This is a genomic window from Bacillus fungorum (assembly GCF_002746455.1).
GTDB lineage: Bacteria > Bacillota > Bacilli > Bacillales > Bacillaceae_G > Bacillus_A > Bacillus_A fungorum.
Genome location: NZ_NWUW01000029.1, coordinates 1 through 47,250, shown reverse-complemented (window position 1 = coordinate 47,250; position 47,250 = coordinate 1). Strand labels below are relative to the sequence as shown.

The 47,250-nt window shown below is 35.5% G+C and carries 48 protein-coding genes and 1 rRNA gene; 17 read left to right on the top strand and 32 right to left on the bottom strand.

What is annotated here, in order from left to right; all coding sequences use genetic code 11:
• A 16S ribosomal RNA gene (locus CO726_RS25780) occupies nucleotides 1-103 on the bottom strand; the annotation flags it as partial.
• 402 nt (nucleotides 104-505) lie between these two features.
• On the opposite strand from CO726_RS25780, the gene CO726_RS25770 reads away from it, so the two are divergent.
• The gene (locus CO726_RS25770; RefSeq protein ID WP_000025063.1) at nucleotides 506-862 is read left to right on the top strand and encodes a YgzB family protein; all 357 of its coding nucleotides are present in this window, start codon (nucleotides 506-508) and stop codon (nucleotides 860-862) included.
• Nucleotides 863-1,071: 209 nt separating this feature from the next.
• Here CO726_RS25770 and perR read toward each other — a convergent pair whose 3' ends face one another.
• The 6 genes from perR to CO726_RS25740 all read right to left on the bottom strand — a co-directional run bounded on the left by perR (nucleotide 1,072) and on the right by CO726_RS25740 (nucleotide 5,364).
• Nucleotides 1,072-1,500 (bottom strand): peroxide-responsive transcriptional repressor PerR, encoded by a 429-nt coding sequence (gene perR, locus CO726_RS25765; protein WP_000237831.1) that lies wholly within the window; start codon nucleotides 1,498-1,500, stop codon nucleotides 1,072-1,074.
• Between the two features lie 299 nt (nucleotides 1,501-1,799).
• Nucleotides 1,800-2,255 carry a thioredoxin-dependent thiol peroxidase gene (gene bcp / locus CO726_RS25760; RefSeq protein ID WP_099686142.1) on the bottom strand — a complete coding sequence of 152 codons (456 nt, stop codon included), beginning with the start codon at nucleotides 2,253-2,255 and terminating at the stop codon, nucleotides 1,800-1,802.
• A 44-nt stretch (nucleotides 2,256-2,299) separates the two neighbouring features.
• A complete protein-coding gene (locus tag CO726_RS25755) occupies nucleotides 2,300-2,704 on the bottom strand; it encodes a potassium channel family protein (protein WP_099686141.1) in 405 nt (134 codons plus the stop codon).
• Between the two features lie 72 nt (nucleotides 2,705-2,776).
• Nucleotides 2,777-3,562 carry an ABC transporter permease gene (locus tag CO726_RS25750; protein ID WP_099686140.1) on the bottom strand — a complete coding sequence of 262 codons (786 nt, stop codon included), beginning with the start codon at nucleotides 3,560-3,562 and terminating at the stop codon, nucleotides 2,777-2,779.
• A 4-nt stretch (nucleotides 3,563-3,566) separates the two neighbouring features.
• Complete coding sequence (locus CO726_RS25745; protein WP_000521517.1) at nucleotides 3,567-4,358, bottom strand: ABC transporter permease; 792 nt, start codon at nucleotides 4,356-4,358, stop codon at nucleotides 3,567-3,569.
• Nucleotides 4,351-5,364: an ABC transporter ATP-binding protein gene (locus CO726_RS25740; RefSeq protein WP_000843645.1), complete on the bottom strand. Its 1,014-nt coding sequence runs from the start codon at nucleotides 5,362-5,364 to the stop codon at nucleotides 4,351-4,353. Before CO726_RS25740 ends, CO726_RS25745 begins: the two co-directional genes overlap by 8 nt.
• A 121-nt stretch (nucleotides 5,365-5,485) precedes the next feature.
• Between CO726_RS25740 and hemL the strand changes: the two genes are divergently transcribed.
• The 3 genes from hemL (at nucleotide 5,486) to CO726_RS25725 (ending at nucleotide 12,774) form a co-directional block, all read left to right on the top strand.
• The gene (gene hemL / locus CO726_RS25735; protein ID WP_001974515.1) at nucleotides 5,486-6,790 is read left to right on the top strand and encodes a glutamate-1-semialdehyde-2,1-aminomutase; all 1,305 of its coding nucleotides are present in this window, start codon (nucleotides 5,486-5,488) and stop codon (nucleotides 6,788-6,790) included.
• Between the two features lie 198 nt (nucleotides 6,791-6,988).
• Nucleotides 6,989-11,425, top strand: a complete 4,437-nt coding sequence (locus tag CO726_RS25730) for a glutamate synthase-related protein (RefSeq protein ID WP_099686139.1) — start codon at nucleotides 6,989-6,991, stop codon at nucleotides 11,423-11,425.
• Between the two features lie 260 nt (nucleotides 11,426-11,685).
• Nucleotides 11,686-12,774: an aromatic acid exporter family protein gene (locus tag CO726_RS25725; protein WP_098759338.1), complete on the top strand. Its 1,089-nt coding sequence runs from the start codon at nucleotides 11,686-11,688 to the stop codon at nucleotides 12,772-12,774.
• A gap of 14 nt (nucleotides 12,775-12,788) precedes the next feature.
• Here the strand turns inward: CO726_RS25725 and CO726_RS25720 are convergent, their stop codons facing one another.
• From CO726_RS25720 to CO726_RS25705, 4 genes are all read right to left on the bottom strand, one after another.
• Nucleotides 12,789-14,549, bottom strand: coding sequence for an ABC transporter ATP-binding protein (locus CO726_RS25720; RefSeq protein WP_099686138.1), 1,761 nt, complete (start codon nucleotides 14,547-14,549; stop codon nucleotides 12,789-12,791).
• Between the two features lie 54 nt (nucleotides 14,550-14,603).
• Nucleotides 14,604-15,134, bottom strand: a complete 531-nt coding sequence (gene ntdP / locus CO726_RS25715) for a nucleoside tri-diphosphate phosphatase (protein WP_000506628.1) — start codon at nucleotides 15,132-15,134, stop codon at nucleotides 14,604-14,606.
• Nucleotides 15,135-15,367: 233 nt separating this feature from the next.
• Nucleotides 15,368-15,628, bottom strand: coding sequence for a YgaB family protein (locus tag CO726_RS25710; protein WP_099686137.1), 261 nt, complete (start codon nucleotides 15,626-15,628; stop codon nucleotides 15,368-15,370).
• A 188-nt stretch (nucleotides 15,629-15,816) separates the two neighbouring features.
• A complete protein-coding gene (locus tag CO726_RS25705; protein WP_000039045.1) occupies nucleotides 15,817-16,098 on the bottom strand; it encodes a gamma-type small acid-soluble spore protein in 282 nt (93 codons plus the stop codon).
• A 124-nt stretch (nucleotides 16,099-16,222) separates the two neighbouring features.
• Here CO726_RS25705 and CO726_RS25700 point away from each other — a divergent pair, with 124 nt between their 5' ends.
• Nucleotides 16,223-16,447, top strand: a complete 225-nt coding sequence (locus CO726_RS25700) for a hypothetical protein (protein ID WP_136699852.1) — start codon at nucleotides 16,223-16,225, stop codon at nucleotides 16,445-16,447.
• Nucleotides 16,448-16,631: 184 nt separating this feature from the next.
• Here CO726_RS25700 and mutY read toward each other — a convergent pair whose 3' ends face one another.
• A complete protein-coding gene (mutY, locus tag CO726_RS25690; RefSeq protein WP_099686135.1) occupies nucleotides 16,632-17,729 on the bottom strand; it encodes an A/G-specific adenine glycosylase in 1,098 nt (365 codons plus the stop codon).
• A gap of 149 nt (nucleotides 17,730-17,878) precedes the next feature.
• Between mutY and CO726_RS25685 the strand changes: the two genes are divergently transcribed.
• Nucleotides 17,879-18,859, top strand: coding sequence for a metal-dependent hydrolase (locus tag CO726_RS25685; RefSeq protein ID WP_099686134.1), 981 nt, complete (start codon nucleotides 17,879-17,881; stop codon nucleotides 18,857-18,859).
• A 24-nt stretch (nucleotides 18,860-18,883) separates the two neighbouring features.
• Here CO726_RS25685 and CO726_RS25680 read toward each other — a convergent pair whose 3' ends face one another.
• The gene (locus CO726_RS25680; protein WP_000998157.1) at nucleotides 18,884-19,150 is read right to left on the bottom strand and encodes a YfhJ family protein; all 267 of its coding nucleotides are present in this window, start codon (nucleotides 19,148-19,150) and stop codon (nucleotides 18,884-18,886) included.
• 121 nt (nucleotides 19,151-19,271) lie between these two features.
• On the opposite strand from CO726_RS25680, the gene CO726_RS25675 reads away from it, so the two are divergent.
• Together CO726_RS25675 and CO726_RS25670 are read left to right on the top strand one after the other, a co-directional pair.
• A complete protein-coding gene (locus tag CO726_RS25675; RefSeq protein ID WP_000517891.1) occupies nucleotides 19,272-19,430 on the top strand; it encodes a small, acid-soluble spore protein K in 159 nt (52 codons plus the stop codon).
• A gap of 37 nt (nucleotides 19,431-19,467) precedes the next feature.
• Nucleotides 19,468-19,620 carry a YpzG family protein gene (locus tag CO726_RS25670; RefSeq protein ID WP_000122093.1) on the top strand — a complete coding sequence of 51 codons (153 nt, stop codon included), beginning with the start codon at nucleotides 19,468-19,470 and terminating at the stop codon, nucleotides 19,618-19,620.
• A gap of 64 nt (nucleotides 19,621-19,684) precedes the next feature.
• On the opposite strand, the gene CO726_RS25665 is transcribed toward CO726_RS25670, so the two are convergent.
• Nucleotides 19,685-20,002, bottom strand: coding sequence for a YfhH family protein (locus CO726_RS25665; protein ID WP_099686133.1), 318 nt, complete (start codon nucleotides 20,000-20,002; stop codon nucleotides 19,685-19,687).
• Nucleotides 20,003-20,012: 10 nt separating this feature from the next.
• Nucleotides 20,013-20,825 (bottom strand): recombination regulator RecX, encoded by an 813-nt coding sequence (recX, locus tag CO726_RS25660; protein WP_099686132.1) that lies wholly within the window; start codon nucleotides 20,823-20,825, stop codon nucleotides 20,013-20,015.
• A gap of 81 nt (nucleotides 20,826-20,906) precedes the next feature.
• Here recX and CO726_RS25655 point away from each other — a divergent pair, with 81 nt between their 5' ends.
• The 4 genes from CO726_RS25655 (at nucleotide 20,907) to CO726_RS25640 (ending at nucleotide 24,111) form a co-directional block, all read left to right on the top strand.
• Entirely contained in the window at nucleotides 20,907-21,812 is a 906-nt protein-coding gene (locus tag CO726_RS25655; RefSeq protein WP_099686131.1) for a TIGR01777 family oxidoreductase, read from the top strand.
• Nucleotides 21,813-21,951: 139 nt separating this feature from the next.
• On the top strand, nucleotides 21,952-23,082 hold the full coding sequence (locus CO726_RS25650; RefSeq protein WP_099686130.1) for an amidohydrolase: 1,131 nt from the start codon (nucleotides 21,952-21,954) through the stop codon (nucleotides 23,080-23,082).
• Nucleotides 23,083-23,323: 241 nt separating this feature from the next.
• Nucleotides 23,324-23,881, top strand: a complete 558-nt coding sequence (locus tag CO726_RS25645) for a GNAT family N-acetyltransferase (RefSeq protein WP_000914736.1) — start codon at nucleotides 23,324-23,326, stop codon at nucleotides 23,879-23,881.
• A 110-nt stretch (nucleotides 23,882-23,991) separates the two neighbouring features.
• A complete protein-coding gene (locus tag CO726_RS25640) occupies nucleotides 23,992-24,111 on the top strand; it encodes a YfhE family protein (RefSeq protein WP_000358480.1) in 120 nt (39 codons plus the stop codon).
• Between the two features lie 369 nt (nucleotides 24,112-24,480).
• Here the strand turns inward: CO726_RS25640 and CO726_RS25635 are convergent, their stop codons facing one another.
• From CO726_RS25635 to CO726_RS33055, 13 genes are all read right to left on the bottom strand, one after another.
• Nucleotides 24,481-25,647 carry a diglucosyl diacylglycerol synthase gene (locus CO726_RS25635; RefSeq protein ID WP_098759346.1) on the bottom strand — a complete coding sequence of 389 codons (1,167 nt, stop codon included), beginning with the start codon at nucleotides 25,645-25,647 and terminating at the stop codon, nucleotides 24,481-24,483.
• Nucleotides 25,648-26,059: 412 nt separating this feature from the next.
• The gene (gene pflA / locus CO726_RS25630; protein WP_099686129.1) at nucleotides 26,060-26,791 is read right to left on the bottom strand and encodes a pyruvate formate-lyase-activating protein; all 732 of its coding nucleotides are present in this window, start codon (nucleotides 26,789-26,791) and stop codon (nucleotides 26,060-26,062) included.
• A gap of 71 nt (nucleotides 26,792-26,862) precedes the next feature.
• On the bottom strand, nucleotides 26,863-29,112 hold the full coding sequence (gene pflB / locus CO726_RS25625; RefSeq protein ID WP_099686128.1) for a formate C-acetyltransferase: 2,250 nt from the start codon (nucleotides 29,110-29,112) through the stop codon (nucleotides 26,863-26,865).
• Nucleotides 29,113-29,451: 339 nt separating this feature from the next.
• Nucleotides 29,452-30,999, bottom strand: coding sequence for a glycosyltransferase family 2 protein (locus CO726_RS25620; protein ID WP_136699851.1), 1,548 nt, complete (start codon nucleotides 30,997-30,999; stop codon nucleotides 29,452-29,454).
• On the bottom strand, nucleotides 30,992-31,957 hold the full coding sequence (locus CO726_RS25615) for an NAD-dependent epimerase/dehydratase family protein (protein WP_099686126.1): 966 nt from the start codon (nucleotides 31,955-31,957) through the stop codon (nucleotides 30,992-30,994). The genes CO726_RS25620 and CO726_RS25615 overlap by 8 nt, the downstream gene beginning before the upstream one ends.
• The gene (locus CO726_RS25610) at nucleotides 31,954-33,198 is read right to left on the bottom strand and encodes a nucleotide sugar dehydrogenase (RefSeq protein ID WP_099686125.1); all 1,245 of its coding nucleotides are present in this window, start codon (nucleotides 33,196-33,198) and stop codon (nucleotides 31,954-31,956) included. Before CO726_RS25610 ends, CO726_RS25615 begins: the two co-directional genes overlap by 4 nt.
• The gene (locus CO726_RS25605) at nucleotides 33,188-34,768 is read right to left on the bottom strand and encodes a glycosyltransferase family 2 protein (RefSeq protein ID WP_136699850.1); all 1,581 of its coding nucleotides are present in this window, start codon (nucleotides 34,766-34,768) and stop codon (nucleotides 33,188-33,190) included. Before CO726_RS25605 ends, CO726_RS25610 begins: the two co-directional genes overlap by 11 nt.
• Nucleotides 34,749-34,943: a hypothetical protein gene (locus CO726_RS25600; RefSeq protein ID WP_099686123.1), complete on the bottom strand. Its 195-nt coding sequence runs from the start codon at nucleotides 34,941-34,943 to the stop codon at nucleotides 34,749-34,751. Before CO726_RS25600 ends, CO726_RS25605 begins: the two co-directional genes overlap by 20 nt.
• 16 nt (nucleotides 34,944-34,959) lie before the next feature.
• Nucleotides 34,960-35,361 (bottom strand): DUF2642 domain-containing protein, encoded by a 402-nt coding sequence (locus tag CO726_RS25595; RefSeq protein WP_098759354.1) that lies wholly within the window; start codon nucleotides 35,359-35,361, stop codon nucleotides 34,960-34,962.
• 168 nt (nucleotides 35,362-35,529) lie between these two features.
• Complete coding sequence (locus tag CO726_RS25590; protein WP_099686122.1) at nucleotides 35,530-36,345, bottom strand: sugar ABC transporter ATP-binding protein; 816 nt, start codon at nucleotides 36,343-36,345, stop codon at nucleotides 35,530-35,532.
• 236 nt (nucleotides 36,346-36,581) lie between these two features.
• Nucleotides 36,582-37,823, bottom strand: a complete 1,242-nt coding sequence (locus CO726_RS25580; protein WP_099686143.1) for a serine hydrolase domain-containing protein — start codon at nucleotides 37,821-37,823, stop codon at nucleotides 36,582-36,584.
• 254 nt (nucleotides 37,824-38,077) lie between these two features.
• The gene (gene nagE / locus CO726_RS25575; RefSeq protein WP_098759356.1) at nucleotides 38,078-39,580 is read right to left on the bottom strand and encodes an N-acetylglucosamine-specific PTS transporter subunit IIBC; all 1,503 of its coding nucleotides are present in this window, start codon (nucleotides 39,578-39,580) and stop codon (nucleotides 38,078-38,080) included.
• A 141-nt stretch (nucleotides 39,581-39,721) separates the two neighbouring features.
• Nucleotides 39,722-39,835, bottom strand: coding sequence for a transcriptional regulator (locus CO726_RS33055; RefSeq protein ID WP_080118111.1), 114 nt, complete (start codon nucleotides 39,833-39,835; stop codon nucleotides 39,722-39,724).
• A gap of 69 nt (nucleotides 39,836-39,904) precedes the next feature.
• On the opposite strand from CO726_RS33055, the gene glsA reads away from it, so the two are divergent.
• Entirely contained in the window at nucleotides 39,905-40,834 is a 930-nt protein-coding gene (gene glsA, locus CO726_RS25565; RefSeq protein WP_099686121.1) for a glutaminase A, read from the top strand.
• 175 nt (nucleotides 40,835-41,009) lie between these two features.
• A complete protein-coding gene (locus CO726_RS25555; RefSeq protein ID WP_000766603.1) occupies nucleotides 41,010-41,351 on the top strand; it encodes a DUF3969 family protein in 342 nt (113 codons plus the stop codon).
• 22 nt (nucleotides 41,352-41,373) lie between these two features.
• Here the strand turns inward: CO726_RS25555 and CO726_RS31955 are convergent, their stop codons facing one another.
• The gene (locus CO726_RS31955; protein ID WP_000532411.1) at nucleotides 41,374-41,532 is read right to left on the bottom strand and encodes a hypothetical protein; all 159 of its coding nucleotides are present in this window, start codon (nucleotides 41,530-41,532) and stop codon (nucleotides 41,374-41,376) included.
• 115 nt (nucleotides 41,533-41,647) lie between these two features.
• On the bottom strand, nucleotides 41,648-42,259 hold the full coding sequence (locus CO726_RS25545) for a manganese efflux pump (protein WP_099686119.1): 612 nt from the start codon (nucleotides 42,257-42,259) through the stop codon (nucleotides 41,648-41,650).
• 129 nt (nucleotides 42,260-42,388) lie between these two features.
• On the opposite strand from CO726_RS25545, the gene CO726_RS25540 reads away from it, so the two are divergent.
• Nucleotides 42,389-43,042 carry a helix-turn-helix domain-containing protein gene (locus CO726_RS25540; RefSeq protein ID WP_099686118.1) on the top strand — a complete coding sequence of 218 codons (654 nt, stop codon included), beginning with the start codon at nucleotides 42,389-42,391 and terminating at the stop codon, nucleotides 43,040-43,042.
• A gap of 290 nt (nucleotides 43,043-43,332) precedes the next feature.
• Here CO726_RS25540 and CO726_RS25535 read toward each other — a convergent pair whose 3' ends face one another.
• Nucleotides 43,333-44,754 carry an amino acid permease gene (locus CO726_RS25535; protein WP_099686117.1) on the bottom strand — a complete coding sequence of 474 codons (1,422 nt, stop codon included), beginning with the start codon at nucleotides 44,752-44,754 and terminating at the stop codon, nucleotides 43,333-43,335.
• A 105-nt stretch (nucleotides 44,755-44,859) separates the two neighbouring features.
• On the bottom strand, nucleotides 44,860-45,114 hold the full coding sequence (locus tag CO726_RS25530) for a biotin/lipoyl attachment domain-containing protein (RefSeq protein WP_000859484.1): 255 nt from the start codon (nucleotides 45,112-45,114) through the stop codon (nucleotides 44,860-44,862).
• A gap of 274 nt (nucleotides 45,115-45,388) precedes the next feature.
• Between CO726_RS25530 and CO726_RS25525 the strand changes: the two genes are divergently transcribed.
• Together CO726_RS25525 and CO726_RS25520 are read left to right on the top strand one after the other, a co-directional pair.
• Nucleotides 45,389-46,792, top strand: coding sequence for a sigma-54 interaction domain-containing protein (locus CO726_RS25525; RefSeq protein ID WP_099686116.1), 1,404 nt, complete (start codon nucleotides 45,389-45,391; stop codon nucleotides 46,790-46,792).
• A gap of 82 nt (nucleotides 46,793-46,874) precedes the next feature.
• Nucleotides 46,875-47,078, top strand: coding sequence for a hypothetical protein (locus tag CO726_RS25520; RefSeq protein ID WP_099686115.1), 204 nt, complete (start codon nucleotides 46,875-46,877; stop codon nucleotides 47,076-47,078).
• The last annotated feature ends 172 nt before the right edge of the window (nucleotides 47,079-47,250 follow it).

The following is a 47,250-nucleotide window of genomic DNA, read 5'->3' as shown; positions in this document are numbered from 1 at the left end:
CCGCTAACTTCATAAGAGCAAGCTCTTAATCCATTCGCTCGACTTGCATGTATTAGGCACGCCGCCAGCGTTCATCCTGAGCCAGGATCAAACTCTCCAATAAAGTTAGTTTGTCTAGCATCTAAAAATAAAAATTGACGTTTCACGTTGTTTGTTTCGTTCAGTTTTCAAAGAACTACTTGATCGCTCATTCGCGACTTCCTTATGTTAACATCTTCGTTTTTCGATGTCAACTAAGTTTTTTTAATTTCTTTTTTGTCGTTTTCTGCGTTTCTGCATCAGCGACGGTTATTAATATATCATGCAGTACATACATGGTCAATACTTTTCACAAAAAAATTTCACATCCCGTTAAAACTTTAAAAACATGTTTCAAAAATCCGTATAGTCTCCCTTCATTCTTTACCCTAATTCACATTTCATATCTTATCACTTTATCACGCTTCTTAACGAATGAAAATTCTAAATTTTATGTTATTATTATTGTTATAGGAGAGTGGTGAGAATGAGCATTAAGTATTCAAACAAAATTAATAAAATCCGGACCTTTGCATTAAGTTTAGTATTTATCGGCCTCTTCATTGCATACTTAGGAGTCTTTTTCCGTGAAAACATTATTATTATGACAACATTTATGATGGTTGGCTTCTTAGCTGTGATCGCTAGTACTGTCGTTTACTTTTGGATTGGTATGTTATCTACTAAAACTGTACAAATTATTTGTCCAAGCTGCGATAAACCTACAAAAATGCTCGGTCGTGTCGACGCATGTATGCATTGCAACCAACCTTTAACAATGGATCGAAATCTAGAAGGAAAAGAATTTGATGAAAAATATAATAAGAAGAGCTATAAATCATAGGCACATATGAGTACAGTAAGGAAAATGTAATCTTACAAAACTAAACATTAAAAAGTGATTTCTTAACCAAGAAATCACCTTTTGTATTTACTCTTAATTAAATTAGGTTCTTTACTGAACATTTTAAATCCTCCTGAACCTAACGCAATTCCTAGATATAATAAAGAAAGAGGCTGACGTAAAGCCGTCAGCCTCTTTCTTTATATATATTACGCCTTATGACACTCTGGACAAACGCCATAAATTTCTAAGCGATGACTATTAATAACGAAGCCTGTCGTTTTCGCAGCTTCCTCTTCAAGCTGTTCCAAACCTCCATAAGGAAAATCAACAATCTTACCACATTTTTCGCAAATCACATGATAATGTTGACTTGTAACATAATCAAATCTACTTGAAGCGTCTCCATAAGTTAATTCCTTTACAAGTCCAACCTCTTTAAATACACGTAAGTTATTATAAACAGTTGCAACACTCATATTTGGAAACTTACCTTCTAATGCTTTATAAATGTCATCCGCTGTTGGGTGCGTCATAGATTCCACAAGGTACTCTAAAATAGCATGACGCTGTGGAGTAATGCGTACACCCGTATTTTTCAGCATTTCTAGCGCTTCTTTTAATTCTTCTTTGACCACCGTCATGCACCCCGATTCTATACGGATTATTATTTTATAATTCTTATAAAGAGTGTACTCCTTTTCTTATAAATCGTCAATATTTCTACTATAAGTATGTGGTTTATTTTTGTATATAGCCTTATTCTTATGTATCTTTCCCCATTTTTTTATACATTTACATAGAAAAAAAGTGCGACATAATCGCACTTGGAATACTATCATCTGAGGAGGTATGCCCTACACTTCACTTTATGTAAGACGATAAAATATGTATAGACACTCGCCTTACTTCTATATATTTTATCTCCATTATGGATTTACTTTATATAAGAAAGAACATCTTCAATATGCCCCTTCACTTTCACTTTACGCCATTCTTTTACAAGCTCACCGTCTTTATTAATAAGGAATGTAGAACGCTCGATTCCCATGTACTCTTTTCCAAAGTTCTTTTTCAATTTCCAAACATCGTACAATTCCGCTACCTTATGATCTTCATCTACTAAAAGTACAAATGGAAGTTCATGCTTTTCAATGAATTTCAAATGTCTATTTGCCGGATCCGGACTCACTCCAAGAATAACCGTATCCTTCTCTTGAAATAATCCATAAGCATCACGGAAATCACACGCTTCAGTTGTACACCCTGGAGTCATATCTTTCGGGTAAAAATATAGAACTACATTTTTACCACGAAAATCAGCTAAGCGAACTTGTTCCCCGTTACTTCCCTCTAATGTAAATTCTGGAGCCATTTCTCCTACTGTGATCATTGTTATCACTCCTACTCTTTTCTTTTACTATAACAAATGCTTCCTTATTTTTCATTGTCTATTACAGACCTCATTACAAAAGCAAACGGTAATGTATATCCAATTAGCGCTTCTCCAATTGCAATCCACCGCCCAATTCCAATCGGAGATATATCACCATATCCAACAGACAATAAAGTAACTGCGCTAAAATATAAACAAATTTCAACCAGTTGAAAAGAGTGAGCATTCACACTTTCTCCATCCTCTTTCAGAACTGCAAAACCCATTTCTTCTAATACAACATAACTTAACCCAAACGCAATTAGTACAGTTGTATAAATCAAAAATAATGTGGCTAGATTATACAACGAAAAAAAACGCCTTGAATCTGAATATGAACTCCATAACAATTGGACACTTCTCAAAATAGAAATTGCTGCAACTAATAGAATAAATCCCCATAACATGTCCTCCACCTCATTTTATATGTATGAGACAGCCATTGGATTTATCCCTTAGAAACAAACAAGCTTCTATAATTAATTACCAGCACCACGGTACCTTTTTACCCCTTGATTCCAAAGAGTAATTGCAATTGTAAAACAGATAACGCCAACGAGCGGTGTTGCAAATGCATAGCCATTCCACTCTGTTTTTCTTAAGAAGTATGCTGCCGGATACACTCCGACAAACGCAAATGGTAGGACAAACGTTAAAATGAAACGAATCACCCGGTTATAAATGTTAACAGGATAACGACCATAGTTACCTATGTTATACATTAGCGGCATAATTGAACTTTTCGCATCCGACCAAAAACCAAGGCTTGCAAGTGTAACAAATATCCCTCCATATACAAGTGCGCCCCCTCCTACCATTAGTAAGAATAAGAAGAAATCGTACCAGTAAAAAGATAATTGCAACTCCACTGCTGCGTAGCCCATTACAATCATCCCTGTAATCGCTCCAATTAAAGATTCAAGCTCCATTCTTTCTAATATAATTTGAAATAAACTATGAATCGGTCTCGTTAATATACGATCCATTTCTCCTTTAATAATGTAACGATCATTAAAATCCCATATGTTAAAGAAAGCTGAGAAAATGGCAAACGGCACTAAAAAGAAACCATAAATAAAGATGACTTCTTCTCTACTCCAGCCTTTTAATGCTTGTGTATGTCCAAACACAACGAGAATAAAGATTAAATTAACAGCTTGTAGTGATAAATCAGAAAGTAATCCAACGATAAAATCGCCCCGATACTCCAATTTTGTTTTTATATATTGGCTTGCATATTGCAAAAATAGTTTTATATATATCATCTCATCATCCCCCTTGTACAATTAGACGTTTTCTCGCCGTTCTCCACATGAGTACAATTGGAATAATAAGTACAATTGCCCAAATTACTTGGAATAATAATGCCTCATACAATTTACTTCCTTGTATACCTTCTGAAAAAATCATACTCGGAATATAACTAATGGCCTGAAACGGTAAAAACATCATTGCCTTTTGGGCCCATAACGGATAAAAACTAATCGGTAATAATAGACCTGAAAATAAATCAATAACAACACGTTTTGCATACATAATTCCACTATTATTAAATAGGAAGAACGTAAGCATTCCCGTCATTAAATTAATTTGTGTATTAATAATAAAACTAAATATTAAAGATAAGAAGAAATATAACCACGTTTGAAAATTCGTTGTAATTTGCAATGAAAATAATAAAGTAACGATAACCATACCCGGAATTGAAAAGAAGGCAAAGCGAAATATTCCTTCACCAAGACCTTGCATCACTTTCATCCCTAAATAGTTATATGGACGTATCAGTTCTACGGCTACACGTCCTTCTTGAATCTCCATCGCAATTTCCCTGTCTATATTATTAAAATAAAAGGCACGTGCCATCCACGCAATTGCGATATACGTAGTCATTTGCGAAATAGATAAACTTTCAATATTCTCTTTTCCGCTATAAATTGCTTGCCACAAAAAATAATATGCGCCGATATTAATTGTATAAATTAAAATCCCGCTATAGTAGTTTGTACGATACGCAAGCATCATTAAAAAGCGAATTCGAATCATTTCAATGTACTTACCCATGTTTAATACCTTCTTCATAAATGTTACGAATAATTTCCTCTGTAGACACTTCGTTAATTTTTAAATCTTTAATTTGAAATGCTTGTACTACTTTAGAAATAAGCATTGAAATAATAACTTCTTCATTCGGTATCTTTGCAATCCACGCGTTTTCCTCTTTCGCTTTCGACCAAACGACATGACTATCTGGCATAACCATTGATAAAGCTTGATAGGAAACTGGTGCGACAAACTGAAAATGTATTTCTTTCTCTGCTCCCCACTGCGTACGAAGATTATTTAAAGAACCGTCATACATAATATTGCCTTCATCCAGCATAATAACGCGCTCGCATAATGCTTCAATATCAGTAATATCATGAGTTGTTAATAAAATTGTTGTTTTATAGCGTTCATTCATTTCTTTTAAAAATTCACGTATTTTCAATTTCACAAGTACATCTAGCCCAATTGTTGGTTCATCTAAAAATAATAACGGCGGATTATGAATTAATGCTGCCGCTAATTCACAACGCATTCTTTGACCTAAAGATAGCTTTCGAACTGGCTTATCTAATAAAGGACCAATATCTAACGTTTCAATCACGTGCTCCATATGTTCTTTATACTGAGCGTCTGATACACCGTACACTTTTTTTAATAAACGAAACGATTCTTGTACAGCAATATCCCACCAAAGCTGTGAGCGTTGACCAAAAACAACACCAATTGTTCTTACAAATTCTTCTCTCTGCTTATGCGGGTTCATCCCATTTACTAAAATGTCTCCTGATGTCGGAGTCAAAATCCCCGTAAGCATTTTAATTGTCGTTGATTTACCGGCACCGTTCTCACCGATATACCCAACCATTTCACCTTGTTTCACAGTAAAAGATACATCATTTACTGCTGGTACTATTTTATAATTACGATTTAATAAATCGCGAAATGCACCCTTTAAACCTGGACGACTTGAATAGGCTGTAAATTCTTTACGTAACCCTTGTACCTCAATTACCGATTTCATAACCGGACCCCCTTCCTAAATGTCACAACGAATAGTTTACCCAACTGCCTTCTCTATCACAAACAATACGTCTTTTCAAAAAACATGTTAGAATAATACATAGATTTTTGTAAGGAGATGAATGGTAGTGAAATTCACAAAATCAGAAGCATTACATAAAGAAGCTTTAGAACATATCGTTGGCGGTGTTAATAGTCCTTCTCGTTCTTTTAAAGCAGTTGGCGGCGGCGCTCCTGTTGCTATGGAACGCGGAAAAGGTGCTTATTTCTGGGATGTAGACGGAAATAAATATATCGATTATTTAGCAGCATACGGTCCTATTATTACTGGACATGCTCACCCGCACATCACAAAAGCAATTACAACAGCTGCTGAAAATGGTGTACTTTACGGAACTCCAACAGCACTAGAAGTAAAATTTGCAAAAATGTTAAAAGAAGCAATGCCTGCATTAGATAAAGTCCGTTTCGTAAACTCTGGTACTGAAGCTGTAATGACAACAATTCGTGTCGCTCGTGCTTACACAGGCCGCACAAAAATTATGAAATTCGCTGGTTGTTACCACGGTCATTCTGATTTAGTACTTGTAGCAGCTGGATCTGGCCCTTCTACACTAGGAACTCCTGACTCAGCCGGTGTACCACAAAGTATCGCTCAAGAAGTTATTACCGTTCCATTTAATAATGTAGAAACTCTAAAAGAAGCATTAGATAAATGGGGACATGAGGTAGCAGCTATTCTTGTAGAACCGATTGTTGGAAACTTCGGTATTGTAGAGCCAAAACCTGGCTTCCTTGAGAAAGTAAATGAACTTGTTCACGAAGCTGGTGCACTAGTAATTTATGATGAAGTTATTACTGCTTTCCGCTTCATGTACGGTGGTGCTCAAGACTTACTTGGCGTAACACCAGACTTAACAGCGCTTGGTAAAGTTATTGGCGGCGGACTTCCAATCGGTGCTTACGGTGGTAAGAAAGAAATTATGGAACAAGTGGCTCCGCTCGGACCTGCATATCAAGCTGGTACAATGGCAGGAAATCCTGCTTCTATGGCATCTGGTATTGCTTGTCTAGAAGTTCTTCAACAAGAAGGGCTTTATGAAAAATTAGATGAACTTGGTGCAATGCTTGAAAAAGGAATTTTAGAGCAGGCTGAAAAACATAATATCGATATTACATTAAACCGCCTAAAAGGTGCTTTAACTGTATACTTCACAACGAATACAATTGAAGATTACGATGCAGCACAAGATACAGACGGAGAAATGTTCGGTAAATTCTTCAAGCTTATGCTTCAAGAAGGAGTTAACTTAGCACCTTCTAAATATGAGGCATGGTTCTTAACGACAGAACATACAAAAGAAGATATTGAATATACAATTGAAGCTGTAGGTAGAGCATTTGCTGCTTTAGCAAACAATAAATAATCCCGTCATTAAAAGGAAAAAAGAAAGCACACCTTTCTTTTTTCCTTTTTTCTATTTCATAAATTCCTTATCAATAGTATAATTATTCATAATTATCTGTTTAATTTTCTTTTATATCCTTACTATCTTTGTATACAAGGCTGCTCACGCCTTAAATAGTAAGATTATTCAAACTTTCATAAGAGGGGGGATTGACGGATGCTCAATAAAACAAATACATGGACACCGTCTTTATTTCGAGATTACAAAAATGCAGAACATGATGCGTGTGGAATCGTTTCCGTTATGGAGAAACGAAAAATTCCTACAAAAGAAAATATTGACCTTTGCATACAATCACTTGTCAAAATGAATCATAGAGCTGGTTTCATTAATGGCGAAGGTGATGGAATCGGCATTCACATTGATATACCAAAAGCACTTTGGAATGAAAAATTAAAAAGTAGCGGATATAATCCAACGATCGTGGATCATCCCCACTTTATCGTTGGACATTTTTTTCTAAATAAAAACGAAAATATAGTTAATTTAAAAAATCATATTCGTACACAATTAAACAACGAAAACTTTGCAATTCTTTTCGAAAGTGATGATGTAATAAACTCCGATGCACTCGGTCCACTTGGTAAACAAGAAGAACCTTTATTTTGGCAAGTTGCTCTTATCGCAGAAAATGAAGTTGCAAATATTGAGCAAACATTATTTACAGTAACGATAAAAATAGAAGAAAATGAAGCGATTCATGTTGCTTCCTTAAGTCGTGATCACGTTGTATATAAAGTTCTAGGTGCTGGGGATACACTTGTTGCCTATTACAATGATTTACAACACCCACTTATTGCTTCAACTATGACACTAGGACACAATCGCTATTCTACTAATACATTATCTAACTTCTTTCGTGTACAACCATTTAGTATCCTCGGACATAATGGTGAAATTAACACAATTGCAAAATTACGCGATCAAGCTGAAATGATTCACGTTCCACTTACTGCTGGGGGCAGTGACTCCCAAGATTTAAACCGCACCTTAGAAACTCTACTTGTTCAATACAACTACAGTTTATTTGAAGCAATGGATATACTATTCCCGCCAATTATTAATGAAATTAAACTTTATGAACCACATTTACAAGATTTATATACGTATATACGTGAAGCATGGGGCCATTTTGCACAAGGTCCAGCTGGCATTATTTCACGTTATAAAGATGAAGCTGTTTTCAGCGTGGATTCCCTTGGGCTACGACCAGTATGGAAAGTAGAGACAGAAAGCTCTTATATTTTCTCTTCTGAACCTGGAGTTGTATCACCAACTGAATATGTAGCAGAACCAAAACCACTCGCTCCAGGGGAAAAAGTCGGACTAAAGTGGAATGAACAAGATGAGCTTGTTCTTTATGAATATGACAAATACCAAGCTCAAGTATATGACCGTTTTAAAAAACGAGTGGATACTAAAGATTATCATTTAAACTTATCTACCCCTGAAACGAAAGAAATCCAAGGATTATGTGATTCTATGCAAGTTGAAACGAAACAATACGTTGCTTTCGGATGGGATCGTGAACATATTCAGCTTCTTGAACAGATGGCAACAAAAGGCGTTGAGCCAATTCGCTCACTCGGGCATGACTCACCACTCGCTGCACTCGATACTGATAGACGAAATATCGCTGATTTCATTAAGGAAAGTGTAGCTGTTGTTACAAATCCAGCAATTGATCGCGATCGAGAGGTCGAACACTTCTCTACACGAACGATACTTGGAGAGCGACCAAGTTTATTAAGCGGTGCTAAACAACCATTTGTAGTTGAGATGCTTTCCCCGATTATTTTAGAAGGAAGTGTAGCACAATCTATTGCAGAAGAATTACACACAGTTACGTACGAGCAACTTATACAACTATTCAATACTCATAGCTCTATCGCTACAATCTCTGCTACATTCAGTCAGGCAGAAACTTTACAATGCGCCTTAAGTCGAATTAGTTCTGAAGCAATAACAGCTGTGAACAATGGGGCTTCCCTACTATTAATAGACGATGCCAACGCTCATCTAAATGAACGGTTATGGATTGATCCCCATTTAGTTACTGCGAAAGTACATCAAGTATTAAGCGAAAATAAATTACGCCGAAACTGTTCGCTCGTTATACGTTCGGGTGCCCTTCGCTCCTTACATGATATCGTCACACTGTATGGATTAGGAGCAGATAGTATTAATCCATATTTATTATTTGCAACCGTAAATGATGGGACAAAAACACCAATTACGAATTTATACAATGCTCTTAATAAAGGACTGGAAAAAGTCATTTCAACAATTGGAATTCATGAATTGCGTGGTTACGGTCGCCTCTATTCTTCTATCGGGTTACATGAAGAAATCACAAATATATTGCAAATCACGAATTTCTTAGGTTCAAATGATTTAGCTTTTTCTCTTGAATCACTTGCTGAAGATGCACAAATGCGAGCGAACGATTATAACAATCCTAAAGTTAGAATGCGAAAATCTTTTCATATATTCCCGCGAATTTGGAAAGCAATTGGCGATGTTGCAAAAGGAAACTCTTATGATGATTACCGTGAAAAATTAAGTGAATTAGAAGAAAATAACCCAATCGCAATTAGACATCTTGTTCAAACGAAAGAAACAAAACATGTCATTCCGGCTGAAGAAGTGTCCATCAGTATTCAAAATCATGATTTACCATTTATTATTAGTTCCATGTCATTCGGTTCTCAAAATGAAATTGCCTTTCGTGCATATGCAGAAGCAGCCGATCAGCTAAATATGATTAGTTTGAACGGTGAAGGCGGCGAAATTAAAGATATGATTGGAAAATATCCACATACACGTGGACAACAAATTGCGTCCGGACGATTTGGCGTAAACGCCGAACTACTCAATTCATCAAACTTAATTGAAATAAAAATTGGGCAAGGCGCAAAGCCTGGTGAAGGTGGACATTTGCCAGGTTCAAAAGTAACAGCCAAAATCGCTGAAGCACGTAATGCGACAATTGGATCAGATTTAATTTCACCTTCTAACAACCATGATATTTATTCCATTGAAGATTTAGCTCAAATGATTACAGAAATTAAAACGGCTAATCAACTTGCGAAAGTAGCTGTAAAAGTCCCTGTCGTCCCTAACATTGGAACAATTGCTGTTGGTATCGCAAAAGCTGGTGCTGATTTTATTAACATTAGCGGATTTGATGGTGGTACAGGGGCTGCACGTATTCACGCATTGCAACATGTAGGGCTTCCTGTAGAAATTGGTGTGAAAGCCGCTCACAATGCTTTATTAGAAGCAAATATGAGACATAAAGTAGAAATTTGGGCTGATGGTGGTATTCGAAGTGTGAATGACGCCTTGAAAATTATGCTCCTTGGAGCAAACCGCATTGGATTTGGTACATTATCCATGATTGCAATTGGCTGTACAACTTGCCGCGGATGTCATCTAGATACTTGCCACGTTGGAATCGCAACACAGATTGAATCTGAAGCTCAAGCGAAAGAACACGGATTACGCCGCTTCGTCCCGCGTGAATTAGAAAGCGCCGTGGCTGGATTATTACATTTATTCACTACTTTTGGCGAAGAACTAAAACGATTAACAGGAAATCTCGGCTATACAAATTTACAAGAAATTGTCGGGCGTTCCGATTTATTAGAACAAGTTCGAGGCAAAAATTTATTAAACTTATGTAATTTACTACAAACGATAGAACATCCATCTAGTACAAAAACAGAACACGTACTAGAAAAACAATTTGAAACAATTCATTCTCCTCATTCAAAAGAATTAGTAGGCGTTGGCGTAGAGCAACGCGTTATGGGTGGTCTAGAATCTTGTTATCGCGTTCGTAGTAAATTATATGAAGACACGAAGCTTGAACCACTTACATTAAAGTATACGAATGGCTCGATTCCTGGAAATGGATTAGGTGCTTACAATAGTGAGAACTTATTTATACACGTAAACGGCGGCGCACAAGATGGTATTGGTAAAACCTCCTTTGGTGGTGGTATTTATATAACGAAAGCAAAAGGAAAAGACGGTCTATATTATAACGGTTCTGTCGGAAAAGGTTTTGGATACGGTGCACAAAAAGGGGCGCTATACGTTCAAGGTAACGCTGATGCTCGCGCTGGCATTCGCCTCTCTGGAGCAGACATGATAATTGGCGGACGCATGACAAAGCCACTCCGTGAAAAAGAGCAAGGGAATATAGGAGCATACTCTAATATTAAAGGTTTCGCTTTTGAATATATGACAAATGGGCGCGCTCTTGTTTTAGGGGATCCTGGTCCGTGGATTTGCGCTGGTATGACTGGCGGGGTTGTTTATTTACGCCATGATTCAAGCTTAGGTTTAACAGAACAGGCCTTAAAAAGAAGAATCGCAAAAGGAGCAAATGTTACATTACAACCAATTAGTAAAAATGGTGTGCAAGATGTGACCGAGTTATTACTAGATTATATCCGTGTATTAAATGAACATGAGCAATACGAGGAAGTTGCTTTGTTAACACCGTTACTCGATGATATGCAGCAACAGTTTTTTGAAATCATCCCGAAAAAAGAGCAGGCTGATCCATCTATCTCAACAGAGTGATATGCCTAATTTTCATCTTCAAGAAAAAAATTGACGAAGTACACTTCTCATAGTAATCTATAGTAACAATTTGAAACCTGCTGAAATTCAGCAGGTTTTTTTACTAAAAATTGATGTTTAAAAAGAATTAGGAAAAAGTATAAAATGAATCTTAATTTCTTATTAACGTCACTAAAATATCACTTGCTAACATATTGTAATGAATGTATAGTATCATGTTGTACATTCATTATGACAAGAGAAAGGATCTTATTAAGGGTATGAAACTTGGTGCTCGCATTTTAAAAACGGGTATTGCCATCACATTAGCTTTATTTGCTTGTATTTTACTTCACTTACCGAGTCCGGTATTTGCGGGAATCTCAGCTATCTTCGCTGTTCAACCGTCTGTATACCGCTCGTATTTAACTGCACTTGAACAAATTCAAGCAAACGTCATTGGTGCGGTATTCGCTATCGCATTCGCTACTGCTTTTGGACATAATCCTTTTATTATTGGATTAACATGTATATTAGTAATTGCTCTTACATTGCAATTACGATTAGAAAACACAATATCAATTGCTTTAGTAACAGTTATCGCTATTATGGAGTATCAAGGTGAAGATTTCTTTAGTTTTGCCTTACTTCGATTTGCGACGATTATGGTTGGAATTATTGCGGCTTCACTTGTAAATTTAGTGTTTATGCCGCCAAAATACGAAACAAAACTTTATCATCGTATCGTTGATAACACAGAAGAAATTGTAAAATGGATTCGAATGAATAGCAGGCAAGCTTCTGATTTTACAACGTTAAAAACTGATATTGATCGTATGAAAGAAAAAATGATCAAACTAAACCACTACTATTTGCTGTATAAAGAAGAAAGAAGCTACACGAAAAAAGTAAAGTTCGCAAAAATTCGTAAGCTCGTTTTATTCAGACAAATGTTAGCGACGACAAGCCGTGCTTTAAGTACGTTAAAATCATTACATCGTACTGAAAATGAACTGCGCTATATGCCAGAAGAATTTCAGGAATCTATCCAAAACGAACTTGATTCATTAACGCATTATCATGAACAAGTTTTATTAAAATTTATTGGTAAAGCAAAAAAACAACAGTCCGTTGAAATGCTTGATGAAGTTGAAACAGGTAAACAAGAATTAATTGATATCTTTATGGAATATCAAAACAAAGACGATGAGGAAGCGTATAAAACATGGCTACACCTCTTCCCTCTTATTTCTGCCATTATTAACTATAGTGAAGAAGTAGAGCATTTAGATTTACTTGTGGATAGCTTCTACACATACCATAAACCAGAAGCAGAACTCAAAATCGATGATAAAAAAGAAGACGAATAAAAAAACAGCTCCTTTTACGCTAAAGGAGCTGTTTCTGTTATATGTTGAAGTTGATATAAATTATAATAAAATCCTCTCTTTTTCATTAACTCTTCATGAGAACCTGTCTCTTTAATTTCACCATCTTCAATGTAAATAATCGTATCCACATGCGTAATCGTCGCCAATCGATGTGCTATTATGATCGTCGTCCGATCAGCAGCTAACGTCTGAAGCGCCTCTTGAATATATCGTTCATTTTCTAAATCTAAAGCGGAAGTCGCCTCATCTAATATAAGTAACGATGGATTCTTTAGAAACACTCGTGCAATCGCTACACGTTGCCTTTGGCCACCAGATAACTTCACACCACGTTCTCCAACGACAGTATCATAACCATCAGGTAACTCTATAATAAAATCATGAATTTGCGCAGCTTTGGCAGCTGCAATCACTTCTTCCTCTGTAGCTTTCGGATTTCCGTATAAAATATTTGCCCCGATTGTATCGCTAAATAACAAATTATCTTGCAGTACAATTCCAATATGACTACGTAAATTTCTCATATCATACTTTCTGACATCTATCCCATCTACATAAACTGCCCCTGAGGAAACATCATAGAAACGAGGAATCAAACTAGCAAGAGATGACTTTCCTCCCCCACTCGCTCCTACAAGTGCTACCTTCTCTCCTGGCAACATAGTTACCGAAAGATTATGTAATACCTCTTTTTCATCCGAATTGTAACGAAAAGATACATTATCAAATATCACTTCGCCATTTAATTGTTTCGTTTGTACCGCACCTGGCACATTGACAATATCGTATTTTTCATCTAACAGTTCAAACACTCGATCCATCGATGCGAAAGACTGCGTTAATGTCGTAGAGGAATTAACAAGGCGGCGAAGTGGACTATACAAACTATCCATATATCCAACAAAGGCAACCATAGTCCCTAATGTTAACTGCCCCTGAATCACTTCATATGCTGCAAAACCGATTACAAGTAACGGCCCTAAATCCGTTAACGTATTTACTGCCGAAAAGGTTCTCGCCGTCCAACTCGTATGCGTTAACGCTTTCGTCAAAAATTCATTATTTCTTTTTTCAAACTGCTTCCCCTCATACTCTTCTAACGCAAAGCTACGTGTCACTTGCATCCCTTGAATACGTTCATGTAAATACCCTTGCATCGTTGCTAACGCTTGTGAACGCTCTTTCGTCAATCGTCGAAGACGCCCGAAAAAATACTTCACTGCCACTACATAAATCGGTAAAATTAATAGCGCAACAAATGTCAATTTTATATTCATAGAAAACATAACAATAATAGCGATAGCAATTGTTGCCGTATCTAACCAAACATTCATCAAACCAGTAATAACAAAGTCCTTCGTTTGTTCTACATCATGAATGACACGTGAAATAATCTCCCCTGTTTTTGTATTCGAATAGTAGCGTAAGCTCAACTTTTGCAAATGACCAAAAATATGCTTTCGCAAATCATATAATATTGTATTCGCGATACGCTGCGCGAAATATTGGCGATAATATTCAATTGGCGGTCTTAATACTGCAAAAATAAAAAACGCAATCCCAATCGCTGTTACTAGTTGGGACGTTTTATCTTGAAGTGACCCTCCGCCCTGAATTACATCATCAATAATATATTTTAATAACCACGGCATAATAAGCGGGATGCCGAATTTAACTAGACCAATCATAATCGTAATAGCAATAAGCCATCGATATGGTTTAACAAATTGCAAATATCTTTTTATACCTTGCACATAATCCCCCCTCTAATAGGACAAACCTGCCGGGAAATCCCCTGCAGGTTTGTTTTAATTTCTGTACATTAAATATCTCTCATACCACATATCTACAAAATCTGGCGCGAATGGTCCTTTTCTTTGATGAATCCATTGTGTTAATTGTGCTACATTTCGTTTTAAAATGGTATCAATAACAGGTGGATACTGCATAATTTGACTATGCTTTTCATACTCATCTTCATCTAAAAGCGTATATGTCATATCTGGATACACTTTAATATCTAAATCATAATCAATGTACTTCAATGCTTCGGAATCATATGCAAAAGGTGAGCTTAAATTACAATAATAATATACGCCCTCTTCCCTTAACATTCCAATCACATTAAACCAATAGTTTGCATGAAAATAACAAATTGCTGGTTCACGAGTAATCCATGTTCGGCCATCTGATTCCGTCACTACTGTACGATCATTCGCTCCGATCACAAGACTCTGTGTCCCTTTTAAAATTGTTGTCTCTTCCCACATTCTATGAATGGAGCCATTATGTTTATAACTATGTATTTGTACCTTTTCTCCTTCTTTGGGAAATCCCATATATGCTCCCTTCCTTCAACTGCAAATGCCCTTTGAACTGCATTCACTTTTTTTCTATTATAACTTTTTTGTCGAAATTTTAAAACTAAAGCGATAAGACTCTATGTTTCACACTGAATACCATATCCTTAATCTTCTTCGGAAACGGAGCCAAACGAGGAAATGAGAATAAAAAAAGCCCTTCCTTATTTCCATGTAAAGAAGGACCTTTCACCTGAAGGCAACGGTATATTTTATCCTAAATTTGAAATCATTTTTTCAGTTTCAAAAGATTGAATCACACTATTTGTTTGCTCTTCAAATTTCTCATGTAATAGCTTGAGTGCTAATTCTGTTCTATATATTTCTTGGCGAATAAAATGTAATTCCTTTTTATCGCACGTATCCTTTTCGCTCATTTCAATTTGCTGATATTTCTCTAGATGAGCTTGTAACTTTAACAATTCATCCATCGTTTCCAATTGCTCTCCAACCAACTTATCAAAATCGCTCATTACTTACCCCCTTTTGGACTTATTTATCAGTTATTATTCTTCATTACATATTTCTAATCTTTAGCTTCCTTCTCCTTTGACTACATTTGTTGACTTATTAGAAGTTATGTCGTTCGCTTTATTTTCATTACCATGACCAAAGCACAAAGAAAACACTTCTCACGAGTTAGAGAAGTGTTTTTCTTTCATTACTGATTTGAACTAGAAGATTGTGATTGTTTTGCAGCTGATTGTGCATTTTGTTTTTTCACAGCATGCACGTCTGTTTCAGTTGCAAATTCTGTACCATAGCTAGCATTTGCACTTTGTGCACCAGAAGCTTGTGCTTTCTTTGCTTCTGATTGTGCGTTTGCTTGTTTTACTGCTTGCACATCTGTTTCAGTTGAAAACTCTGTACCATAACTAGCATTTGTACTTTGAATGCTAGCACCAGAAGTTGCTTTGTTATAACCTTGTTGTTTTTTACTCATCTTTCTCACCTCCACAATCAATAATGTAACCAATTCAACTAGAAGCTATCCGTCATTTTCTTTTAAAAAATTACGCATATATCTCTTATCACTCATTCAAACTATAGAAAATGGAGGTGGGAATATGTATATAGGGCGCGATATGACGGAACTAACGATGATTTCAAAAAGTGAATGGAAAGAAGACGAATTAGCTTATTTTCATCATTCATTACAACAAATTCTGCCTTATTTAAACGCAGAAGGTCAAAGTATTTACAAAGAAATTGTAATAGAAATTGAATCAAGAGGTGGCTTACAAGAAGGTGATGCTAGTTGGATTCATGGGACAAGAATTTCTTACGATTAAAAAAGTGTTCCCAATTGGGAACACTTTTTTATTTATCCCGCTTTAATGGGCAGTAAGACCCCCACCTCAAAATGCAGCGAAAGCAAAGAATTTAGGTGGGGGATCAACTGCCCATAAAAGTCCGATTAGTTCAACTAATAATCAGTGGGGGATGAAGAAAACCCCCACTGATTAAAGTTTCACTTTATTGCATTGTAATTTTCTCAACGCAACTCTCATAAATCGTACGATGCGATTTTGAAAAAGGTAACTGCTCAAATGCTTCTTTCGATACAAATTTCAATGTATCTGTTTCAACAATATCACCAGTTACTTTTCCGTAAAATACGAATATATCCCAAGTGCGATGTGTAAACGTATGTTGCACATTCATCGCGTATTCTTCAATAGAAATCGAAAGGTCAAATTTTTCTTTCATATAATCTATAAGCTGTTCCTTCTGATTACGAATTCCTTCGCCAAGTTCAATATTCGGAAACTCCCACATATTAGCTAATAATCCGGTACTTGGACGTTTATTAATAACGTAACGACCATCTTCCGTTTGAAGTACCCCTGCAACAATCGGTACCATTGTAGGAGCTTTCGCTTTACTTTTTACTGGTAACTCCTTTTGAACACCTTCAGCATATCCCCGGCAATGCTCACGTACAGGACAAAGTAAGCATGCTGGATTTTTTGGAATACAAATTAGTGCACCTAACTCCATCAATCCTTGATTAAAATAAGATGGGTTTTCTGCCGAAATAATTTCACGTACAATCTCTTCAAACACTTTTCTAGTTTTCGGTTTTGCAATGTCATCCCATACTGATAAAATACGGGATAATACACGCATAACATTTCCGTCAACTGCTGGCTCTGGTATACCATATGCAATACTTAAAATAGCACCTTTTGTATATGGTCCGACTCCCTTTAACTTTTCAATTTTCTTTACATCACTCGGTACTATCCCGCCGTATACTTCTTTTACTTCTTTTACGGCCGCATGTAAATTTCGTGCTCTAGAATAATACCCTAAACCTTCCCATGCTTTTAACACTTCTTCATCATCAGCATTTGCCAAAGCTTCTAGAGTAGGAAACTTCCCCATAAAATTCGCGTAATATGGTTTTACAGCTTCTACCCTTGTTTGCTGCAACATAATTTCCGAAACCCAAACGCGGTATGGATCTTTATTTTTACGCCACGGTAAGTCGCGTTGCTCTTTTTCAAACCAACCAATTAAATCATTTTGAAACTGCTCTATGTTAAAATTATTTAATATTTCAAGTGTCAAACTTGATCCCCCTCATTTTTTTGCATATAAGTACTATTATAAAGATTTTAGGAAAAAATTTAAGTAAGATGACATAGGAAATAGAAGGCAAAGGACTTGAGGTATCGAATAAAAAGAGTTACATTAATAAAAAACGGAGGTGTATTTCTATGGACACAGCCACTCACCTTGTTATGGGCGTTACTCTAGGCAGTTTGGCAACGTTAGATCCAGCCATAGCACAAAGTGATATTGGGCCACAAGCAGTTATGCTTGCTACAATTGCCGGTTCCAATATTCCTGACATCGATACAGTTTTAAAATTGCGTAATAACGCTAAATATATAAGAAATCATCGTGGGATTACTCATTCCATTCCTGCAGTGATTCTTTGGTCATTCCTTATAAGTGGCATCTCTTTCGCCTTCTTTTCAGACGCCCCATATTTGCACCTACTACTTTGGTCATTTATTGCCGTCTTTCTTCATGTCTTTGTAGATATTTTTAATGCCTACGGTACACAGGCATTACGGCCCTTCACAAAAAAATGGGTAGCGCTCGGCATCATTAATACATTCGATACAGTCATTTTCTTTATCCACATACTCGCAATTGCTTGTATGCTCGTAGGTTCCCATAAAGGGTATACTGCCTTAGCAGCGTATATATTAATGATTATTTACTACATCGGACGGATTATGATGCATAGAAATATAAGAAGCGTTGTACAAAAACGGTTCAAAAATGTTGAGAAGATAATCATTTCTCCTTCTTATCGATTTTATCATTATCATTTAGCAGTCGTTACAACTGATTATTACTACGTTGCTAGATGGCATCGTGGAAATATCATGGTATATGATAAGTTCGACCGGGTACCGTTCCCAGATAACGCTATTATGCGCGCCGCGAAACAAGATGAAAATATCTCAGCATTTCTATCTTTCTCCCCTGTTTATCGCTGGGACATTTTCGATTATGATCATTATTACGAAGTTCGATTCATTGATTTGCGATATCGCAGTAAAGATTATTATCCATTCGTTGCAATTGTTCAACTCGATCATAATTTAAATATTATTAGTTCCTATACAGGATGGATTTTTAGTGAAGAAAAACTTCGAAAAAAACTGGAATTACTTCCACATTAAAAAAAGCGACTTAAGTCGCTTTTTTTAATGTTTCAAATGATCTTCTTGATTGATTAGATGGCTATATTTCGGATTATTTGTACGCATTTCATGAAGGCGTCCTCCATGATTATTAATCCATGATCGCACCACTTGTTCAGTCATTTCTTCTCCTTGATAACGACCTGATTTCGCATAAGTTGTTTGAAAATCTTCCCACAGTAATTCAACCCACGCCCGAGCTTGCGCGTAAGAAAGTTTGTCATTTTTGTCCAATAGTTCTTTCGTTAATGCTTCATAAATATCATTCATGTTCTAATCTCCTTTACCTAATTATCCCTTCATTTCTAAAGGATAGTTTCTTCTATTTTGCACATTCTATAATTGATACTTCTTCAAGAGGTATCAACTGATGATGAGGAGGGCGTTCGCAATGGGTAAACAAGCCGAATTTTGGTCTGAGTCAAAAAACAACAGCAAAATCGACGGTCAACCGAAAGCGAAATCACGCTTCGCTTCGAAACGACCTAACGGCACAATTAACACGCACCCACAAGAACGTATGCGTGCTGCAAATCAGCAGGAAGAGTAGTACAAATTAATTTAACTTCCTACACGAGGTGATAAAGATGAGCTACCGTGATCGCTTAGATAGTCGTTCTGAATTATTTAACCATACGTGGACTCGTCCGAAACATGCAAAAGCGCAAGTTAACGGACAGACGCAACAAACCCAGTCTCTCATTATATTGGCGAATGAATGTAAAAAACGCCAATTTTAGAATCTCCTATCTCCTGTAACGCCTACCAAAGATGAAAACCAGAGAGATATTCGCTCTCTGGTTTTTATTTTTCTTGCAATAAAGAAATCGGTATTCCAATCTCTTCACTATCATTTTGCTTATGTCCCCAAGCAAATACCCCATTGAAATACGTAATTTCAAATAATATACCAGGTTCTTCTACCAATTCATATGTCTCACCAATATGGAATTTGTTTATGTCAGTCATATAAGCACGAGCCATTGCCATCTTTCTCATTAATACATCGAACTCATTTACAATTCCAAGTTGCTCAGCCTTTATCGCTTGCTCTTTCAAAAGCCCAATTTCTTCCCTTAGCTCATGTGGTGTCATTTCACTGTAGCGCTTTGGCATATTCATCTTATTCCCCTCATCCCTCTTCGCGTTTCATCTGCAAAAATATCTCTATCTCATCAATAGAGAACCCTTTGCGATATAACGCTTGTTTCATCTTATTTTGGAATGTCCATCCATCATACTTCTTATATTTCTCATAATATTTATTTCCATGATAGTGTAACGCTTCTTGTTGCTTTTCGTCATCTTTTTCGTCTTTCAATTCTTCCAAACAAATTTGAATCACATCTCTAGAATATCCTTTACGAACAAGCATTTCGTCTAGCTTTAGCTTCATTTGTAAAAAGGAATGCTTTTGATAAGACTTTTTCTTCTTTTCTATAAGAATTAAAGCATTTTCAATTTGCTTTTCCTTCGGATATTCTTGTAAACTATGCGTAATAATTAGATCCTGAACACCTTTATTTAACAACTCTCTTTTAATAACGGTGGGACCTTTTCGATTCACATTACTTTGCGTTCTCGTATATAAAACAGCGTACTCTTTATCATTAATATATCGTTCATGTAATAATTTTGAAACGACTTCAGAGATGATGGCCTGTCCCACTTCTTTTTTTCGTAAAAAATCTTCTATTTCTTGTTTCGTTCTCATTTGATAGGATAAATAGGAGATTGCTTGTAAATATGCTTTTTGTACCTCTTCATTGTACAAAATATTTCCTAACGCTATTTCATCAATTTCTAAGCCCTTTTGTAATCCGTGTTTTATTAAGATTACTTCATTCACACTAAACCCGTACTCTTCCCCTTGACCTTTATCAATATAAATATTAAACCGTTCTTTCGATCGTTTTTGTACTTCTATTTTTGTAATGACAGCCATACTCTCACCTCTCTATTATTTTAACATAGTCGAGGAACGTTTTTGCTTTTCAAGAATATATATAATGAGGAGGAAATACTTGTGAAAATCGCAATTTCTGGTGGTACCGGCTTTATCGGTAAATACCTTTCTACTTTTTTTATTCAAAAAGGATATACTGTTTACATTCTCACGCGAAAAAAAGCTAATGAAACTTCCGACCCTAACCTGCAGTATGTTCAATGGACACCAGATTTACAAACCTTCCCCCTCTCTTCTATCGATGTAGTTATTAATCTAGCTGGAGAGTCTATTAATAGTAGATGGACAAAGAAACAAAAGAAAGTCATTTTAAACAGTAGAATTCAAACAACAAAAGGACTCATTAAACAATTACAAGCACTCCATACAAAACCACACACATTTATTAACGCAAGTGCTATTGGATACTACGGAACGTCTGAAACCGATTCTTTTACAGAGCAGCATGAGACTCCTGGAAATGACTTTTTAGCAAATACAGTATATTCATGGGAACAAGAAGCATCTAAAGCACGTTCTCTCGGAATACGAACGATCTACGCAAGATTGGGAGTCGTATTAGGCGCAGACGGAGGAGCTCTTCCAAAAATGCTACTCCCCTATCAATTCTATATCGGAGGTACAATTGGATCTGGGAACCAATGGTTATCATGGATTCATATAGCCGATGTCGTTCGCATGATTGATTTCATCATACACAAAGAAGAAATTGATGGAGCTCTTAACATTACAGCTCCCCAACCTATAAGAATGAAGGAATTTGGAGAAACCATTGCAACTATAATGAAAAAACCTCATTGGTTACCTGTCCCTTCGTTTATGATTCACACTTTATTGGGTGAGATGAGCATACTTGTACTAGAAGGGCAATATGTATTACCTAGTAAAGCAATTAAACATGGATATCAATACACATTTCCGGCAATAGACCATGCATTACAAAATATACTTTCGCATACAATGTAGTACTTCTAAAACACAGTTTTAAAGGGGCCCTTTCAAAACTTTCATTTTCTAGAATTCGGAGCATTATTACACAAATAATCTTTCCGTTACTTTCCCTTAAATTCCATTAACATTATAAAGTAACAGAAATGAGGTACCTATGAAAATATTGCTCAAACAAGCCATTGTCTATCCTATTACATCCCCAAAACTTCAAGGGGATGTACTCGTTATAGGAGAAAGAATTGCTGAGGTCAGCCCTTCCATTCAACCTACTCAAGATATGACAGTTATAGACGCACGTGCTCTTCATCTCTTGCCTGGATTTATTGATGTCCATACTCATCTTGGTCTCTATGATGAAGGTACTGGTTGGGCTGGTAATGATGCAAATGAAACATCTGAAGTTTCAACACCACATATCCGTTCTTTGGACGGAATCCACCCTTTTGACATTGCATTTCAAGATGCTGTACGAAACGGAATCACAACTGTTCATGTTATGCCAGGAAGTCAAAACATTATCGGTGGTACTACTTGTGTAATAAAAACAGCTGGAACTTGTATTGATCATATGATTATTCAAGAACCTGCTGGCTTAAAGATTGCCTTTGGCGAAAATCCTAAAAAGGTCCATAGTAATGGAACAAAAGAATCCATAACACGTATGGGAATTATGGGATTACTTCGGGAATCATTCTATGAAGCACAGCACTACGGGCATGAAGCTGATTTTCGAATGCTTCCTATCTTAAAAGCATTACGCCGCGAAATACCCGTACGTATCCACGCTCACCGAGCAGATGATATTAGTTCAGCTCTACGTTTTGCAACAGAGTTCAATCTCGATTTACGTATTGAACATTGTACAGAAGGACACTTTATTGTTGAAGAACTTTCGAAACACAATTTGAAGGTTTCAGTTGGCCCTACGCTTACACGCCGTTCTAAAATCGAACTAAAAAATAAAACATGGGACACTTACCATGTTTTATCAAAAAATGGTGTGGAAGTTTCTATCACAACAGATCACCCCTATACACCCATTCAATATTTAAATGTTTGTGCTGCTGTCGCGGTAAGGGAAGGATTAGATGAAAAAACTGCCCTAGAAGGAATCACTATATTTCCAGCGCGAAATTTACGTTTAGAGGATAGAATTGGAAGCATTGAGGTTGGAAAAGATGCTGATCTCGTGTTATGGACACACCATCCTTTCCATTATTTAGCCAAGCCTGTACTAACTATGATTGATGGAAAAATAATTTACAAAAAAAATAAAAAAAACTAGTTTATTTTTTTGACTAGATAAAGTATTATACGATTATAAACTGAATGAAACCATAATCAATTTGTGTCGTGATTATCATTTTCAAATTGATGAATGGGGAAGGCAAATGGTGCGCCACCAGCGTTAGAAACTGGTTCTAGTGGGTTCGATTCCCACCCCGAAATTTTTTAAAGATTGATATAAAAATTTCGAGGGTGGGGTGTTTTTTCGTCATGCTACCCTCGTGTGAGGAGGAGTTAGTATGTTGAAAAAACGCGACTTACACGACAGCCACGTTCTATACGAGTTAATGGTGGATCCAGCTGTCTTCCCTTTTGTGCGTCAAAAGGCTTATTCTTATGAGGAATATTTATTTTTAACGAAACAAACGATTGAAGCTGAAGAGCGTGGGGAATTAATTTCACGCACAATTTTAGATGAATGGGGTAACCCTATCGGAACAATTACTTTATTTGATGTGCAAGAAAAAGCCGGATTCCTTGGAACATGGCTTGGCAAACCTTATCATGGAAAAGGCTATAATAAATTGGCAAAAGATTCATTTTTTAGCGAACTTTTCTATGAATTAGATATTGAAACGATTTTTATGCGTATTCGTAAAATAAATATTCGTTCTATTAAAGCTGCAGAAAAATTACAATACGTAAATCTAGCAAACGAAACAAGAAAAGCCGTTTATGATGAAATTAACGCGAATGAAGAAGTATATAACTTATATGAAATTCCAAAAGATCAATATACACTTGCTACAATGCGAGATACAACGTTCCAAGATGCTCATCACTTAAAAGAAGCATAATATAAATTTTCAGAAATAATAATTAATCATTAACATTTTAACATATACGTATATCACCCCATGTCTTTGGAAACGATAGATAGTGACTTTAGGACACGAGGTGATTTGTAATGGATAAAAAGAAACGTGACAAAGCAAAAAACGCATTATCTAGTACACAAGAAGTTCTCTACCAACGAGAATTTCGTAAAGCAGATCGCGCAGCGGGTTATCGCTCGAAAAGTATTTAAAGTGAGAATGAATAATTAGAACGTCTCCCCCCTAATTATTCATTCTCATTACATATTTGTTCTACGTGATAGAGTAAAACAAAAGGTTCCTTATTTACAAGGAACCTTTTTTATGTGGATAAAGTTATCCACATAATTTATAGAATTGTGAATAAATTCCACATACCCTTCACAAGTTTATATGTTGTAACGTATAGAAAATGTTAGAATTGTGGATATTTTTCTAAAAATTGTGGACAATGTGGATATAGTTGTTAATATTCCGACTTTACTGTTTAATGCAAACGTAATCTTCATGTGGATAAGTTGCTACTTTATCTTTAAAAACAATAAAGAACCCTCTTTAAATATACAAAAGAGGGTTTCATATTAAGTAAATGATTGTGCAAGAGCAGGTGATTTAATAGGTATATGATTCGGTTCTACATGATTTTCTGCCAAAATTGTATCCACAATATGACCAGCTGGCTCCGGACGATAAATGCTTTTCATCGCTTCTTTCATTTGAAGAAGCTTCATATCATCTTGTAATAACGCCTCTGTTGTTGCAAAAACCTCACTATCATCACGAATGACAACTGCAGCTCCTGTTCTTTCAAAGTACATCGCATTTTCATTTTCTTGTCCTGGAACAGGCTTATATAAAATGACAGGTACTTGCAATGCTGCCGCTTCACTTAACGTAATCCCGCCTGGCTTCGTAATCATACAAGAAGTAACACGGAATAGTTCATCAATATTTTCAACATAACCAAATACTTTTAATGCATCAGGATTTTTTTCCTGTAACCCTAATAAATCCTGCTTTAACGCTTCATTTTTCCCACAAACGACAACTACTTGTAAATCAGGCACTGACATAAATGATTGGCATAGTTCTTTTACACTTCCTAATACCCCATGAGCACCTGCTACAATTAGTAAAATCTTTTTATTCTTACATAACTGATATTTATTATATATAATGTCTGGATTGATCTTTAACTCAAAACTACTACGAATCGGAATTCCAGTTTCAACAATTTGCTCCGCGGGCACACCAATATCAATCATAACTTTTTTCACGTGATCCGTTGCTACAAAATAACGATCTACTTCCCGATGAATCCATATTTTGTGCACACAAAAATCCGTTAATACGTTATACACAGGAATTGAAATACCTGTTTGTTTTTTTAACTCTGGCACAGCTATAATCGGAAAGGTATTAATAACAATATCCGGTTTCTCTGCTTGTAAAAGTAATTTCAAACGTTTTCTTCCGAAATTCGCATACCAAGATGCTATTTTTTTATCATAAATTTTTTCTACGCCATAATAAAACAAGCGGTATAATTCTTTTCCTATTGTATAACTTTTTAAATATAAATATTTTGTAATATCGGTTATAACTGGATGTGATTCTCCGAACAAATCACATACAATTACATCTTTAATTCCTTTTTGGCGAAATGTTTGTTCTAATGTTTTCGCTACTTGCACATGACCGTTACCGTAATGTGCAGTTAATATTAAAACCTTGGGGTTTTTTATCAAACAAATCCACTCCTAGCTTATTGTTTCTCCATATTGCATATACGACAATAGGAAAAACATTTTCCTTAAAAATTACATAAACAGACTCTAATATTTCTCTTTCAGCTATGTACCTGTCGTGGATATGCAAAGCATATAAGATTGACCCCTTAATCCTATCTGTGCTCATATCTTTACATTATACTTTCCTATAAGAGCTTTCGCAATAACTTACAAATGTTCTCTATTCCATGATACTCACTCTTTTACTTCTTAATTCTTTTTACTATTTTGATTTCCCTTTACAATTATGTAAATTTCTCCACTTATTCCTTACAAAAATATGGATATTCTATTTTCAGTATACTCTTTTCTATATATATACTCTAGGTTTTATTGTAAAGAAAGCAAAAAATCTAATCCAAAATTTGGATTAGACTGCTTGTAAAATATGTCTTGCTTGCTCTACATTTTTTTCAGTAGGTGGTTCTACATTTGCAAGTGGATACTTATGCCCAAGTGCCTCCCATTTATATACACCAAGTTTATGGTATGGTAACACTTCAACTTTCTGAACATTAGACAGACTTTGAATAAAGCTAGATAACTTTTGTAGATCCTCTTCATTATCAGTAATATCAGGAACTAATACATGTCGTACCCAAATCGGTTTATTTTTATCCGATAAATAACGAGCAAATTGTAAAATATGTTCATTTGGTTTTCCTGTTAATTTACGGTGTTTCTTTGAATCAATATGTTTCAAATCCAATAAAACTAAATCTGTGTAATCCATTAAAATATCTAGCTTATGTTGGAATTCTGGTTCTTCAGAATAACAACCACCTGAAGAATCAATTGTTGTATGAATTCCAACTTCCTTACATTTCTTAAATAATTCAATTAAGAAATCTAGCTGTAATAATGGTTCCCCACCACTAACTGTTATACCGCCTCCGGAAGCTTCAATAAAAGGAAGGTAACATGTCACATCCTGCATTACTTCTTCGACTGTTATTTCTTTTCCTTTACCGATCTCCCACGTATCAGCATTATGACAATATTGACAACGTAATAAACACCCTTGTGTAAATATGACATAACGAATTCCTGGGCCATCAACAGTACCACAAGACTCTACAGAATGAATTCTTCCTTTTACCATGTTACTTCCTCCTTTATTGAAACAGCCTCTCTCTGCCATTTATAACAAGCAGAGAGAGACACTTTTTTCATTTACATGCTTTCATGCATTGTACGGTTAATTACATCAATTTGTTGTTCACGAGTTAATTTAATAAAGTTTACAGCATAACCAGATACGCGAATTGTTAATTGTGGATATTTTTCAGGATGTTCCATTGCATCCATTAATGTTTCACGATTGAATACGTTAATATTTAAGTGATGACCTTCTTTTACTGCATAACCATCAAGCATAGATACTAAGTTACGTATTTGTACATCATCTTCTTTACCAAGTGCTTTTGGAATAATAGAGAATGTATTAGAAATACCATCTTGTGCATCTTCATATGGTAATTTAGCTACAGATAATAATGAAGCTAATGCACCTTTTGTATCACGTCCATGCATTGGGTTCGCACCTGGTGCAAATGGTTCTCCAGTACGGCGACCATCTGGAGTGTTACCAGTTTTCTTACCGTATACAACGTTAGATGTGATTGTTAAAATTGACATTGTATGAACAGAATTTCTGTATGTTTTATGTTTACGAAGTTTATTCATAAATGTTTTCACAAGGTTTACAGCGATTTCATCTACACGGTCATCATTGTTACCGTATTTAGGGAAATCTCCTTCAATCTCAAAGTCAATTGCAATACCATTTTCATCACGAATCGGTTTTACTTTTGCATATTTAATTGCACTTAAAGAGTCTGCTACTACAGATAGACCCGCGATACCTGTTGCCATTGTACGAAGAACATTTGTATCATGAAGTGCCATTTCAATACGTTCGTAGCTATATTTATCATGCATGTAGTGAATAACATTTAATGTGTTTAAATATAGACCCGCTAACCATTCCATTGTCATATCAAACTTATGCATAACTTCTTCATAATCTAATACTTCAGAAGTAATCGGTGCATACTCAGGACCAACTTGTGCTTTAGATTTTTCATCTTTACCACCGTTAATCGCATATAGTAATGCTTTTGCTAAGTTTGCACGTGCGCCGAAGAACTGCATTTGTTTACCAATTCTCATTGCAGATACACAACAAGCAATTCCGTAGTCATCGCCGTAGTCAGCACGCATAATGTCATCATTTTCATATTGAATTGCTGATGTTTTAATAGACATTTTCGCACAGTAGTTTTTAAAGTTCTGTGGTAATTGTTTAGACCAAAGAACTGTTAAGTTTGGTTCTGGAGCTGGTCCTAAATTATCTAATGTATGCAAGAAACGGAATGAGTTCTTTGTTACTAATGGACGACCATCTAATGCCATACCACCGATAGACTCAGTTACCCAAGTTGGGTCACCAGAGAATAATTCATTATAATCAGGTGTTCTTGCAAATTTCACAAGACGTAATTTCATAATAAAGTGATCAACAATTTCTTGTACTTCTTCTTCTGTTAAAGTACCATTTGCTAAATCTCTTTCAATATAAATATCTAAGAATGTAGAAGTACGTCCAAGACTCATTGCAGCTCCGTTTTGCTCTTTAATTGCTGCAAGATATGCGAAGTATAACCATTGGAATGCTTCTTGTGTATTTGTTGCTGGTTTAGAAATATCAAAGCCATGAGAAGCAGCCATTTGTTTTAATTCTTGAAGTGCACGCATTTGCTCAGATAACTCCTCGCGTAAACGCATTGTATCTTCACTCATTACACCGCCAGTTAAATTTAAATCTGCTTTTTTCGCTTCAATTAAATGATCAATACCATATAATGCTACGCGTCGGTAGTCACCGATAATACGTCCACGTCCGTATGCATCTGGAAGACCAGTAATTACACCTGATTTACGTGCATTTCTCATTTCTGGTGTATAAGCATCGAACACACCTTGGTTATGAGTTTTTCTCCAATCTCTAAAAATACGACTAAGTTCTTTATCCATTTCGTATCCATAAGATTCACAAGCTTGTTCCGCCATACGAATACCACCATATGGTTGTAAAGAACGTTTAAATGGTTTTTCAGTTTGGAAACCGACTACTTTTTCAATATCTTTATTTAAATATCCTGGTTCATGTGATGTAATAGAAGAAACAATTTTTGTATCCATATCAAGAACGCCACCGTTTTCACGTTCTTTCGTTGTTAAATCCATTACTTGATCCCACAGTTGTTTCGTTGCTTCAGTTGCTCCCGCTAAGAAAGATTCATCCCCTTCGAAAACGTTTACATTATTTAAAATGAAATCGCGAACATCAATCTCTGCTTTCCATTTTTCACCTTTAAAGTTTTCCCATGCGTTTTTAACATTTTCTAATACTTGAGTCATCCTAATCTCCTCCATTTTTGATTAGTACAGGACTAAGATTTTTTATATAACAGCTTACACACTTAGAATACTACTTTTTGGTGAAAGTGAACGAAATAGTTGTGACATGTTTGTGAAATGTTGAACAAACTACTATAGACATAGTGTTAACTTCACTTAAAAGTCTTTATAATTAACCCTTCCCTTAATTGTATTTTTTTGGTATCTTTATATACGAGTCCTATTTTGTAATATAAGAACAATACCCATTGTAGAGCTGTAATACTCTTACCTCCTAATCTGTTATAGTTTTTATAACAGAACAAAAAAGTGTACATATGTTGTACACTTTTTTTGTTACTACTCTAAAATATCTCTTTTTCTATTCCCATCATAGAATCCACCACGACTGCCTTCTAATACAATTAATTGCTCTAATCCTTCGATATGATCACCTATAATTCGCAAGACAGCTGGAGGATGGCCTATTTTTGCAAAATGTTCACTGGGACGAATACGGTTCATCTTATCGACCTCTACACGACTTACACATGCAATTTCGAATCTTGACAAAATAGCTTTCACTTGGGCTACACAAGGTGACAGTAAAGATCTATACCCAATTTCTTTCAAACACTTACGGCTAAACGCATTCGGTACAGCGATAAGAGAGCCTACGCCTAGATCTTTTCTATCACAAGCTAAATTTAATGCATATTTAAATGCAGTTACAAGATGAAGCGGTACTCTTAAATCTAAATAATGATTTAGATCATTTAATGCAACATCTGTTCCATCTGCAATAGCTTTCGCAAAAGGATATAGCTCACTCGCTGGAATAACAAAATCACCGTCTATAAATAACACAATTTCCCCTTTTGCAAAATACGTTCCAAGTGAGCGCCCCACATCATTTCCGAGTGCTTCTTTATATACAATTGTCGTTGCTCCCTTGTCTTTTGCAATCGTTGCTGTTTGATCAGACGAACCATTTACAACAACGATAATTTCAAAAGGTTCAATTTTGCGAAGCTCTTCTATAACGTTTCCAATTGTTTTCTCTTCATCTTGTACAGGAATAATGACCGATAATTGCTTTCCTTTATACAATTTAGATGTAACGCCCCATCCTTGATAAAAATCTTCGAAACTTAAAGTATGGTAGACACTCTCTCTTTTCCTATTTCCATCATAATACCCTCCGCGCTCATCACTACCTACTATCCGCTCCGCTACAGCTTCTATATGATCACCTATCATCCGTTTTTCAGATGGAGAAAGACCTGTGCCATACGCAGCATGCTCGGTCGGCCTAAATTTATTTGGCGTAATAACGTCAATTGCACAATGTCGACTAATTCTCCATTTGCTTTGAACTAGACGTAAATGGGCGACAATAGGGTTAACAAAACATTCATATCCAATACTTTGAACAACTTCTTTCGTCAACGCATGAGGTACAGATAATAAAGAATCAATCTTTAACTCTTCACGCTCTAACATGGCATTTAATATTTGGCGCCATACTGTCACGGAGTGCGGTTTTTGTTTCTTTAAAAATAACGCATCCAAATTATTTAAAACGATGTCGGCCTGATCATGTAAAATTGGATTTAGGAATAATTGTAACTTTGAAGTTTGAATAGCAAAATCTCCATCTATAAATAGTAATACATCACCTATCGCCTGTTTTGCGCCAACTGCACGGCCAACATCATTCCCGAGTAACTCTGTATACTTGATTACTTTACACCCTAATCGATTAGCAACCTCTTCTGTCCCATCATTACAACCGTTTGCTACTACAATAATCTCTACTGGATTTAATCCTTTTACCGATTGAATAACATCTGAAATCGTATCCGCTTCATTACATACAGGTATAATAATCGATAGCGACTTAGCCATTGTTTTCTTCACGAAACCATTTAATAGTTTCTTTCAACCCTTGTTCCCACGTTACTTTCGCTTGAAATTGAACAAGTTCTCTTAATTTCGTTACATCTGGTCTTCTATTTGGAATTTCTTCAAAGCCATGTGGATATACCTCTTCGAAAGGTACTTGGACAATTTTTGAAGAAGAATTCGTTAATTTTTTTATTACTGCCGCTACTTCTTTTATACTCTTTTCATTCTCAGAACCTATATTAATAATCTCACCATTTACCTTCTCATCCATTGCTCGAATCGTTGCCTCTACCGCATCACTTACATACGTAAAGCAACGTGTCTGCTTTCCATCTCCATATACGAGAATGTCTTCCCCTTGCAGGGCAGCACGGATAAATCGTGGGATTACCCCTGCATACGGACCATCTTTCGCTCTTGGACCATAAATATTAAAATAACGAACAATCGTTACCGGTAAACCTTCTAATGCGTATCCTAAACATAATGTTTCTTCTAACGTTTTACAAATTGCATAGCTCCAACGTATTTTAGAAGTTGCCCCGTATAATCGATCCCCCTCTTCAGAGAAGGGTGGCTTTGCCTTACCATATACTTCTGAAGTAGAAGCAAAGACTACTTTCTTCTTTTCTTTTAGCGCTGCTTGTAAAATGTTTCTCGTTCCATCAAAATTCGTTTCAATAAGCTCTATACTCTTTTCCATTGTCGTTTTTACACCTAAAATTGCCGCTAAATGAAACACTACATCATGTTGATTTACTAATTCATAAATAGAATTTTTATCTAAAACACTTATTGGAATAACCCGAATCTCTTTCATCAATTCATCATGATATTTATTTTTTCCTTTATAGAAGTTATCAACGATCGTGACCCCATAACCTCTTTTCACCAGCTCTTCAGCTAAATGTGATCCAATAAATCCTGCTCCACCTGTAATTAAACATTTCTTACTCATACACTCACCTTCTTTATAATTCCACGTGTATCTATTACTCGCTTCATTCCTTTAAAAAGCTTCCAATCAATATTAGAGTGATCAGTTAAAATTAAAATACAATCCGCTTGTTTAAGGACTTGTTCATCCAAAGAAACAGATTGGTACACCTTATCTCCAAATTTTGCAGAAGAAATATATGGATCGTGATATTCTATCTCATATCCTTCATTTATTAACAATTCAATGATTGGCAACGCTGGTGATTCTCTTAAGTCATTTACATCTTTCTTATATGCAATCCCTACAACTAAAACAGTTGCAGGTGGTTGCACCACACCTTTTACTTTCCAGGCCATTTTCTCTGGCATTTCTTCATTAATTACATGTGCCGCCTCAATTAATTGACTAATTGCTCCATTCTTTTTTATTCTCCACTGGAAATATAAAGGATCTACCGGAATACAGTGTCCCCCTATCCCTGGCCCTGGCCAATACGGAGTAAATCCAAATGGTTTTGTAGATGCCGCTTCAAGTGACTCATAAAAATCGATTCCTAAACTTTCACACAACATATTTAACTCGTTTACTAACGAGATGTTCACTAAACGTTGAATATTTTCAAATAGCTTACACATCTCTGCTACTTTTGGAGAGCTAACAGGAACAATTACGTCAAAGATGGTGCTATATAAATCCTGTACTTTTTGTTTACACTTTTCTGTTTGTCCACTAATTACTTTTGGAATTGTTTGAACGGAATATTGACTGTTAGCTGGATCAATTCTTTCAGGGGAGTATCCGATATAGAAATCCTCTCCTACCTTTTTTCCTGTTTGAGAAATAATCGGAATAATAACTTCCTCGAGCGTACCTGGATATGTGGAGCTTTCAAAAATGAAGGTTTGTCCTTTTTGAAGGTTTTGTTGTATATAATGCGAAGCTGAAATGAGGGCACTTAAGTCTGGTTCTCTTTTTTCATTAATTGGAGTCGGAACAGTGACAATAACGTAATCACTATTTTGAAAATCAGCAATACCTTGATCCGGTGTATTTACTATTAATTTTTTTTTAGTCAATAAACTTTGTAACAATTTAGAAGAAACATCCGGAATATAACTTTCTCCTTTTATAATTGATTCTATTTTTCTAGTATCTTTATCTAATCCAATTACTGTATGTCCTCTCTCTGCAAAATGAACTGCCAAAGGAAGGCCAACATATCCTAATCCGATAATGGCAACTGTACTACTAACATTCATCTGTATTCTCTTCTTCCTTTCTCAATTGTTGAATTATATTTCGATCCCGCTCTCCATCTGTAAAACTCCCGCGTTTGTTTGTGGATTGCAATAAATATGCAATTGCCTCAAGTTGATCACCAAAAATACGATCAAATGCTGGAATACGCCCATTTACAAATCCATGTTGCTCTGGGCGTACTCGATTTGTTTTTATAACATCTACAAATTCTACCGCTGTAATAGAGAATCCCTCCAAAATAGCTTTCATTTGAGCCAGTGGTGGAATGATAAGAGAATCATATCCTATTTTCTCTATTACCTTTTTATGCATAGCATGTGGTACTGCCGTTAATGAGTTATTCCATAAATCTGGTCGTTTCGCTACCAAATTCATAAAATATTTTCCCATGCTAATTGGGTCTGCCGGATGAAACATATCTAATAAACACTGTAAATCATTTAACGCCACATCATTCCCATCTTCAATAGCATGTAAAAATGGAATTAGTTTTTTTCCCGGAATAACAAAATCACCATCGACAAATAAACAAATATCAGCTGTGGCATGCATAGCTCCTATCGCTCGGGCCACATTATGTCCGAGCGCTTTCCCAAATTCAATAACGACAACATTCTCTAGCTTTGCTTGTTTAATTGTCTCAATATCAGCGCCATTCGCAACCACTATAATTTCATCTATCCCTGCTTTTTTTACTTCTTGTATAACAGATCTTATAGTCATTTTTTCTTCTGATACTGGTATAATCGCACTATATTTTGCTTTTCCCTTTTGTAATAAAACTGGTTTATACTTCCCTATAAACTTTCTATCCCTGTTTCCTTCCGAAAAACCGCCGCGTTTACCGTATGTTTCGATTACGTATTGCAAAGCACGTAAATGATCGCCCATAATACGACTAGTCGCTTTCGGATAAGGCGAACCGGTTGATACACCAGTATGAACAGGACGAACTTTATTTGTGTGAATGACATCGACCGAAGCCATATCGACAATATCTACTCCTCTAGACATCGCCATCGCTTGAAACAGTGCTGGATCTGCTAAATTCCACCAACCAAATTTCTGAATAACTTCCCTACTCATTGCATGTGGAATTGCAATTAAAGATCCAACAACAAGCTCCTTTTTATTCAAATAGCGATTCAACATAAATTTGCCAACTGTCGTATAATGCGGTCTCATCTTTAAATAAACAGACCATGTTAAATTATTCACAACAATTTGGTGACCTTGCTGAATTCCTTTTATGAAGCTTTGTAGCTCTTTATTATCAATGACGATGTCACCATCTAAAAACAAAACAATGTCACCTTTCGCTTCTCTTGCTCCGATTGCCCGTCCAACATCATTGCCAAGAGAATATTGATAATAAATGACATGACAATGATGTTGTAACGCTATTTCTTTCGTCCCATCTGTCGATCCATTATCTACTACGATAATTTCATATGGTTTCAACTTCTCCACTTCTACTAAAACTTGTGATAAAGTGCTCGCTTCATTATGCGCTGGAATAACAACTGATACTCTCATACGTGTATCACTCTTACCCTTCCAAACGAACATAAGAAATGATAGGAATACGTACAACTACATCTTCCGGTGGTCCATAAGAAGGTGATGTACGAACACTTACTGCCCCGCCTGTCACAGATAACAGAATACCCGCAACAATTTCAACCGCTGTCACAACTTGCACTAACTCACCAACATGCTTACGCAATTCATTAGTAAATAACATATATAAGTCTCCTTTCTTACGCTTCTTTAATTGATATAATACTTGTAAATGGTAATAAAACTTCTGTTCCTATTCCTTCTTGCAATATTAAGAAATCATCACCAACTGCTACAATTACACCCATTAACTGTCCAACTGTCACAGTGATTTCTACGTGTTTACCCAAATACTGCTCTGCAATTTCTTTAAAAGGTGATGTATTACATTCTTTTAAAATGTTACAAATAATAGATTGAAATCTACTTGATTCAATAAATTCTTCCGTAGCTTGCTTAGAGTTTCTTTGAATAAATCTCGCAAAGTTTTGTGAAAATAAAAGTCTTTCCACAGCAGGCAATAACTTATTATCTAAAAAATAATCTAATTGTCTATTAAACAATCTCGATAACTTTTTCCAATACTTACCGAACAGACACATACACTTCTCCTCCTATTATTTTTAAAATATAAAAAATACATCCATACATCTTAATGTATACAAAGCAGACTTTTTTTGTGATAGGTAAGACATACATTTTTCAACGAAACAATATGTTCTAATCACATAAAAAAGATAGATGGTATCCCATCTATCTTTATATATATTTTAATTTTTAATTGTAATTATGGCAGAAACACTGTAATAAACCGCTCGTGGTAATTCTGCCTGTTCACTTATAGAAGCTGTAACAAGTGAACCACCGCTTGCCGAGAAATACTTAACAGCTTCTAACGGAATACCATCTTCTTTCACATCAATATGCGTTCCATCTCGCCAGTCTATTTTCTGCATTGTTGCTGAAAGGTCCCCAGTCACTTTACCAAGTTCTTTACCATCCACCCCTAAAAAGATCCATTCCCACTTTGTTAAACTTAGTACTTGTTTCAACTCTCCAATTTTCTTTCCATCTACATTAGAAAAAGTATAGAAGTTGCGTACTCCCATCTCCTTTTGAACACGCAACAATCTTTCTCCCGAGTGATTATATAAATAAAATTGTTGCTTATGTAGTCCCTTAAAAAGAAAAAAAAGTACAACTTGCCATACACGTTGAATAACAAAATCATACTCTTCTTTTAAAAACCCTACTGTATTTCCATCTAATCCAAAGTACGTTATTACTTGAAATACCCCTACCTCTTTGCGAACAACAAATTTTTGTTGCTCAAATAATTCAGAAGTCTCTATATTATAATGTTCCTGTTTAAGCATTTTTGATCTTCGTTTTTCCATAAAGCTATATATTAATAATCCAAATGCCGGTAGTACAACACCTATTAATTTCAGATTTTCTTTCTCCAAAGTGAATAGCATCCCTTTTTTATATTCCATCACTAATACAATTGCGACGATAATCCATATAATTACAGATACAAAAAAAATGCGTTTTGCATTACGTGCGTGATGCTTATGTATACTCATATCCCTCCCCCTTTTCCATTTACCCCGCTATTTGCCGGGCAGTAAGACCCCCATCTCAAAATTCGGCGAAAGCAAAGAAGTTAGGTGGGGGATCAACTGCCCGTAAAAGCCCGATTGGTTCAACTAATAATCAGTGTGGGATGAAGCCCCCCACTGATTAAAGTTTCACTTTATTTCATTATCTCATTGCACCTACACTTCCTCAATAAAAAAAGACTATCCAAAAGGATAGCCTCTTACACTTCAATATTTCGCAACATCGTATAAATGTCGTTATTCACTTTACCAAACGATTTAATGTTGTTTTGAATGTTAGATAATAAAACGACATACACACTGCCGTTTTTACTAAATCCATTTAAACAATTCCATCCTGGCATTACACCGTGATTCGAATAACTTCCCGGGTCTACATACCAACCAAATCCGTAATCTTTTTTTCCGCCTGTAAACATTTGATCGTAGCTCTCTTTTGAAATTAACTTTCCAGAGAAGAGTGCTTCATTAAATAAATATAAATCATGTGCACTTGTATATATATCACCACAACCATATAGTTGTGACATACTTGGAATATTAGGTGTTGTCATATTGTTATTTACTATTTTATAACCTGTCGACGGGAATCTTGTTTGCTCTAACGCTTTACCGAAACCAGAATGTTTCATACCAGCAGTAGCAAAAATATGTTGTTTAATATACTCTTCTAACGGTTGTCCACTTACCTTCTCAGCGATGTAGGCAAGTATAGAATAGTTTGAATCCGAATACTTCCATTTCTCTCCCGGACTCCCAATACGCTTTTGCTTTCCTATTCGTTTTATCAATTCTTCATGAGAAATATCCTCTGTTCCCTGCTCATACTCTGGAATTCCTGATGTATGTGTTAGTAAATGTTTTAACTGAATACCATTACCTCGAGGGAAATCTGGAATATACTTTGCAACCGTATCCTCTATGTTTAATTTATTTTGATCTTTTAATTGCATAATAGCAGTCGCTACAAACGCCTTTGAAATAGAACCAATATAAAAAGTTGTCTCTGAATTATTCGGTACTTGTTTCTCTTTGTTCGCCATACCGTATCCTTTATTCAAAAGAACTTTTCCGTTCTTCACAATGACTGCTGTCCCACTAAACCCTGCGTTTTGTAAATATTGATCTAATTGAGCGTTTTCATTAATTTCTTGAGGTGGTCCCTCAGCAGGCTTCTCCACAACTTGTGCTTGCTTCACTTGTTCTTCCTGTTCTTTTTGTTTTTGTGCTTCTTGCTTCTTTTTTTCTTCTTTCTTTTTTAACTCCTCTTGTTTCTTCATTTCTGCTGCTGCTTTTAAAGTTTCTTCTTTCTTATTATGCGCAACAATTTTTGTATACATGAAATATACAAGTGAAGATAGTAAGACGAGAATGATTGTTCTTTTTATGTATACAATTGGCCGACTTGATTTCCCATTCGCATTATTTTTTTCCTGATCCATGATTACTTTTTTCCCCTTATTCACCAATAATTTACTTCCTTTATTAAAGATTTATTTTAGTAGATTATGGATACTTCATTCTATGTCATCCCTACTTTATCACGCACTGTACATATTACCAACCTATATGCATAAAAAAGAAAAAGAAAATTTACAAAAGTAAGATTCCTATTAAATTTTTAACATAAGAAAAGAGGATATCCTCTAAAAAACTGATGTTATCAATCTTTTGGGATATCCTCTTATCTAATTATTTATACGTGTTTTTTCATATCATCGGCAACAGATTCAACATTTGTACCTACGATAACTTGGACACTCGTGTTACTTAATTTCATAACACCTTTTGCACCAGCACGTTTTAATGCGGCTTCGTTTACTTGACCAGCATCTTTCACTTGTAAGCGTAGACGTGTTGCACAGTTATCAATAACTGTTAAGTTTTCTTTTCCGCCTAAAGCTGCTACGTAAGTTTCACCAATTGAACCTGCAACTGGAGCTTCTTCGCCTTCAACTACTTCCTCTTCATCTTCACGACCAGGAGTTTTTAGGTCGAACTTCTTAATTAAGAAGTAGAATACTACAAAGTAAATTGCTGCGTAAATTAAACCGATTCCTGCTAGTAACAATGGTTTTGTTGCAATACCGAAGTTTAAAGCAAAATCGATTGCACCGGCACTAAATGAGAAACCATCGTGAATACCAAGTGATGTTGTAATGAATAGAGACAGACCTGTTAATACAGCATGAATACCATATAATACTGGTGATAAGAACATGAATGAGAATTCAATTGGTTCTGTAATACCAGTTAAGAATGAAGTTAATGCTAGACCACCTAACATACCTGTAACCATTTTACGTTTTTCTGGCTTAGCAGCCGCAATCATTGCGAAACATGCTGCTGGTAAACCGAACATCATAACTGGGAAGAAACCTGTCATGAACATACCTGCTGTTTTATCACCCGCAAGGAAACGAGCAATATCACCATTCACAACATTACCTGCTGCATTTGTAAAGTCCCCAAATACAAACCAGAAGTATGTGTTCATTACGTGGTGTAAACCAATTGGGATTAATAGACGGTTTAATAAACCAAACAATCCTGAACCAATTGCACCTAAATTAACAATTCCATGAGCTAATGCATCAATACCATTTTGAATTGTTGGCCAAATTTGTGCAAATAGAATTCCTAATATTAGCATCACAACCGATGTAACAATCGGAACGAAACGTTTTCCAGCAAAGAACCCTAACCATTCTGGAAGTTTAATTTTATGGAATTTATTATAAAGAAGTCCTGCTATAACACCGACAATAATACCACCTAAAACTTTCATATCCACTTTAGTCGATAATTCGGCTGCCTTAGATACTTGTGTCATTGTATCTGCAAGCTTAGATGGATCTACATTAGCGCTATTACCTATTAAATCTTGGACTTTGCCTAATTTATCTTGTAATTCAGCAGTAGAATACCCTTTGCTAAGTGCATCAATACTATTTTTCATAACAAGATAACCAATTGCACCTGCAAGACCTGCTGCGCCACTACCATCCACTGAAAGACCGATTGCAATACCAATTGCAAAAATAAGTGCTAAGTTATCAAAAACAGCTGCACCGGCCTGTGCCATAACAGGAATATCAAATACATCTGGTTGCCCTAAACGAAGCAATAATCCTGCTGCTGGTAGTACGGCGATTGGAAGCATTAACGCTTTACCAATACGTTGTAAAAACTGCAACATTTTAATTCCCCCTAATTCAATTTATGAAATCGTTATCATTATAAGTACGCTTTAGAAAACGCTTTCTATTACATAACCATAATAACATATAGTTGTATAGATGTGTAGTTTTTATTTTTGAATTTTTTATGGATAAATCTCCTATTTCCAAACTGTTATATAAAAGGGAAATTCTCCTTTTTTAATACAGAATACTCGAAACGAGCGACCTACTATAGAACATGTAACTTTCGTTTTATCATTCCACTTTTTCATGTTATTATTTATTTCCGAGCATATCGGGAAAAGTAAACTTAGTTAATTCGAAATAGGAGCGTTGGTACTATGCAGTGCATTGAAACAAACAACTTACAACAGTTGTTAGAACAAGTAAAACCATATACGAAAAAAGGAAAGCTTGCTACTTATATCCCCGAACTAGGAAATGCAAATCCAGATGATTTAGGGATTGCCATTTTCCATAAAGAAACAGAATACATCCATGCTGGCAACTCACAAACACTATTTACTCTTCAAAGTATTTCAAAAGTAATTACACTTGCACTTGCACTTTTAGATCGTGGTGAAAAATATGTATTTTCTAAAGTTGGAATGGAACCAACTGGTGATCCATTTAATTCTATTATTAAGTTAGAAACGACAAGTCCTTCTAAACCACTTAATCCAATGATTAATGCAGGGGCACTAGCTATTACAAGCTTATTAACAGGAAAAGATAATGAAGAAAAAATGGAGCGCATCCTTCATTTTGTACGTGAAATAACAGATAATCCTACTATTAATTATTCTTCTAAAGTTGCCAATTCAGAATTAGAGACAGCTTACTTAAACCGTTCACTTTGTTACTATATGAAACAAAACGGAATTATCGATTGTGACATCGAAGAACTTATGGACTTATACACTCGTCAATGTGCGGTTGAAGTAAACTGTATCGATTTAGCACGTATCGGCTTAATTTTTGCGATGGATGGATATGATCCATATAAGAAAAAACAAATTATCCCTAAACATATTACAAAAATCTGTAAAACATTTATGGTTACATGCGGCATGTATAACGAGTCTGGTGAATTTGCGATTCGTGTTGGTATCCCAGCAAAAAGTGGTGTAGCTGGTGGCATTTTCGGCTGCGTAAAAGGAGAAATGGGAATTGGTATTTTCGGACCGGCTTTAGATGCAAACGGAAATAGTATCGCTGGTTTTAAAATTCTTGAACTTCTTTCTGCTCAAGAAGGTTGGAGCATTTTTTAATTCAGAGTTATCCTGCTATACTAGCAGGATTTTTTTATTTCATAAAAAACTTGAACTTTATCAGCTATCCCCCCCTTACAAAAACCGTGCTGAAAGTTTCTCTATATCATGCATATTTGCTCCCCCCTCCTGAATAATATAGTACAACCTAGCGCTATATGTGGAGGTGTGAAAGATGAAACTAATATTTCAAATGGGAAAACAGCCTGTTCTTGAAAAAACAATTCTTCTTTTTATATTGAGTATTGTAGAAAGCTTAAAGCTAAAAGTTGTTTCACTCGATGAAGCTCACCGATACATATTCAATTTAGAAGTACTTGAACTATTAATGGACCGGAACATCGATGATCAAGTACTTGAACTTATTCATTTCGGAATGGGACTTGAAGACATTCATCATGTGCTTCCTGAAGAACTTGAGCATACGATCGAAGAATTAAAGTGGCTTTGTATCCAAGTATTAAGTGAGTACAGTATGCATGAAGAATCGGAACAATTAATTGAAGATATACGTTAAAAAAGCACCTATGTAGGTGCTTTTAATGTTTTTTTAAACTATTTTTATACGTCTCAATATTTACTGGTAGCTCTTCCTCCTCTAAAGTATGTTCATTTACATCTTTATGAATGAAGGCACCTTTAGGTGGTTGATGATCATGCCCTTTTTTCTTATGATCAAATGCTTTCCCGCGTCCCATACTGATCCCCCTTTCTTTAAAAGAAATCTGTATTAGTATGGAGAAAAGTACGTCGATATATGCAATCCCTTGCCGTATTTCCAAGGAAATACTCGAACCTTATTTTCTACTCTCCTTACAACAACTGATCGATCCCAATAAGAATCAATAATAATCCAGCAATTATCGTCGCCCATTTCCCTAAATATTCTGCTAAATATCGTTTTCCTACATACGCAAAGCCACTTATACAAATAAAACTAAACACCCCAGAAATAGTCGCTGTAAGCCAAAGATTCAAGTTTGTTACTCCAGCATCAAACCCACCCGCAATATTATTAATAGACAGTGCAACTCCTAAAACAATTGCTTCAGAAAAACTAATTGTTTTAGATCCGTCAAAATCTGCTTTTTCTGGATCACGTAAAATCCCCATAAGTACATTACCAGCTTTAGAACCTGCGGTATTTCTTTGCCCCAAGAAAGGCTGGCACAAAATAAACACACCGATTATCCCTAAAACGATTGCTCCAATTAAGTTTGCAGTAAACTCTGAAATAAATAACGCTATCCAGTTCCCAAAAAATCCAGCTAATAAAGTAAATAAAAAACCAAAAAATGCGATGATAAAATTGTTAAACCATGAAATACGAATTTTACGAATGCCATACGCAATCCCAACACCTGCATTATCTAAATTAGAAGCAATACCGATTAAAAAAATTGAAAATAGACCTGCCGTACTCATAAACAGTCACCCCTTTTTCTCACTTTTCCATGCATCTTATGAAAATGTTGAGCAACTGTGCCTGTCTGTTTCATATACATGTAATAAATGCTCAACATTTTTTCAACAATAAAAAGGAGTGCCTTCACTATGCCTAAAGAAAATCCAAATGCGCGGCTTAGTACATTAATAAAAAAACTTTTAAAAGAACGTGCCTTATCCATGCGTCAACTAGGAATGCTTACAAATATTGATCCTGCAACAATCTCAAGAATTATGAATGGTAAACAACCGCCAAAACAAAAACATCTACAAAAATTTGCAGAATGTCTGCAAGTTCCACCCCAACTGTTATTTGATGAAATGTACCCTGATTCTCCTCACATTAATAAAGAAAAGACGGATATGTACACATCTCTTGATACAATTCAGCAAACCCTGCAATCCTCTAACTTATTCGATTTCGACTACACAACCACTCGCGTAAAACAAGAACTTGAAAACTATGAACGCTATGCTCAAACAACAGAAGGTGAAAAACGTATTCATGAAAGTTTCGCAAGCAAGTTAGAACAAATTGATAGTGCTGGTCCTTTCATTGAACAATTAATAGATATGTATCAACAATTTTGCAATGAAACTATTCCAAAAGAAGAGCGTGCAGTTCTTGGAGGCGCATTACTGTATTTCATTTTATCGACAGATATTATTCCCGACTATCTCTTTCCAATTGGCTATTTAGATGATGCAATTGCTGTTGAATTAGCGAAAGAGAAATTAATCGAACTAAAACGAAAGACATAGAAAAATAAAGAACTATTTCAGTTGTTTCTATTCAACTCTGAAATAGTTCACTAAAAAATCGTACAAGTATACATACCTGTACGATTTCAACATACTAATCTATTTTTTCGTATGACACCATTCATATATAAATGCTGTTATTACTTTTGTAAATTCAATTAACTGTTCTACTAGCTGTGAAGCTTCTTCATTCATCGCTAATTCCCCTTTGCATACGTAGTATGTTTCCAGATTTATTGTCACAAAAAAAGAGACTGTTTACAATCTTACAGTCTCCAAATTAATCCATATTATAAACTCTTTACTTCCGTCGTATTTGTCTTTTCAATATGTTCTGCGTTACTTCCCTTATTTTTTGTCGCACGGTAAAACAGTAAACAAACAATCATAAATGGAATACCGCAATACAACGCCATTCTTTGTTCTGTAATAAAGGCCATACCAACAATTACTGTTACATTTAATACTAACGCAAGAAGTGGTACGAATGGATATAACGGTGTTTTAAATTTCAAGTCTTTCACATCCCCACCCTGCTTTATGTATGACCTTCTAGCTAATAAGTTAGATAGAGCAATAGATGCCCAAACTAATATCGCTCCAAATCCTGCAATTGAAAGTAGCCATAAATAAACTGTATCTTCCGCATAAATACCTGATAGTAGTGAGAGACACCCTACAAATGTACTTACAATTAATGCGTAAATAGGAACACCATTTTTAGATAACTTACCAAAAATCGGACTAATCATTCCTTGATTAGACATAGACCATAGCATACGGGAAGTTGCATATAGACCCGAATTCGCAACGGATAGAACCGCTGTAATAATAACGAAATTGATAATATCCGCTGCATAAGGAATACCAATTTTATCAAATACAACTACGAATGGACTTTCTATCACTCCAGCTTGCTGCCAAGGGAATAATCCCGCAAGAATGAAAATAGATAATACAAAGAACACAAGTATACGCCAAACAGTATTATTAATTGCCTTCGGGATCGTTTTCTCTGGATTTTCACTCTCACCTGCTGCAATACCGACTAGTTCTGTTCCTTGGAAGGAAAAATTAACAGCAATCATCGTAATTAAAATAGCTGATAATCCATTTGGGAACAATCCACCATAATCAGTAAAGCTAGAAAACATCGGTGCTGGTTCATGTCCTTTCATATCTAGAAAACCAAACATTGCTGCCCCGCCCAAAATAATAAATGCAATGATTGTAATTACTTTAATACTTGCAAACCAAAATTCAACTTCTGCAAAACTTCTTGAAGATAACGCATTGATAGCAAAGAGGAGTACCGCGAACACTACACACCAAATCCATGACGGTACATCAGGAAACCATCGTTTCATTAAAATACTAACTGCAATCAGTTCAATACCTATCGTAGCAGACCAGTTTAGCCACGACATCCATCCCACTACATAACCCGCTGCAGGGGAAATATGCTTTGTAGCATACGTTTGATAAGATCCTGCATCAGGCATCGCAACAGCTAACTCTCCAAGACAGAGCATGGTTAAATACATAACAAATCCTCCAACAAGATACGCTACAATCGCTCCTCCAGGCCCAGCTTCATGAATTGTATACCCAGATCCTAAAAAAAGACCGGTACCAATAACTCCTCCTAGTGCAATCATAAATATGTGCCTGCTTTTCAATTCCCGTTTTAATCCTTGGTTTTGATCCATCATATAATTCCCCCCTTTTCCCTTTGGAAACCCATTTAATGTAAGCGTTTTTAAAATCATTCATAATAAAAATAATTATTAAAAAGAGCAAAATACATGGCACTTATATTAATCACTACCTGTTATTAAAAGATCATCCCTTACTGTTATTAATAATTTTTGATCAGCGATAGCTTGTCCTTCTACTACTTCTAATGATTCGATATACCCACTGATTCCTACCTTAATTTCTACTTTCTGTTTATCTATTGTTTCAATTAACGCTAATTTCTCCCACTCGTATACGTAAGAACTTTCCGCAACAAATAACTTCTCTACTTTCCCGTAACAAGGACTATACACACCTTCTATAACCGTCTTCACTTTATAAACTCCTCCTTCTTATTAATTGGTACTGAAACGTTGCATATCCCTCCTTTAAAGATTTCAACTATTATTTATGCAAAAAGCATACCAATCTCCAATTCCTATTTAAAATGAGGATTCCTCACAAAAAAATCTTCATAACCGCAAAATTTTTCTATCATTCAAGAAGTTTTAAAAAGAAAATAGCAAAAAAATTTTGCGGTTTTATAAGAATTTTAATAAAATTATAAAAAGTCAGTCTTCATAGGGTGAAATGAGGAGAAGATAATCTATGCGTACAGAAGACATTAATTTTAAACAGATCATTGAAATGAATATGCTATATGAAACTTTACTCAATGAACTCGATATCGGGATTCATATTATTAATGAAGAAAGTAAAACGATTATCTATAACCGCAAAATGATGGAAATTGAATCAATGGAGCGCTCAGATGTGCTATATAAAAGTCCTTTAGAAGTATTCGCATTTGAAGAAAATAAAAATAGTACTCTTATAGAAGCATTAAAATTAGGAAAAACAAACAAAAATATAAAACAAACTTATTTTAACAATAAAGGGCAAGAAATTACGACGATTAACGATACTTTCCCTATAATAGAAAATGGAAAAATTAAAGGCGCTATTGAAATTTCAAAAGAGATGAATCACTTAAAGCAAACAATAAAAATGGACTCTTCTCGAAAACAAAGCACTAAATTTACCTTTGGTCACATAATTGGTGATTCTGAAGCCATTCAATCAACCATTGCGGAAGGAAAAAGGGTAATTCGTACATCCTCCTCCATACTTCTCGTAGGAGAAACAGGAACTGGAAAAGAACTATTTGCACAAAGTATCCATAATGAAAGTCAACGTTCAACAAAACCGTTCATTTCACAAAACTGTGCCGCTATACCTGATACCTTAATGGAAAGCTTATTATTTGGTACGAACCGAGGTGCATTTACAGGAGCTATCGATAAAGCTGGTTTATTTGAAGAAGCAAACGGAGGAACTTTGTTATTAGATGAAATCAATTCATTAAGCCCAATTCTTCAAGCTAAGTTGCTACGGGCTATACAAGAAAAAACAATACGAAGAATCGGAGGTACACATGAAAAAGAAATTGATGTTCGTATTATAGCAACTATCAATGAAGATCCCTTCGAAGCCATCGCACATAATCGGTTAAGAGAAGACTTATATTACCGATTAAGCGTCGTTACTTTATGTCTTCCGCCTTTACGTGAACGAAAAGAAGATATTCCAGCTCTTGTTCAGCACTTTATTGAAAAATATAATACTCAATTCGGGCTCAACGTAACCGATGTAGATGTAAATGTAAGAGAATTTTTCTATGCATACGATTGGCCTGGAAACGTACGGGAGTTGGAACATATAATTGAAGGTTCCATGAACTTGATAGAAGATGAAACCATCATTACAGCGTTTCATCTGCCTACTCGCTTTCGCGAACGAATAAAAAACGAATTCAATATGCAACCTTCCCTAACTAATAACGATGCTGATGCACCTAAAACGTTAAAGCACACAATAGAGGCAATGGAAAAGAACTACATCAATCAAATTCTGAAAGAGTATCACGGTAATATCTCACAAGCTGCAAAGTTTTTAGGGTTAAGTAGACAAAACTTACAATATCGAATTAAAAAACTGCATTTACACATATGAAATGAACATTTCTCTAAGTGTAAAAAAAATTGGAAAAATATGTTACAATAAGCATATAACATGCTAGAAAGGGGCGATATATATGAGTAATGATAAAAAATTAAAGTTATTACAATACTTATACTTTTTCCCTGCCATGGTTTGTATGATGTTATTCATTAATGCCGATGTAAGCAGCTCTCCTTATGCAAAGCTATTAGGAACAATTTTTGGCTCCTTTGCAGCTATTATGCTTGCTGCTTTTTGGAATTTGAAGCTACGTATAAAAAACGGGAAATCTTCGTAATACTAAAAAAATCGAGCTACTTAGCTCGATTTTTTTACAGAGTGTTGAAAAACAACTCTGTCAATACAATTTTTAAATAAAACACTTTAAAAATGTCTCCTTTTCTAGAAGAATAAAAAGAAAGGAGGCGTTTTTATGTTTTATAATCAACAAAATCTTGAGATTACACAAA

What these genes read in the sequence shown, in the direction of transcription:
- ntdP (WP_000506628.1), bottom strand. Translation starts at nt 15,134, where the DNA reads ATGGGATTTCCCAAAGAAGGAGAAAAGGTACAAATACATAGTTATAAA.
- CO726_RS25675 (WP_000517891.1), top strand. Translation starts at nt 19,272, where the DNA reads ATGGGTAAACAAGCCGAATTTTGGTCTGAGTCAAAAAACAACAGCAAA.
- CO726_RS25535 (WP_099686117.1), bottom strand. Translation starts at nt 44,754, where the DNA reads ATGATGGATCAAAACCAAGGATTAAAACGGGAATTGAAAAGCAGGCAC.
- CO726_RS25590 (WP_099686122.1), bottom strand. Translation starts at nt 36,345, where the DNA reads ATGAGTATACATAAGCATCACGCACGTAATGCAAAACGCATTTTTTTT.
- CO726_RS25605 (WP_136699850.1), bottom strand. Translation starts at nt 34,768, where the DNA reads ATGTTCGTTTGGAAGGGTAAGAGTGATACACGTATGAGAGTATCAGTT.
- CO726_RS25740 (WP_000843645.1), bottom strand. Translation starts at nt 5,364, where the DNA reads ATGAAATCGGTAATTGAGGTACAAGGGTTACGTAAAGAATTTACAGCC.
- CO726_RS25620 (WP_136699851.1), bottom strand. Translation starts at nt 30,999, where the DNA reads ATGGCTAAGTCGCTATCGATTATTATACCTGTATGTAATGAAGCGGAT.
- CO726_RS25710 (WP_099686137.1), bottom strand. Translation starts at nt 15,628, where the DNA reads ATGAGCGATTTTGATAAGTTGGTTGGAGAGCAATTGGAAACGATGGAT.
- CO726_RS25700 (WP_136699852.1), top strand. Translation starts at nt 16,223, where the DNA reads ATGTATATAGGGCGCGATATGACGGAACTAACGATGATTTCAAAAAGT.
- CO726_RS25745 (WP_000521517.1), bottom strand. Translation starts at nt 4,358, where the DNA reads ATGGGTAAGTACATTGAAATGATTCGAATTCGCTTTTTAATGATGCTT.
- CO726_RS31955 (WP_000532411.1), bottom strand. Translation starts at nt 41,532, where the DNA reads ATGGGACGCGGGAAAGCATTTGATCATAAGAAAAAAGGGCATGATCAT.
- CO726_RS25555 (WP_000766603.1), top strand. Translation starts at nt 41,010, where the DNA reads ATGAAACTAATATTTCAAATGGGAAAACAGCCTGTTCTTGAAAAAACA.
- CO726_RS25755 (WP_099686141.1), bottom strand. Translation starts at nt 2,704, where the DNA reads ATGTTATGGGGATTTATTCTATTAGTTGCAGCAATTTCTATTTTGAGA.
- CO726_RS25770 (WP_000025063.1), top strand. Translation starts at nt 506, where the DNA reads ATGAGCATTAAGTATTCAAACAAAATTAATAAAATCCGGACCTTTGCA.
- CO726_RS25725 (WP_098759338.1), top strand. Translation starts at nt 11,686, where the DNA reads ATGAAACTTGGTGCTCGCATTTTAAAAACGGGTATTGCCATCACATTA.
- pflB (WP_099686128.1), bottom strand. Translation starts at nt 29,112, where the DNA reads ATGACTCAAGTATTAGAAAATGTTAAAAACGCATGGGAAAACTTTAAA.
- recX (WP_099686132.1), bottom strand. Translation starts at nt 20,825, where the DNA reads ATGGCTGTCATTACAAAAATAGAAGTACAAAAACGATCGAAAGAACGG.
- CO726_RS25750 (WP_099686140.1), bottom strand. Translation starts at nt 3,562, where the DNA reads ATGATATATATAAAACTATTTTTGCAATATGCAAGCCAATATATAAAA.
- CO726_RS25545 (WP_099686119.1), bottom strand. Translation starts at nt 42,259, where the DNA reads ATGAGTACGGCAGGTCTATTTTCAATTTTTTTAATCGGTATTGCTTCT.
- CO726_RS25665 (WP_099686133.1), bottom strand. Translation starts at nt 20,002, where the DNA reads ATGAATATGCCAAAGCGCTACAGTGAAATGACACCACATGAGCTAAGG.
- CO726_RS25595 (WP_098759354.1), bottom strand. Translation starts at nt 35,361, where the DNA reads ATGTGTCTGTTCGGTAAGTATTGGAAAAAGTTATCGAGATTGTTTAAT.
- CO726_RS25730 (WP_099686139.1), top strand. Translation starts at nt 6,989, where the DNA reads ATGCTCAATAAAACAAATACATGGACACCGTCTTTATTTCGAGATTAC.
- hemL (WP_001974515.1), top strand. Translation starts at nt 5,486, where the DNA reads ATGGTAGTGAAATTCACAAAATCAGAAGCATTACATAAAGAAGCTTTA.
- CO726_RS25670 (WP_000122093.1), top strand. Translation starts at nt 19,468, where the DNA reads ATGAGCTACCGTGATCGCTTAGATAGTCGTTCTGAATTATTTAACCAT.
- CO726_RS25580 (WP_099686143.1), bottom strand. Translation starts at nt 37,823, where the DNA reads ATGGATCAGGAAAAAAATAATGCGAATGGGAAATCAAGTCGGCCAATT.
- CO726_RS33055 (WP_080118111.1), bottom strand. Translation starts at nt 39,835, where the DNA reads ATGAAAAAGTGGAATGATAAAACGAAAGTTACATGTTCTATAGTAGGT.
- CO726_RS25680 (WP_000998157.1), bottom strand. Translation starts at nt 19,150, where the DNA reads ATGAATGATATTTATGAAGCATTAACGAAAGAACTATTGGACAAAAAT.
- CO726_RS25645 (WP_000914736.1), top strand. Translation starts at nt 23,324, where the DNA reads ATGTTGAAAAAACGCGACTTACACGACAGCCACGTTCTATACGAGTTA.
- nagE (WP_098759356.1), bottom strand. Translation starts at nt 39,580, where the DNA reads ATGTTGCAGTTTTTACAACGTATTGGTAAAGCGTTAATGCTTCCAATC.
- CO726_RS25705 (WP_000039045.1), bottom strand. Translation starts at nt 16,098, where the DNA reads ATGAGTAAAAAACAACAAGGTTATAACAAAGCAACTTCTGGTGCTAGC.
- CO726_RS25615 (WP_099686126.1), bottom strand. Translation starts at nt 31,957, where the DNA reads ATGAGTAAGAAATGTTTAATTACAGGTGGAGCAGGATTTATTGGATCA.
- CO726_RS25685 (WP_099686134.1), top strand. Translation starts at nt 17,879, where the DNA reads ATGGACACAGCCACTCACCTTGTTATGGGCGTTACTCTAGGCAGTTTG.
- glsA (WP_099686121.1), top strand. Translation starts at nt 39,905, where the DNA reads ATGCAGTGCATTGAAACAAACAACTTACAACAGTTGTTAGAACAAGTA.
- CO726_RS25650 (WP_099686130.1), top strand. Translation starts at nt 21,952, where the DNA reads ATGAAAATATTGCTCAAACAAGCCATTGTCTATCCTATTACATCCCCA.
- CO726_RS25520 (WP_099686115.1), top strand. Translation starts at nt 46,875, where the DNA reads ATGAGTAATGATAAAAAATTAAAGTTATTACAATACTTATACTTTTTC.
- pflA (WP_099686129.1), bottom strand. Translation starts at nt 26,791, where the DNA reads ATGGTAAAAGGAAGAATTCATTCTGTAGAGTCTTGTGGTACTGTTGAT.
- CO726_RS25540 (WP_099686118.1), top strand. Translation starts at nt 42,389, where the DNA reads ATGCCTAAAGAAAATCCAAATGCGCGGCTTAGTACATTAATAAAAAAA.
- bcp (WP_099686142.1), bottom strand. Translation starts at nt 2,255, where the DNA reads ATGATCACAGTAGGAGAAATGGCTCCAGAATTTACATTAGAGGGAAGT.
- CO726_RS25600 (WP_099686123.1), bottom strand. Translation starts at nt 34,943, where the DNA reads ATGTTATTTACTAATGAATTGCGTAAGCATGTTGGTGAGTTAGTGCAA.
- CO726_RS25525 (WP_099686116.1), top strand. Translation starts at nt 45,389, where the DNA reads ATGCGTACAGAAGACATTAATTTTAAACAGATCATTGAAATGAATATG.
- CO726_RS25610 (WP_099686125.1), bottom strand. Translation starts at nt 33,198, where the DNA reads ATGAATGTTAGTAGTACAGTTGCCATTATCGGATTAGGATATGTTGGC.
- CO726_RS25640 (WP_000358480.1), top strand. Translation starts at nt 23,992, where the DNA reads ATGGATAAAAAGAAACGTGACAAAGCAAAAAACGCATTATCTAGTACA.